The following is a 57,671-nucleotide window of genomic DNA, read 5'->3' on the forward strand; positions in this document are numbered from 1 at the left end:
TACCATGTTGATCTACCATTTGGTAGTCACATTTTTTTATTGCAAAAAAATAAAAAAATAAAAAATAATTTTTTTTTAAAAAAAATAAATTTGTTTGTTATAATTAGTTAGCATTTCATTAAGAAAATGATGCCGACTTAGCTCAGCGGTAGAGCAGCTGGCTGTTAACCAGTTGGTCGTTGGTTCAATCCCAATAGTCGGCGCCATTTTGGCCCTATGGTGAAGTGGTTAACACATATGGTTTTCATCCATACATGCGTGGGTTCGAGTCCCGCTAGGGTCACCATTGGAGAATTAGCTCAGCTGGGAGAGCATCGCCCTTACAAGGCGAGGGTCGTGGGTTCGAGCCCCTCATTCTCCACCATTTGTTAAAATACACCGCAAAAAACATCATTTATCGTGATGTTTTTTTATTTAATTTTCCGAACTTATTTTGATAAGTTTAAATAATTAAATATTACAAACCAATTCAAAAATATTTAGAATAATTTTTTTTATACGTTCTAAAAATTAATGGCATCATCAAAAACAAACATAATTTATAAACTTAACCAACTTGATCTAAATTGTGAAATAATTTTTTATGCTAATCTAAGGCATTTGTAGCAAATATTATATTTATTTAAAGATAATAATAAATTTAAATTTTATTACTATCGATAAAACTTTTCCCCCGTAGAAAATAATTTACAGGCTAATATAATATAAAATATTTTTAAAAATAGATTTTTTGCAATATTTTTTAAAATTAACAATTACTTTATTTTTATTTTTTTTCTCCAAAATTTACAACAAAAAAATTAAATTGCATGGCAACAATTTAATTTTTGTTTGTGAATTTACATTATTTAATCTTCAAAATCTATATATACCATTGTGTGGTCACTAATTTTAGATCTTATAAAGCTAAATTCATTCCCATTAAAATCTTTTGCAAATTTTGGATTTAAATTTAAGATATGTTTTTTATCCCAAATTCCATTTTTAAAACCATTAATAATATCAGCTTTGAATGAAACTTTTTGATATCTTTCATCATTATATTTTATTTTTTCATTTTCATCAATAATGTTTAAATTATGTTCCTTAAACAATAATTTATCATAAGCTTCGCTATATCCTTTGTTTCTTCCTAAAGATGTTTCATAAAATTCATATTGTTCTGTCGGTTTTCCTTTAACTTTAAAATTGGACATTGAACCATAATAATTTTTAATTCCCTTGCTAGTGAATTCATCTGTATTAAATAAGCGATTATTTTTTGTTTTAATGTTTGTATCTCCACCAAAAATAATAGATGCATTATCCGATAGTTGTTCATAATACTTAAAGGCATTCGCAATATCTAATGCTTCTTTAACTTCTTGAGCTCCTTGACTTTTATATTCGTTTTGGCTTGCCTCTTCTGAAGCTTTACCCGGACTATCTAGATGACCAAATATTGAAACAAATGGTTTATTTCCTTTAATTGTTTCAAAGAATGCGGCAAATAATGGTCTTTTAAATGAAACTCCCGAATTTGTTTTATCATTTCCATAAGATTGATAATTTTTATTATAATTTTTAAAATTTTTCTTTTTTATTTTATTTGTATTATAAATTATAGCAATTTGTTCTTTTGTTGCTTTTGAGCTTGTTTTGTTTGCATCATCAACCGGTTGAACTATACAATCATAAGAACTACTATTGCTCAATTCATTTAATGCATCAACAATATTTTTAACATCTTTACCCTGGTTATAATTTATTTCCGTTAGCCCTATCACATCTTGTTGACTTTTATAAATTAATTCAGAAATTGCAGCTACTTTAGGTCCATTTTTGTCACTTAATTCGCCACCACCGTAATTTAAAATATTTCAATGTCCTACTCTAATTAAATTTTCTGGTTTATAAAACATTTCTTCAATTTGTGAATTGAATTTAGGCTTTTCTATTAAAGGTTTTGATCCGGAATTTTGATCTTCTCTTTTTATACTTTCATTATTTGAATTATTATTTTCATCTTTACTAGAATCATTATTATTGTCGTCATTTGGAATAGTTTCTTCATCGTTATTTTCTTCACTAGAATTATTATTTTCATCTGATTCATCGGAATTTTTATCGTCACTATCCTCTTTTTTGGAACCTAAATTTTCATTATCTTCATCAGTTGTTGGAGATTTTTGATTTTCTTTATTTTCACTATTTTTTTCAATATCTCTGTCAATAATTGGCAAATCTTTTTTTGGAGTTTTTGTTGGATCATTATCTTTAATACTATTACCTGGTGTGGTTATAGTTTTTTTACCATCGTCAGCTCTAGAGTCATTTTCTTTTTTTTCATTACTGCTATTTTGATTACATGCTGCTGCAACTAGTGGCAAAGCTGTGACCGTAAATGGCAAAACAATTCATCATTTAAAATTTTTCTTTTTCATAATTAAATATCTCTTATCTTAATTTGCATAAAATTTAATTTATATTTATATATCATTAATATTTTATAATTTTTAAATAAAAGAATAAAAAATGCCTTTATTTTAAACACTATTGTTATAAAAAATTGTGTTTTTTATTTTTTTATTGCATTTTTTTTGTATTTTTTAAAATTCATATGTTGAAGTAAAATATTTTTGAGTTTTTAATATCAATTAATAGCATTAAAATTTGGAAATTATTTAGCACACTAAAAAATAATCTAACTTGTTTTGATCTTTATTTGATGAATTATTTTTATTAGAGAATTTTTATATTATTTAGCTAATTTTAAAATTCATTTTGCTTATTTGTCAATTTATTTAACAAATATAAACAAGCTACAAAATTAGCTTTGCAAAGCAATAAGTTAGGCTACTTAAGTTATGCGACATAATTTAGACTATCCAAGATGAGGAGTGTTTTTATGTTAAAACAATTTTTATTTGATGAAAAATTGAAATAATGCAAACTAATTGAAAAAGTGGATTTAAAATTGCTTTAATCTAGTTTATTTTTGATAATTAATATTGGTATGAAAAATATAGGTTTCATCACTCTAACGCATAGGTTAGATATGTAAAAACTCCTTCAAAAAGGATACATTATATACAATTCTAATATTGGATCTAAAATCAAAAACAGAAAAATCATCAAAAGATAAATTAGCTATCTTAAAAATTAAAAATTTAATGATTTAAATAACAAAGAAATTCACATTATTTTTTTATGCTCTTATTAATTCGCTAAAGATATGATACTCTCTAGAAAATCGAAGGTCAGAATATTTTTCTGCGAATCAGCAAAGAGAAAATATCATCTTATAAAATACAACAATTTAGATTTCAAAATAATATATAGCAAAATTAGAGTATATATAGAAGAGCACAAAAAAATATATTTAAAACCCCACACTATGTTTTCAGACAATGTGGAGTGAGTGTTTAAATTATTTTTCCTAAGCTAATTTTATGATTACGTTTTTTTCTATTAAAAATTAAAATTTCATTATGATAATTTTTTATAATCGAACCTATACAAATATATCTAATTGTGGATAATTAGCGGGATCAAATTTTTTGTCATTAAGAATTTTTCTAGAATCATATCAACTTAGCCCTGGTATCAAATATTCCTCTGATGTCCCGTCTTCTCTAAAAAGAGTAAAACCCAGAAGATAAATTCTTGGGGTGAATTTTGAATAATCATTTCCACCTGAAAATTCGATCTTAGAACTCGCCAATCTACTAATACTTAGTACAGGTCTAGATAGATACGAATTTATATATCCATATTTATCCCTGCCATTGGGTAAAAAAGTTGTATCATTATTGCCCTGATATTCATTTTTTATCGGGAAATTGTATTGAACAAAATTCGGTAATATCTTTACTTTTTCGATTTCTTTATTTTTGCGCAAATACGCGTATACGTAAAAAAATTTTTCGTATTTAAACCCAACATCGACTCTTGGTACCACCTTAACATTATCAACAAAATTTATTGCGTTAATCTCTAATTCATATAATTCATTAAAAGTTTTTATATTTTTTATAAGTTGATATTTATAATAATCTGGAAGCATGTATTTTTCTATTGATGATATAGTACGTGCATATTCAGAATAGTAGAATTCATAAATTTTGTCTAGATATGAATAGTTATCATCCTTATTTTCAACAATCATTTTATAAAATTCACTATATTTAGATTCATTTTCATATTTTAAATCATTAATAATATTTAAATATAATTTTTTAAGATTAGTTTCTTTTACTTCCCTTAATTTCGGTGTTGAAGAATCAAGTTTTTTTATTTTTTCAACTAGTTCCTTGTTTTGAGGATCGGCCGCATTCGAAACAAGATCTTCAATATAATAGTTTACTTGGGCTATAATATTTTCTTCTAATTTAATTAGGTCATTTAAATTAGTAATATGTGATAATTCCCTATATCATTTTATGCCTCTCGTATCTGAAGCAAAATAGAAATCAATCATTTTTTTTATATTAGGTCTTCTTTCTGATATTATTTTTTCTTCTGCTTCTATTCTCTTTTTTTCCTCTTCTTCTTGTTTTCTTAGTTCTTCTTGTCTATTACGTTCTTCTTCTTCTTGTTGTTGTTGTTTTCTTAGTTCTTCTTCTTGTTTCCTTCGTTCATCTTCTTGTCTATTACGTTCTTCCTCTTGTTTCCTTCGTTCATCTTCTTGTCTATTACGTTCTTCCTCTTGTTTCCTTCGTTCATCTTCTTGTCTATTACGTTCTTCTTCTTCTTGTTTATTGCGTTCTCTATTGTGTTCCTCTTCATGTTGTTTGATAGCTTCTTTAAATTCTGATTCAAAAACTTGAGACCCAATAGGATTCGTTTTTCCAATTTCGAATTTTATATAAAAATTTAAATATTTATAATCTTTTTTTAAAGGCAAATAAACAATAGCGTATTTTTTGATATTTAGAGATATTGATGAAATTTCTTCGAATTTAACTCTAACAAAAACAGTTTCAGTATCAACTATAAAACCATCATTTTTAGCCAATTGAATTTTAGTAGCATCAAAATTATCAGCTTTTTCATTAATTGAGCCTTGGTATGAAAAAGTAATTTCTTTTCTTAATTTTTTCTCTTCAGTTTCTGTAATTGGATTTGATGGGAGAGGCTGTTGGTGTGGTTTTCTAATGGGGCGAGTTGGCATATTACTATTTTCATCGCTGCAAGATGCAGCGATTAAGGGTAATGTTACAACTATGACCGGCAATGCAATTCATCACTTAAAATTTTTCTTTTTCATAATATTCCTTGTTTGTTTATAATAAATTGGATGTGTTTGAAAGTTAAGGGAGAAGTATTACATTTAAAAATTATCTCTTACTTTTTTATCCTAATTAAATTATAAACTATTTTTTATGTCTTATTTTTAAGTATATTTTAGTTTTTTTATATATAAAAAAAATCATCAAAAAATGCGCCTACACAAGTGTAAACATTTTATTTTTTAACAATTTTATTTTATGAAACACGTATTCGCATATACGAACACGCCTTCAAATAGGACAAAATGAGAGGATTGAAACTCTTTACTGGAGTAAATTAGGTTACATAATTTAGACACTCTTTATTTTAACTAAAATAGTTTGCCGCAGAATTACTTTTATGCTTCTCTTGAAATATTTGAATATAATTCCTTATTTTGCGAAAAAATGTTTTGATATTTTGATTCCATTTATTAAATTGTTAAACTCTTATGAATTTTAAATCCCTTGTATAATGCTTATAAATATCTTTTGCTTTTTAGATTTTATATCTTTATTAAAATCAAAAAATCTTAACTTATATAGAGATTAAAACTTAATTATTTCCATAAATTGATAATTTACTAGATCTATGAAGCTTTATCGTCTAAGTTAATAAGGTTGGAATATTATTTATATAAAAAATTACCAACAGATGTGGTAAAAGTCTTGTTATGCTTTTCATAAATTATTAAATTAATTGTTGGTTTTAAATAAATATTAGGTTTCTTTATTTTTTTCATACTTAAATTATAATAAACTTTATTAAAACATTTTAAAAGCCGGTTTTACCCGACTTTTCATACTTGGCCAACAGCTTTCGCTCCGACCCTTTACTTTACACTTATATATTATCATATTTTTTTAACCATTTGTAAAAAAACCAAAAAGTATAAAGATAAATATAAAAAGTCAGCATACATTAACTTTCTCTTTTGATTTTTTATGAGATTTTTAAATTTTTAATAGTCTTTTTTTAAAACTAATTTTTCTAATTCTGTGTTTTTTTCCCAAAAGCTAAATTATATTAATATTAATATTCAATTAAAATCTATAAATTAACTAATTAATAACAAAATCATTTTATGAGTATAAAATTTAATGTTTTAACTTTTTCACTAGTATATTCAAAAATTTTTTGAGTTATTTTTAATAGGTTGATTTCTTTAATAAAAAAATCACTATCAAGATTTTGATAACTAGGAGTTTTTAAATTAAATTTGTCACTTATACTTAATAAGTTACGACAAATAGTATTTTTATTTTAAATATTTGCTTTTCCAATAGATCCAAATTCAGCAAATTTTTCTTTGAGCACCTTTTTTAGTGCTTGCATCCCAAAATTAGCAATTTTTCTTGGATCATAATTTTTATTTTTATCAATTTTTTTACTAATAACAAACTCTTTAATAGCCTCAGCATTGGCAATTTGTAACTCGGTATTAATGTTAATTTTTGCTATTCCTAAACTAATTGCCGTTTGCACTTGATCTTTTGGAATTCCACTTCCACCATGTAAAACTAAAGGAATTCTACAAGCTTCATTGATTTGATTTAAAATATCGAAATTTAAACTTTTTCAATACGATGGATATTTTCCGTGAATATTATTAATACCAACCGCCAAAGCATCAATACCTAATTGTTGCATTTGAATGGCTTCATCAATATTAGAAACTAACTGTCCAGATGAAATTATTCCATCTTCTTCGCCACCGATTGTACCAATTTCTGCTTCAATTGATGCATTTTGACTATGAGCTAGCAATATTAATTGCTTGGTATTTTTATAATTTTCAGAAAAAATTTCATGACTTCCATCGTACATAATTGAGCTAAAACCGGCCTCTAATGCTTTGATACAATCATCATAATTTCCATGATCTAAATGAAGTGCAACTTCAGTTTTAATATTTAAATCAACAATTAAACTCTTAACTAATTCACTAACAACGTGATAGCCGCCAAAATATTTAACAGCCCCAACAGATGCGCTAATAATAATCGGGGCTTTTAACTCATCAGCAACTTCCAAAGCCGACTTAGTTCACTCTAAATTATTAATGTTAATATGAGCAACAGCATATTTTTCTTGATATGCTTTTTTTAACATATGATTGATATTTACTAATTTCATTATTTATCCTTTTACTATTATTTTAATTATTGCTAACCTAAAAATCGTAAAAAATATTAGGTTGCTAATTCAGCATTAATAGTGTTAAATGTTTTATTTTTATCAAAATAATTTTATTACTAAATTATGGATTTTTAAGCAAAGCTGATGATAAATAGAATGGTAATTCTTTATATTCTATTAATAACATTTTTAACATCTTCAAGAAAAAAATATTACACACATCTTATTAATGGTAAATCAAAAATTTAGAAATAAAATTTGCTATTGATATCTTTTTTGTTTACGTAAAATTTATTAGGATGTAATAAATTCATTTAAAACAAAAAAATATCAAGTTTTTTATATTAAATATAAAATAATTTTTTTATAAATTAATCTTAATATTTTATTTTTTTACCAATTTTTATAACTTTATTACTTATAATTTAAAACATTGGAGTGTTATGAAAGATAAAACAAAGATTATTATTCCTAAAAGAAGTTATTATAATGGAAAGGAATACCAACTTGATTTTGAAAATCAAGTCTTCAGGGTTAATCCAGATTTCTTAAAAAAATTGCAATCACATAAGCCTGGAACATTCGGTGGATTTCGAAAAATGACTGGGTCAGCGCTAGGTGATATTATGCTGCTAACAAATTTTAATAGTCAATTCGTTGCCTATGCCCGACTTTGCGGCTTTGGTATGCCAATTTTAGATGATAAATATGTTCGTGCTGGAGTTATTTTAGAACCTAAAATTTTAGAAAAAATTGAACAGAGTATTGGCGATAAAATTCTTCGCTATCCTGCTGAAAAATACAATTACGATTATTTTAAAGAAAACCAATTATTCGGTGGTTTACCAGATGGATTTTGAGAAAAAAAACGAATAATATTTGAAATTAAAACCGCTAATGAAAAAAAATTTGACCAGTGAAATCAATATGGAGTAAATGTGGGATACATTAAACAAGCTCAACTTTATGCTTATTTAATGGGAGTTAAAACATTTTCAATTGTTGCTTGCTTTCTTAAAGAAGAAGATTATATTGACCCTAATAGCGTTGACATTAATAAGCGTATTATCAAAAATTGAAATATGTTTGTCAATGAAGCTCAGGTAAAAGATGATATTGAAACATGTACTAAATGATTTAATGAATACACTGCTAGTGGAATAAGTCCAAAATGAAATGAAAGCATTGATCAGGATTTAATAAAATTTCTAAATTGTGAAAATTTTGAACAATGAGAAAATTTATATTTAAAATGAGTTGAAGAAGGGAAGGCTGTGGCTAAATATGAACAATAAAAAATATTATAAATTTCTAAATTATGCAATAATGAATTCATCAAGACCATATTTTGCATTTAATACATCTTTAGAAGAAATCTATAAAAGTTTCAATGAGGAATATGACGATGACGTAAACATTTTCAATCAATCTGATTATCAAATTGATTGTATTGAAGAAAAAATTGAAACTGAATTTGGAGAATATTTCACTACTGCCGATAGGGAAGAATTAGATAAATTAATGGGATATGAAAAATTGCTATTTTTAAAAAACAAATTAGCAAATGATTCAACATTTTATAAACAAATCATCGAACACGATAAAATTAATGTCGCAAATGAATTGATTGACAAAATATCAGAATATAAAGCTTTAGCAATGGGACTTGGTTTAGTTACTAATAAAGCGATTGAATATTTAAAAAGAGATTATTTTAGTAATCGCGAAATTGAAATTATTAGTTGCAAACAAAGAAAAGATAAAAAAATTGAACAAACCAAACAATCAGTAATTAATGATAAAATTCTAATTAATCCTGCTTTTGAATATAAATCTTGTATTGCTGTTCCATTTTTCTATGATGTAAAAACAAAAACTGTTGGAATATTACTCTACTCTAATAAAACATCTTTAAAAAACATTTTTCGACTATATTATGATGTTAATGTGATTAGAAATGCTGGATATGAAGTTAATGAAGCAGTTATTGTTATTCCAAAATATCAAGATCGTAAAAATGTAAAACAAGGGCGCCTTAATTTTATGGTTAGTGAATATGCTAATTATAAAAAATCTAAACCAACTATTGATAAGAAAAAAAATCTATCAGAAAATGAAATTCAAGCAATTTTCATTAAAGACCCTAACTTTAAATATTCAAGTAAAACTACTAAGAAAAACGTCGAAACAAACGTTAAAATAATCGATCATATCAACTCTGAATTATCCATTTTAGAATTTTTTAATAAAAAAGTTAATGAAAGAGAAACTTTTACTTTTAAAAAATTTGTTGAAATTGTTAATGATGAAGAATTATTAAAAAAATACTCATCTTGAGTAAATGAAATTGATGAAACTGATCTTGAAGATGATCTAAATTTAGGCAATCAATTTTATTTAAGTATTGTTGAAAAATTACTTCCAAATTATGCAATATCTTCAAAAGTAATTCTGCGACTAAAACTTAAAAATTTAAAAGAACCTAATTTTAAAGATCAAATAATTTTAGATTTTTATGATAATAATAAAGTTGCTTTAAATCCTGATATTGAAGAATATCATGTGTATCAAAAAATCAATAAAGAAAATGCCAAAATTATTTGATTTGATTTTGAAGGAGTAACACTACCAATTCCAATAATCGATTATAATAAGCCTTATAACCAACTAATGAGTCAAACTTCAATAATTAAAACCATTAATAATGAAATTTATGAATCGCATGATTATGTTTATGATCCTAAGAAATACGATTATCGTACGTTAATTAAAGTAATTGATGATTTATATGATGAAGAAGCTTCTTGTTATGTTGTTTATAATAAATCATATGAAAGTTCAAGACTACTTGAAATGCAAGAAATGCTATTCTACTATTATGATAGATCTGAGTTAATATCAATAGAAGAATATAGAGCAATTGAGCACAAAATTAAATTTATTGTGGAAAGAATAGTTGATATCGCTGAACTTTTCATTGTTGGTTCGCATGGATTAAAAATTTCAAACTGCCAAATCAACATTGGAGAACTTAAAGGAAAATATTCAATCAAAAAAATTGAGCATTATGTTTCAAATAATAAAATCAAATTACAACATATGATTATGCCTTATAAAGATTTAGCTATTAAAAATGGTGGTATGGCACTTCAAATTTCAACTGCCCGTGCTCTTGATGTAATTAAAGATAATGAATGAGAGCAAGAAATCATCGCTTTAAAACAATATTGTCATAACGATGTCTTGGCGATGATTATGGCCTTTGATTTAGTTAAACATATTATCAAATCCCCACGTAGAAGAGAATATATTAATAATTTCAAAACATATAAAGATTAATTTAAGAAAAAATAGCGAAAAAAAATCCTCGCTTTGTGTTGTAATTAATTTATGGATATGCAAAAAAATCGAGGAATGTTTTTAGAAAGTATTATCAATCGAAGTAATCAATTTTATTTCGAGAATAATATTGCGCTAATTCACAAAAAAAATTTAGACATTGACTTTAAAAGCGTTGATCTAAAAAATAAGAAATTAATTGTAAATAATGCCTTTATTAAATCCAAAAGTACTGTTGATTACTATGGAGTTTATAAAGGCATTTTTTTGGCATTTGAGGCTAAAAGCACAAATGAAAAAAATTTCAGTATGGATAATATTAAAAAGCACCAAATTGAATATTTATCGTTAGTAGACGCTCATCAAGGAGTGGCATTTTGAATTATTTATTTTAATTTACAGAACAAGTTTATTCTTATTAAACATAACCAATTTTTAAAAATTAGTAAGAATAAAAAGACGCTAGCATATTCATTACTGCTAGCTAATGGTATTTCTATAGAATTAGATTTTCCAGGAATATTAGACTATCTTAAAGTGATTTAATCTTGGTGATTTAATTTATTATATTCTTCATCAATTCTATCACGATAAGCAGTTGAAAATTTAAATCTTGGATCCAATCTTGAATCAATATTTAAAACTACTTTTGTAATATTATGAATTTTTGTTTTAGCAGGAATAAATTTAGAAGAAAACATACCAAAACCTGAAATAGAAACATTATTTCCCTGTACAATTTCATTTGTAATTGCCGTAACAATTTCATTAAAAATAGATTCAACTAGTACTTGTTGAAATCCAGTTTTTTCACTAACGTGAATTATCAATTCTTTTTTATTCATATTATTTAATCTCCTATTTTTCTATTCATGTTTTAAAGGTCTAACCATCAATGATTTAATAACTTCTTTTATGTTATTTTTCATGTAAATTATTTTGTATAATGCTTCGACTATGGGTAATTCTAGTCGCCCATTTTTAATATAATTTTCATAAATAACTTTTATTGATCTAAGCCCTTCAACTGTTTTATTGTTTGTTTCTTTAGTATTGCTAAAAAAATTTTTGCCAAAAGTATAATTTCTTGATTTAGGTGATAACGCAGTTAAAATTAAATCCCCTATCCCTGACAAACCAAAAATTGTTGATTTCTTGCCACCAACATATTTATTATAAGTTAGGATTTCATTGATTGAGCGACTAACAAGCGCAACTTGAGTATTTGTTGAATATCCTAAACCTTCTGCCATACCTGAAGCAATTGAGATAATATTCTTAAATATTGCCCCGACTTCAGCACCTTTAACATCGTTTTGTGTATATACTCTAAATCATTCATTAGAAAATAACTTTTGCACCTTTTTTGCAATATTTTTATTATAAGCCACGGCATCAACTAAAGTAATATGTCTTTCAACAATATCAATCGCAAATGACGGTCCTATTAGTGAAACAACACCTGTGATATTGCTGTTAGTTTTAATTAGTTTACTCATTTCATCATAGACTGAGACTGCCGTGTCAGGCCAAAAGCCTTTAGATACATTAATAAAAATGGTGGGTTTAGTTATTTTTGAAATTACTGATTTAAAAACATCTTCAATAAATTGTGTAGGGATAGCAAATAAAATGTAATCAGCATCTTGTATTGCTTCGTCTATATTGGCAGTTGTTTGAAATTTTGGAAGATTAATTTTATCTGAAAAATATTTTGAGTTTTTACCATTTTTAAGTTCTTCTAACTCTTGGTGATCAACTCCATATATGATTACGTTATGATTGTTATCTTCTAAAACTGTAGCACAAGCTGTTCCCATACCACCACTGCCTAATATAGCGACTTTTTGCCTCATAATTTATTCTCCCTTTTTATTTTTGTTTCTTAAAATTAATTCAATTGGCGTACCAGAAAAATTATAATTCTCTCTAATTTGATTTTCAATATATCTTAAATAAGTAAAATGTGCTAAGTCTTTATTATTAACAAATAAAATAAAGGTGGGAATTTTGGCTTCAATTTGTTTAGAGAATGTAATTGATAAACGTCTACCATTAATTGAAGATGCGGGTCTAATAATTTGCGCATTCATAATAACGTTATTCAATTGATTTGTATTAATTTTTCTCGAAATATTTTCTTTTACTTGAAGAATTGTTTCTTTTAATTTATTAATACGATTTTTGTTTTTAGCAGAAATAAATACTATTGGCGCTCAATCTACAAATTTTAATTTTTTTGAAAGATTTTTTTTATATCTATCCATTGTGTTTGTATCTTTTTCAATCAAATCCCATTTATTGACAATGACAATAAGTGGTTTTTTTAATTCGTATGCGATTCCAATTATGTTTTGATGAAAGTGACTAACTTCATATTGAGCATCTAATAGTAACAAACAAAGATCGGTATTTTCAATTGATTGAGTAGCTCGCATTAATGCATAATGTTCAATACTATCTTCAAGCTTGCTCTTCCGTTTAATTCCGGCCGTATCAATAATTTCAAATTCTTGGCCATCAATATTTATTAATGTTGAGACTGAATCTCTCGTTGTTCCAGCTACTTCACTAACAATTGAACGATTTTCGTTTGATAAAGTGTTTAGCAATGTACTTTTACCAACATTAGCCTTCCCTAATAAAGCCAATTTGAAATATTGAGATTCACTCTCTTCATCATAATTCAAGTGATTTAGTACTTCATCTAATAAATCACCTAGTCCATCTCCATGAATGGCACTAATTGGAAAAATCTTATCAAAGCCTAATGAATAAACTGAATTATCATAAAAAGTTGTCTTATGCCCTTCAAGCTTATTAGTTGCCAATAGAACTGGTTTATTAATTTTTCTTAGCTGAGTGGCGACATAATAATCTTCAGATGTTAGTGGTTCTCTTCCATCAATTAAGAAAATAATTACATTTGCTTCTTCAATAGCAACCTGGGCTTGAATTTTAATTTGTTCTTTAAAATTTTCAGATTCAATAGTAATTCCACCAGTATCAACAATAGTAAATTCTTTGCCAGCCCATTTAGCATCGGCATAAATTCGATCTCGTGTTACGCCTGGTGTATCATAAACAATTGCTTGCCTTCGATTAATGATCTTATTAAAAAGGGTACTTTTACCAACATTGGGTTTTCCAATAATTGCGACGATATTTTTATTCATTTTTCACCTTTTTCATTATCTCATTCATCATTGCCTGAAAATTTTCTTCTATACTCATATTAGTTGTATCAATTTCGATACTACCCTCTGAAATTTTTAAAGGATCAATTGCACGGTTAGTATCATTAAAATCTCGTTCTTTAATTGATTTTAATACGTCGTTATAGTTTGAAATAATTCCCATTTCCTTATCTTGGTTAACACGTCTTTCGGCTCTTTTTTCAGGAGTTGCTCAAAGAAAAAATTTTACTTCAGCATTTGGCAGAATCCGGTAAGTTGCATCTCGTCCATCAACAATGATTCCTTTGTTTTTTTCACTAAATGTTTGAATGAAACTATTTACCTTGTTTCTTACATTTTGAAATTTGGCAATTTTTGATGCAATTTTAGAAATATGGTCTTCTCTAATTTTCAGAGTTACATCTTCATCTTTGAAAAAGATACGATCTTCAGCATCAATTCTAATGTCGTCAATACTTCAATTATTATTAACATCATCTTCATTGTCGGTATCAAGTTTTTGTTGAAATGCATTAAGTGCCACTATTCGATAGAAATTTCCCGAACTTAGAAATTTATATCCCAAATGTTGAGCTAATTTTTTTGACATAATTGTCTTCCCAACACCGGATGGCCCATCAATTGCAATATTAATTCTTTTAAGCATTTTTTTCTCCTCTCCTTCAAACTATAACTAGTCATTATATTTTATTTTTTTCAATTTATCATCAATTTTAAATTTATTTTCATCATACTCTAAATTCAACTTCTCAATTTCTTTACTCAGATTTGCCTTAATAGACTTAATTGTTGAAATATGTGAGTTTAATTCATAGTTTTCAATTTGTTTATTTAAATCGTATTTATTACCCGATAAGTCAAGATAATTATCTTCATAGTATTTAATGTAAATATCATCAAATACCTCCAATTTATTGGCTTTTGATAATTGAAAATAATTCTCAATATCGTTAATAATTTTTTTGTATTTTTTGTAATCTTTTTTTGATTTTTCAGATCTAATTTTTCATTTTTTGTTTTCCATATCTTACGCATTTGAAACAACGAAATTTTTCTTTCGAATTTCGGATTTTATATTATTATCGTTTTTATGAATATATCTATATGTTATCGTTAAATTATTCAACCCTTTAATTGGATTTCATTTAACATAAGCATCATTATCCACTTCTGAAGCCGGACTAATATCAAAACTATCTGAGGGATAAATATCTGGAAAAGCGTCATATTTAATAGTTGCTTCTTGAAAAATTTTAAAAATCTTTTCTTGAAATTCCATTGATTCAAACCATTTTTGATTATCTTTTTTTTCATTAATTATTTTTTTAAATTTTTCTGATAAAGTTTCAAGATTTTGATAAAAAGGTGTTCCTAGATCTCATTTTTCGTTTTTACTAATGATTCTAATAATTTTCGAAGATTTATAATAGTATTTTGATTTTGGAGTACCCTTTTGTGCATTTGTTTCAAAATTGCCGGTAGCAAATTCATAATTTAAAAATACTTCATAATTAACTCTTAGTTCTTTAGGATTATCTGTTAATTGAATACTACTATATCTAAAATCTAAAAATTTAATTTCATCAAAGCTCAAACTATTTTTCAATTTTTCTGACAAAAATTTATTTGCATCAAATGGCTTTGGTCTATCTCTTAATAGTTTGTTAATAGATGGACTTAAGAAATTCCTTTGTAAACCTCTTGCCGCGCTTTCTTTACTCTCAGTTTGATTGTTCTTGATATATTCTTTAATTTCTGGATGAGATTCATCATATTCTTTTATAGCTTTATCGGCCAAATTCTTTTGCGATATGAAATTTTCATACAAAATTCTTGGAGTAAATGACTCAATCAATTCATCTTCTAATAAATTAGCCTTGGCTTTTTCTTGAAATTCTTCTGGGCTCCAATAAACCTTTTGAATCTTTCTTGTATTCCTAACAACAAAATAAATTGCACCACCAATAGATCCGGCAATTGTTATCGGTGTTAGTATTGAACCAACAATTAATCATGCTCTTCTTTTTTTAGTTATTTCCATATTCTATATAATTTTATATTATTTTTTACTCTTAACAATGAAAAAATATGAATTGACACAATAAAAAACAAAAAAATAACTGTATTAAATTTAGTTATTTTTTTGAATTCCATTTTCAGCTTGATTTTTTTGGTTTTTCAATATTTCTTATGTAGTTGCAAGATGGGAAATTTGTACAACCAATAAATTTACTACGCTTAATTTTAGTGTAACGATATACAAGATTTGAGTTGCACAATGGACATTTTTCATCTAAGAATTCACTTGGTAGAACAGTGATTTCAATAGTTTGACTCACATCATATAAATGATTATTAAATTTATTTCAAAAATCTTCCATTAAAATCTTGTAATCTTCTTTACCTTCTGAAATCATATCAAGATCAGCTTCAACTTCAGCAGTATACTCTTCGTTAATTGTTTTAGGAAAACCGTTTATTAGTTTGTCTAAAACAATTTTTCCAAATTCAGTTGGATGAAGGCTACCATTTTGGACTTCAACAAATAGCCTTTTCTTAATTAAATTAATTGTTGATGCAAAAGTTGATGGTCTTCCAACTTTTATATCATCTAAGGTTTTGATCAGTGAACCTTCAGTATATCTAGCCGGTGGAGTAGTTTTCTTATCTAATTTAACGAATTCATCAACACCTAATTTATCTCCAACTTCATATTTAGGAAGTGGTTTTGGATCTTCAAATCCAGTAATTGCATAATATCCATTAAAAATAACTTGAGTATATGACATTTTAAAGAAGTAATCATTATTTTTTAATTCATATTGATATATTTTTCTTATTGGAGGATTCATTAAAGCCATAATAGTTTTTTCATAAATAATTTTATAAATATAACTATCAACATCACTAAGACCAAATTGTAAAGTTGCGTCTTTTGGTGTTAGGTTAATATCAGTTGGACGAATGGCTTCATGGGCGTCTTGTTCACCTTTAAAGCCTTTGATTTCATCAGCTACATACTCTTCACCAAATTTATTCTTAATATAATCTTTTGCTTTTTGAATAAAAGTTTCACTCAATCTAGTTGAATCTGTTCTTGGATATGAAATTAATCCAGCTTCAAATAATTTTTGAGCACTTACTTGAACAACTGAAGATGAGTATTTAGCTTCCTTATATAAGACTGATTGTTTAAATGGAGTTATCATCGATTCACGTCTTTGTGAAATTTTATAGTCAGTTACATAAAGGAATTTATCCTTTTCAAGTTCTCTAAGTATTGCAATTGATTTCTTGGGTTCAATTCAAGTATTATCATTGCTGAAGTCTAGGTCTTTTTTATAAAAAAAGTTAGCTTCAATTCCTTCATCAATAATTGCGTTAATTTTACTGTATAAAATTGGAATAAATTCCTCAATTTGTCTTTCTCGATCGCAAACTAATTTCAAAGCAATCGATTGTACTCGGCCAGCGGATGGTGATGTTGGCGCATTCTTAATTTTTTGTTTCATTAATTGCGAAAGTTTAAATCCAATGATTCGATCAAGCATTCTTCTTGCTTTTTGAGCATTAACTAAATTTGTATCAATCAATAACGGATTATCAAGTGCATTTTTTATAGCCTCAGCTGTTATTTCATTGTATTTTATTCTCTTATATTTATTTTCTAATTTTAAAGTGGAAACAAGATTATTAGCAATAGCTTCGCCCTCACGATCTGGGTCAGTTGCGATAAAGACTTCTTTTGCTTCTTTTGTAGCTTTTTTTAATTCGGAAATAACATTTTTCTTGCTAGGATCAGGAACCATATTTGGCTCTCAGTTTTCAAAATCAATTCCTAAATTACCAATTCCTTTAGTTGCTAATTTTAGGATATGACCAACTGATGAGATAACTTTTATATCATTACCAACATATTTTTGGATTGTATTTACTTTATTAGGCGATTCAACAATCATAACTTTTTCATTCATTATTCCTCCTTATTGGATGTTAATAATAATAACATAAACCTAATATAAGATTAAAATAAAAAAAATAAAAGTGATTAGAAACTATCTAACCACGTTTTATATTCTTTATCTTTAGAATTATCAAATATTTCTCGAATTTTTTCTTTATCATTTTTATTAAATTCAGGAATGTAAGGTTTAATTGTAATAATTAAATTACCCCTTTTATTACTATTTCTAATTGGAAAACCTAAATTGTTCAAAGTTATTATTCCATCTAATCTCATATTTTTATTTAATTTGATTGGTTGATTACCATATGGTGTTGGAATAATAATTTCTTCTTCTAAAATAATTGATTTTATTGAAATTGGAACACTTAGGACAAGATCATTGTGAACTAATTCAAAGTGTTTATCTTTCTTTACATTAATATAAATAAATAAGTCCCCTGGTTCTCCACCATTAGGTGAAGGCATGCCATATCCTCTTAAAACAATACTTTCTCCGTCTTTTATTCCGGCTGGAATTTCAATTGTTTCTGAAACCTCATTAGTTTGAAATCCAGATCCTTTACAAGTATTACAAGGTTTTTTAATGATTTTACCATTTCCTGAGCATCTATTACAAGTGCTAAGTGCTGAAAATATTCCCAAGATATTTCTAACCTGACCAGTTCCATCACATTTCTCACATCGATAAACATCACTAGAAGAATAAGCACCAGATCCATCACAAACCGCACACTTAGAGGTTTTCATTAAATCAACAAGAACCTTTTTACCTTTAATAGCATCCATCAACTCAATAACATATTTCCGGTGTAAATCTTCACCTCTTTGTTGTCTTGGTTGTCTTTGACCAAAATTAAATAAATCTTCAAATCCAGTGGCACCATCAAAACCACTAAAAGCATTTTTGAAATTACCGAAGAAACTTCCAAAAATATCTTCTGCTGAAAAGTTAAATGAATTTGGATCAAATGCTGAATGACCTAATTGATCATATTGTCTTCTTTTTTCAGGATTAGAAAGAACTTCATAGGCTTCCGCTACCTCTTTAAATTTTTCTTCAGCATCATGATCTTTGTTTTTATCGGGATGATATTTCATCGCCAATTTTCTATATGCTGATTTAATTTCACTATCTTTGGCATCTCGTGAAATTCCTAATACTTCATAATAATCTCTCTTATTTTTTTCCATAGCTTATATATTTTAGCACAAAAAGGGTAAGAGTGCTAATAATTTAGTAAATCATCGTATTGCAAAACAACAATGCGCTCCTTTTGATTAATATCTTTGACAATTTTAGCATGGGGAAAATTGCTTTTAAATCATACTGAAACATATGGGTCAATTTCAAAGATTAACATTCCCTTATAATTCAAATATTTAATCGCGTTTTTGCAAATAAATTGATATTCTTTTAATCCTTCGTTTTTAGCAAATAATGCTCTTTTAGGTTCGTGTCTAAGTGATTTTGAAAACTTGCTTTTCTTATTTAGATAAGGGGGATTGCAAATAATTAGGTCAAATTTTTCATAAATTTTTTTAAATCAATTAGAACGAACAATTTTGGGATTGACATTATTAATTTTGGCATTATATTTGCTTTGTTTAATGGATTGACGGCTAATGTCTACCATTGTTATGTTATTAGTGTTTTTATTTTTGGCAATTGCTATTCCAATAAAACCTGAACCACAACCTAAATCTAATATTTTTGTGTTTTGATTAATAAAATTGTATGAAAATAAAATTAATTCTTCGGTTTCATATCGAGGAATTAACACTTTATATCTTAAATCAATGTGCACATTTTGCATAATTTGATATCCAATAATTTTTTGACATGGCACATTTTTTTTTAGTAATTTTTTTTCTTTTTTAGAAATAGTAAGTGGTAAGTCATAGCGAATTTTTTCATGGAGCAATTCATTTTCGGAAATCACTATAACCCTGCCTCTTTGATTTTTTGGGCTTTTTCATCGGCAATTAGAGCTTCAATAATTTTTCCAAGATCCCCATCCATAATAGTTTTTAACGAAGTTGAAAAACCAATTCGATGATCAGTCACACGGTCTTGTGGATAGTTATAAGTTCGAATTTTTTCGCTACGATCACCAGTTCCAGATAGTTTTCTTAAACCGCTTTCTTCAGCTTCTCGCTTATTCATTTCAATTTCGTAAAGTCTTGATTTTAAAACTTTCAGCGCTGTTTCTCGGTTTTGAATTTGACTTCTTTCATCTTGTGAAGTAACAACTATGCCACTAGGTTTATGAGTTATTCTAACAGCTGAGTCAGTTGTGTTAACGGATTGACCACCGGCACCAGAACTTCTAAAAACATCAATTTCAATATCTTCAGGTTTAATATCAATTTTAACATCATCATCAATTTCGGGCAAAACTGTTACTGTAGCGGTTGAAGTATGAACTCTTCCTTGAGTTTCAGTTTGTGGAACTCTTTGAACTCTGTGAACACCTCGCTCAAATTTTAATTGAGAAAAAACTTTTTCACCTTTCACACTAAAAACAATTTGTGAAAAACCGCCAGCCACACCAAATGTTGAATCAATAATTTTTATTTTAAAATTTTTATCTTCACAATATTTTTGATACATTTTAAATAAATTTCCAGAAAAAATGTTAGCCTCGTCACCGCCAGCTGCGCCTCTAATTTCCATAATAACATTTCGTTTATCATTTTCATCTTGAGGTAAAAGCAGCTCCTTAATTTTGTTCTCCAAATCATTTAATTGGTTAACTTGGTTGTCAATATCATTCTTGGCTAATTCTAATAATTCAGCATCTTTTTCAGAAGATAGAATTTCTCTTGTTAATTTATGTAAATCTTCAATGTTTTGATATTCCTTGAAGTGAGTGTAAATATCTTCTAAATTTGCTTTTTCTTTACTTAATTTTGTGTATTGCTTGATATCGTTATAAATTTCTGGTGTGTTCAGTTTTTCTGAGAGGTTTTCATATTGCTTAGCAATTGAAGTTAGTGATTCATACATTGTTTTTTCCATAGTAAAATTATTATAACAAAATTGAAAATAACATCTAAGAAAATGTATCACCATTTATTTTCAAAGATAATCCAAACTAATTTATTTATTTTTAAAAATTTAACTATAATTAATTAAATATGAAAATTTATAGTTGGGATATAAAATCAAAATTGGAATTAAACAAAGATATTGTAATTTGTTTAGGGTCTTTTGAAACTTTACACTTAGGGCACAATGAATTATTTAAAATTGCTAGAGATCTTAAAAATACTAACCCCCATTTAGAATTAGCAGCAATGATGTTTCAAAATCCAATTAGAAAAGGCGAAATTGCTTCAGAAAAAGCTTTTCAACCAAAAACACGGTTATACACATTTCATGCACTAGGTTTTGACAGTGTTTTTATTATCAATATGGATAAAAATTTACTAAATTTAGATTATAAGATTTTTATCAAGAGTCTAAAAGAGAACGGGGTTAAAAAAATTGTTTGTGGTCAGGATTTTCGCTTTGGTTTTATGAAAAAAGGGACAATTAATGACTTAAAAAAAGAATTTGAAGTCTATGTAGCCGATGAAAAAAAAGTTAATAAAGCCAAAATTTCATCAACCTTAATTAATGAATTTATTAAAGAAGGTAATGTCGAAGGGATGAATGCTCTGTTAATAGAAAATTACGCATTTATTACGACAATGGATAAATTTAGATATAAATATCCTAAAAATTTAATTTCACTCAAAGATGGTGTATATATTGTCAATGTTGTTATTAGCAATATTGAATACCATGGCATTACCTTGATTAATTCCAAGAACCATTCTGAAGAGAATCAATTAAACAATATTTTATATTTATATGATCTTGAAATTATTCCTTCTAAATATGAAGAAATCTTTATTGAATTTCTACACCGAATCCGTTATATTGATAGTATTAAAGAAGATAAACTTTCAAAATCTGATATTGAAATTGGAAAACGTTGATTTATTGAAAATATGTAAATATTAAAAAAATAAAAAGCCCTTTATTATTGAGCTTTTTGTATTTTTTAATCGTAAAAACCTTTTTCTCTTAATTTGAAATAAGGTCCATCTTCTGTAACTGGTAAACATATTTCTTTAGCAACATCTTTAGTTACATCTTCACCATTGCCCATGGCAATTCCTAACCCGACTTCTTCGAGCATCTCAATGTCATTTTCTGAATCTCCAAATGCAACCATTTGATCCAAGCTAACATTTAGTAAATCACCCAATATTTTTAGCCCAGTAGCTTTGGTAATTCCTTTAGCAGAAATGAAAACTCCACCAACTCATTCTGCCAAAATTCATAAATCCATATTGTTTTCTTCAAAAAATTTTGCTAATTTCACTGCTAATTCATGTGGTGTTTTTGAACTTATAGTAATCAGATAATTTTTATCATTTTGTTTTTCAAATTCTTTTTCTGATATGAATTTATCTTTGTAAGGGCGATAAAATCAATGATCAATGTTAAATAGGTTATTGTAATATCCTCATTTATTACCAACAAATGAAAATGGCAAATTATGATCTTCAGCATATTTTCTAAATTTTATAAAATCTTCATATTCAATAGTTTTTTCAAAAATATATTCACGAGTTTTTAAATCTAATATAAATGTACCATTAGCACCTATAAAATAATCAACATATGGGTTGTTGATTTGTTGTCCCACTGTAAAAATATCACGACCAGAACATAAAACATTTATGTAATTTTTTTGTTTCAATTTTTCAAACATTTCTTTCATACGAGGAGTAAGTTCATCTACTCCAAATGGCAATAGGGTACCATCGATGTCAAAAACAATCATTTTATATTTAGTCATTATTTTTCTCCTTAATTAACCTTTCAATTCGATTTAAAAATATTTTTTCGAAATGATAGTTATCCAATTCTTTATGTCCTCATCCAATAATTAATTTATTAAATACAAATATATTTCGCTCATATTTAGAATTTTCGTTATTTTTAATTATTTTAAAATTTTTAAAAATAAATTCTAATTCAGGAGCTGATAGATTAATAATTTTTATGTTAAAGAGTTCATCTAAGTTCTCAATTTGTACATAATCCACATTTTCTAATTTTATTTTATCTATAGAAATTCTTTGTAAAAAATTTACAACTGCATCAGTATTTAGTAATAGTCCAAGGTCATGGATTAAACTACGAATATATGTTCCTTTTGATACTAAAGTTCTAATTTTAAATTTTTGTCTTTGTTCATCAAAATCTAATAATTCTAATTCAAAAATTTTAATATCACATGGTTTAAGAATTATTTCTCTGTTTGTTCTTGCTAGATGATAACTACGAACTCCATTAATTTTCTTCGCAGAAAAAGTTGGAGGAATTTGAGTTGTTGTATTTTTTATTCTCTCAATAGCTGACAGCATTGCCAATTTAGTTACAGTTACTGGATTTTTTATTTCGAAAATTTCTTCGCCTTCGTCATAACTTGCTGAACTTTTATTTAAAGTAGCTTCAACAATATACTCTTTGCTACTACTTGATAATAAATGAAGAGCCTTAGTATCTTCATCTGTGGCAACAATAAGCAACCCCTCTGCTAGAGGATCTAAAGTTCCTGCGTGCCCTATTTTTTTAATATTGTTTGCTTTTGCAAATTGCTTAATTGCCTGAAAGCTGGAAATGCCTCGCTTCTTATTAATTTTAAAAAACATATTTATCCTATTAATTATTGTTTTGTTGGGAATATCATTATATAATAAAAATTAATAAAATATTTTTAAAAATGAAAATCTTTATTTATTTTTATTATATAATTGTTAGTGTTATGCCGTCATAGCTCAGGGGCAGAGCACTTCCATGGTAAGGAAGGGGTCGTTGGTTCAATTCCAATTGACGGCACCATTTCATCTTATGACCCTTTTTAAAAAACATAAATAAAATAAGTAATGTCTAATCTCTAAACATTACTTATTTTTTTTCAAATTAATGATATGGCACGGGTAGCAAGACTCGAACTCACAACACACGGGGTTGAAGCCCGTTGTTCTACCATTGAACTATACCCGTAAAATGCTACGTTAAATATTTTAACATTTTAATTTTATTTATTTATTTTTTTAGAAAATAATTTAACGATATCATTTACGGTTTTCAAATTACTTAATTCTTCATCATCTAAGATGTTTATATTATATTTTTTTTCAATATCACTAACAAGAATTACTAGATCTAAGCTATCAATTTTTAAACTTTCAATAGTTGAGTTTAAATCAAATTTAACTCTTGTTAATTTTTTAATTTCTTTAAAAATTATTTCTTCTATATTCATAGAAATAATTATAACTTATTTATTGATATCTTATATGATACAAAACTTTTTCGTGTTTGGTTCTGTCAGTATAAAGAAATTATCACATTTTGATTATCAATTTGTTTATAAGCATATTTAATTTTTCCATCAGTAACGGTCATTCGATTCAAAATATCTTTTATAATAACCGTGATCATATTTTCATCAATTCAACCTTGACCATCTTTAAAATTTAAATAATCATAATAATCCTCAGATTTTATTTCTGGAAAAACTTCTTTTCAAGGAGTTTCAATTATTTTTCTTTTTTTGCTCGGTTTATCAATATCTTTGATAATCTCTTCACCGTTATCATCAATATCTTCATCTATTGTCTCTTTATCTCTTTCATTAGGTTTGAGATTTTGAGTATCTTCCGGTTTTACACCCTGATTATCTATTTTTTGATTAGGTTTGTTATTCTTTTTATTTATTAAGAAAAACGCAGCAACGGTTCCACCTATAGCGGCAATCCCTAATATTCCCACCGACAAACCAATAAGTATTTTTTTTCTGCTTATGACTTTTTACCTCCAATTTTTCAAATTTCATCAAGACTTTTTGCATGTTTTACAATTTTGTCCACTTCACTATGATTTACTGTATATCATTTTTCTTTCGTTAACCACCCCCGGATATTTGACACCTCTAAACTGATTAAACCAATATTTCGATCAAAAAAAGGTTTAGAAATAAATTGATTATAAATTAGAGTGAATTTTTTTAATTTTTCACCAAACGAAATGTCCATATCATAGTGAAAATTTCCATAAAAATCAAGAGGCAAAATAATTCCTTTTTTCGAAGACTCATTGTTTGCTGAAATAATAGTTTGTTTTAATTTATTATCATAGTAAGAATATGAATCAATCAAAATTTCTTTATTTTTATTATTATCTCAAGGGTTGTAAAATAGATCAACATTCCCCTTAATAGTTTCTAAATCAATCTTGGCATTAATTTCTAATTTTTCAATATCTGTTTGATTAATTACCTTATTGATCTTTCCATCAGTTTCAATTTTTAATAAACTAAAATCATAAATTTTTTGATTAAATTTTCCGAGTTCCAATTTTATTGGTTTAAAATTAAAATTTAAATATTCACGCTTTTCATAATGCTTCATTTTAATAGGCTCAACCGCATTAGGAATGCTTGATATGTTAAGTTTAGTTAATAAATTAATACTTGCCCCATTATTATCAATTTTAATTTGCTTATTATTTTTAATTGAATTTATTGCATAAGTATAGCGTTCTGCTTGATATCATGTCTTTTCATTAAGAATGAAAATTTCAAAGTTAACATTAGAAATATCATTAAATAGAGTTTTTTGAATTTCCGGACTAAATTCACTTATACAACTAAATGAATAAGATCCACCACCTAGTTCTTCTTTGCTAAAAGTTACTTTTTTATTATTAATCAAAGCTTCCACTTTTATATCATTTATACCACTACTAAAATTATGATATTGAAATTCAATAATAAATTTATCATCCTTAATTAATCTTCTAATTGCTAAATTGGCTCGTTCAGTAAAATTAACTCATTTTTTTAAATAAACTGCACGCTCTGCTTTGACATAAAAATTTTCTAATCAAAAAATTGGTCTTATATTCGTAGATGATATTTCTTGTGGTGGTAAATTATTTATTAATAGCACTTACAAAACTCAAAAATAGGTTGATTACAAAATGTAATTTTTTATAATAAGAATTTTTTGATCAATTATTTAGATATCATTCACTATCGGGGTTATTTATTATAAAATCCTCAATAAATATTTTTTTATAATCATTGTTAAGTGTGTCAAGAAAAATTTCAAGTGCAGTTCTATTATTTTTTAATAAATCATTTTTTTTATTAATTTGGTTTTTCATATTTACATATATGCAATATTTTGTGATAAAATCACGTTTTTGCTGTAAACTTAATTTTTTAATATAATCTATGTTTTTTAAATCCATTTTTGCCTCCACTTATATTTAAATAAATAAACGGGAGATATTGCAAATATTGATACAATAAGAAATGTATTTATTATATAAATAATTTTTTAAGAGTTTCAAGGAGGAAATATGGAAGAGATAAAAATTCAAAAAATAATAAGCAATTTAGGTTACTGCTCAAGACGTGAAGCAGAGAAATTAATTGAGGAAGGTAAGGTATTTGTTAACGGGAAACGTGCTGAAATTGGAATGCGGGCAAATGTTAATGATCAGATCGAAATCAACGGAAAATTACTCAAAGCTAAGCAAAAATTTATTTATTTGCTTCTAAATAAGCCAAGAAATACCATTTGTAGCTTAAATGATCCGCAAGGGCGTAAAACAATATATCAACATATGAAAATTGATGATTATGTTTATTCAGTTGGCAGACTTGATTTTAATACCACAGGAGTTATTTTAATAACTAATGATGGCGATTTGGCTAACTTCTTAGCGCATCCATCATCGGAGATTAAAAGAGAATATATTGCCGAATTAGAATCTCAGCTAGAAATAAAATCACTAAATTTTTTAAATTCCAATTTTGTCAAACTAAATGGCAAATTTTCAAAACAAACAGTTAAGCATATAAAAGATAAAAAATATCTTGTTTCATTAAACGAAGGAAGAAATCACCATGTTAAAAATCTTTTTGCTCTCGTTAATAATCAAGTAATAAAATTACATCGTAGATCATTTGGATTTTTAAATGATAAAGAACTTAAGATTGGCGAGTTTAGACAATTGAATACTACTGAAATCGAAAAATTAAAAAAACTTCAACAAGTTAAGTTGAAAGTTTCTTAATTTTCTTTATTAGAATTTTTATTTATAATATTAATAATTTTTGATTCAATATGTTTTTCATCAATTTCTAATTTACTTTGAGTTGTTGAAATAATTTCGTTAATTTCATAATTATCAATTCCGATATTATATTTAGCATATTGTTTTCAACCACTAGTTGACATACTTTCAAATGAAATAGTATAGTTACGGTCATATTTCATTTTTCTTAGATTATTCATATTTGAAGCCGATATTAATGAAAGATTTAATTTTTTGGCAATATTATACATAATTTTAAGATCAAAGCCAGTTGATATTAAAGTGAATTTATTATTGGAATTTAGTAAATAATATGAGCCGGCTTTAAATTCATTTTTAGATGTTTCTTTAATGACTGGAATAATATTATCACTAATTAAAATAGCGGCCGGGTTTGTTGTGTTATTTAAATAATATTCAAAAGAACCCTTTAACTCTTTAATATCAAATGGTCGCATTGTTGTTAGATTGGGAATAGATCTTAAAAGCATTAGTTGTTCAATTGGTTGATTTATCTGCCCAGTTGAAAATAAAACTAAATCATTAACAAAAACAAACAATACCCGCGATTTATTAATTGCGGCCATTTTTATTGCTAAGGAAATATAAGTAGCATATGATAGTGGAATAAACACTATTGGTCGAATATTAGAATGAAGCGCAAGACCACAAGCAATATTGGCCATTGCCATTTCTCGATTACCTAATAGAATTGTTCGACCATCTAGATTATTTTTTTCAAATACTCCATTTAAATAATGGTTATTAGTTGTAGACATAACGCTATTGTTACATATAAAAATATTTCCATAATTATTTGCTAAATTATTAACAATAGAATAAGTTGCATTTTCATAACTAATATCATCTTTTGTGTTTATATCATTGATGTTTTCTTTAATTTCATCACTTAAAAAGGCTAGCAATTCATTTGATGGACTTCAACGATTAAATTTTTCAGAATTTTTTGCAACCATTTCTTTATAAGCCTGTGTTACTTCAGCGTATGACGCAAAAAAATCATTTTTTTGAAAAGAACTTTTTTCTTTGATTTTTTCTAAAACCTCTTCATTAAATTCGCTCTTTTCAATTCCGTCAGTCAAAAAATTCATTTCACTAAATTCGGTTCGAATTTCTATAAAGGTTGGTTTAGTACTATTTTTTGCTTTTTTAATCGCCTTTGAAATTGATAGTGTTGTTGCGTCATTAAGAAAAATATAGTTAAAATTTATAGCTTCATATTTCTTTTTATTATTAGTTTTTTTGCGACTATCTAAAGTATTAATTTCCATTGAATTAGAATCATATAAAACAATTAATTTATTTAGTCCGTTCATACCGGCATAAGTTAAAGCCTCATAGGCGCTGCCTTCTTGTAAATCACTTTCATTGCATAAAACATATGTAAAATGTGAGACTTCAGGAAACTTATTTGACATATGAGCTTCAGCAACTGCTAATCCCACAGCAACTCCAACACCTTGACTTAATGATCCTGATGAAAAATCAATACAATATTTGGCATTTTTTTCAATAGTTAGTGGCAAGTCACTATCTTTTTTACCATAGTTTCTCAGTTGCTCTTCTGATATTAATCCAATCATTTTTAACATTGAATAGTATAGCTGTGAGCCATGAGTTGAGCTTAAAATAAATCTATCTCTTGCTACTCAATTAGGATTATTTGCATCAAATTTAAGATGATAGAAAAATACGGCATGAAAAATTTTTGCCGCTGAAATTAACATATTTGGATGATTATTATTGGTATTTAAAATAGTGGCTAAAGCATTAATTTTTAAATTATCAACCGCAATTTTGTCAAATCTCTTATTATTTTTCATTAAAGACACCTTCAAATACCAAATTAATATTAATTGGTTTTGTATTAATTAAAGAATAAATTTTTTGTTCGATTAAAAATACTATCATTTTTGTTTGAAAAGAAAAAATACTAAATTGCCCGATTTTATATTTTAAACTAATACTTACGTTTGAATGTTTATCATTTGACACTACTTCCAAATCACTAATTCGAATTGGGTATTCAATATTATTAAAAATGCTTTGAATTGAATCTTTAATAACTGCAACTTCTACTTTAAAAGCAAAATTCATTTTGGTATTAACCGAAATATAATCCATAATTATGCCCTACCAACATATTTTCCTGTTTCGGTTGAAACAGATACGATTTCACCCTCTTTAATAAATAATGGGGTTTCGATTACAAAACCAGTTTCTAAGGTTACCTTTTTTTGAGCTGCTTGAGCAGTGTTCCCTTTAACAGCATCTGGTGATTCAACAACTTTTAAACTAACATTAGCTGGAAGTTCGATGTCTAAAACTTCACTTTCAAATTTTCTAACGATAACTTTTTGACCTTCTTTTAAAAAGTTTAATTCTCATTTTAAATTTTCAACTGGAATTTCAATTTGTTCAAAAGTTTCCTGGTCCATTAAAACAATATTGTCACCAGCATTATATAAATAATCCATGTTGATTTTATCAATCATTGCTTTTTCGACTTTGTCGCCACCAGTAAAAGATTTAATTGTAGTTGAACCATTTCTTAAATCTTTAACTTTGACCTTAACATTAGCTTGTCCTCTTCCTTGTTTTGAATGTTGTGCTTCTAAAACAACATAGATATTACCATCTAATTGAAAAGTAACTCCGGATTTTAAATCATTAACATTTATCATGTTTTCTCCTTAAGTAAATATAAAAATTATTTTAATCAATATTATAAATATATTTTGAGTAATTTTTAGATATTTAACTAAAACTACAACTTTTAATTTTAAAAAAGATTTATTATTTACAAAATTGTTAAAATTTAATCTATGAAAACAATTAAAAATTTTAATAATCCCGAATTAACAAAAAAAGAAATAAAAATTTATCAATCCTATATTACTAAATTAAAAAATTGACTAATCCAAAAAAATAATTCAGCTAAGACTAATGGTATTTCTCTTGGAATATCAGGCGGCATTGATAGTGCAGTGCTTGCAAAGATTGCCAAATTATCTTTTCCTAATCAAACTAATTTTTATTATTTTAAAACTAGAGAAGATGAATACACTGAAAACCATGTTAGATTACTAGAAAAATCATTAGAGCAAAAAATTGAATGAATTGATTTATCTTCACAATTCATTGATCTAAAAGAAACTTTAAAAATTGAAAGTAAAATGGCAGTGGCTAACTTAAAATCGAGATTGTATATGACCTCAATATATGCACTGAGTCAAGAAAAGAATACTTTGGTATTGGGAACTGATAATTTTGATGAGTATTATTTGGGATATTTTACAAAATATGGCGATGGTGGATGCGATCTTCTACCATTGGCTAATATTAAAAAAAGTGATATATATGCGCTAGCTAATATCCTTGATGTTCCAATTGAAATCATCTTAAAAAAACCATCGGCAAATTTAATTGAGGATCAAGACGATGAAAGCGAACTTGGATTCTCATATCAGGATTTTGAACTATGAATTACTGATAAAAACTTAGTTTCAAAAGACATTGCAAATCGAATTGAAAATTTATATAAAAAAACAACCCATAAGCGGAACTTGCCACCAAAAGGTCCTAAACTAAAGGGTTAGTTTTTTCAATTTCTTTTCAAATTTCATGTGATTTAAACATTTCTTCTTCGCTAATATTTACATTATTAACATTAAGCTTAATAATTCCATCTTTTTTATTGAAAAAAGGCTTAAAAACCGGAATTTTAAAATCTAATTCTTTAAAATTTGGAAAATTATTCTCATTTGCTATTAATTTTCCAAAAATATTTCCTGAGAAATTTAGTGGAATATAAAACCCAGGGTTATTTCCATTAGCTTTTTTTTCAAATTGTTTTTTTAATAAATTGTACTGAAAATTGTCACTAATCAAATAATCATAGGAATATTCGGTTTTTGATATTTTGTTATAATGCGAATCAATAGTAAAATTTCTTACCGGAAATGTTTCATTGCCAAATTCTAGTTCACTAATTAACGCCGGCTTATTATTTTCGATGTTTTCAAAATCAAAATTTTCATCTGGTTCATTCGATAATAATTTAGTTGTTGAAGTTGCGACTTTATTTCACGGAATACCAATTTTAGGTTCATAAAAATTAACTTTTGTTTCTAATTTATGAATTTTTGATAAGGATGGCAACTTACTAATGTGTAAATTCATAGATTTATTAACAATTACAAAGCTAGCTGATTTAATCACTGAAGTTGATATTGGTGTTTTGAAAATATCATCATTTATACCAACATCATTTTTTGTAGTTGAAAATTTAAAGATTAAATCAAAAGCCAAATAGTAATTGGCATGGCCTCTTCTTCGTGTATATGAAAGAAATGACATTTTTTTTATTTCATTAAAATATATTCTTCCACCATCTTCATAATTGGTAATTTTATAAATAATGTAGTCATTATCTAGTTTTTTATTGCTTAAATTCATGTTTTTATCGTTCAAGGTTAATTTTTTTGTATCTCCCAACAACATATTCTCATGAATTTTTAGCTCAATAAATGCTGCATTTGTGTTAATATCCCGATCTATTTTTAGATATACCGGTAATTTATCCAACAATGCATTTGAAAATGTTTGTAAATAACTACTACTAATAGTATTACTGCCTAATCTTGTGTATACCGTATTCATGGGACTTACTAAACAATCCCATTCCTCGTTATAATAAACTTTGTTGCTTTCTTCTTGATATTTTTGAACTATAGGTGCTGCGCTAAACATTATTTTCTAAATTTCAATAATAAATTTTTTATCTGCAGTATTAGTTCAAATTTAGTTTTGCAAAAAGCATGAAACAATTTGAAAATATCAAGAGAATTTTTAAATAAAATGTGTCTATTCATATGTCTCCTTATTTTTTTATTAGACACATTCATTACACCATTTTTGAAATATTAAATTTGAAAAATGAAACTGCTAAATATTATTATTTATAAATAAATAAAACTTTTAGCTTTTAGCAGAATATTCATGATAAAGCTATAAATAATTTATTTATTTTTCTATAAAATGTTGCTTTTGATACATAGAAATCTTTTCAATTTGTTTTAGTAAATCCATCTTTAGTTTTGAATAGTTTTACATACAATTCTCTAATGTCTTCAGGCAAAGATTCTTCAAAAGTAATTAATAGATCAGAGTATATTTTTTTAAACATTTTTTTGTATGTATACATTTGCTTTTTATTTGTAAAACAAACATCGTCTAAATCAATATCAATGTCATTAAAGCCATAATCAATTAATACTTTAAAAGGATTCATTTTCTTGAATTTTTCCAATATCTTAATCATATACCTCCTCATCTTTTTTTGTATAAATCAAAATTTTGTTTTAAAATTGGAAATTTTTGTTTATTTTTATAAAAGCTTCCTAAATTAAGACATTTTTTTGTTCACATTTTAATTTTAAGACGGCTAACAAATTTTTTTTAATATTTGCGAAAAAAAAGATAATTTTTTAAGAAAATTTGCTTATTTTTTATACATTTTAGAATTTTTAAATGTAAAAAATGATTTTTAGTTAAATTTTTTAATTCTAAATTATTAATAATTTTTAATTAAAAAATTTAATTTATACTACTTTTTAATAAAATCTTATTCTGAAGAATTTTTTTATAGGTTTTAAATGATCTTGCTAGTTAATGTCAAAAATTATTCACTCTATGATAATTGTTTAACTCTAGAAATTAAATTAATGTGCTTAAAAATTTTTAATTTAAAAAAATCTTTTAGTCTAGATAATTAGTGATTTTATTAACTTCATTTGTTGCTAGAAAAATAATATTTACATTTTTTATTAAACTAATATATAATTATTTATGTTAAAAATAAAGGAGAATAATATGAAAAAAAATACCAGGTTAACCATTTCATTAGTCTCGTTGAGTTCACTTTTTGCCTTACCATTAATTGTAGCTTCATGCACTAACGAAAAGAAAAAAGACGACAAAAGAGATATTAGCGAAGAAATATTTGAAGAACACTTAGCAATTAAATTGTCTAAAATCGCACACAACCAAACTGAAACCGATGCCGATGAAGTATCAGATGCACTTGTTAAAGCAAAAGACTGAGATGAAGTAAAAAGTCTTTTCAAAAAATATGGAATTACCTACAAGGAAACAGAAGAAATGCCAGATGGTGCGACATTTGCAGTTAATAAATCAACTCACCCTCATGAAGATGAAGGATTAATTCATTTAGATATTGACAGAACCGTTAAGGGGGTTGTAGCACATGCCAGATTTGAAATTAGAGGATTTAAAATTGTAGCCATTGAAGATAGTTATACTTTTGGAAATTGAAAATTAGAAACTAAATCAAAAATAACTGCGCCAATTACAACAGTTAAAAATGAAATTCTTGCGGCTCAAAAGAAAGGATTTGATGAATTGATCAAAGCCTTACAAAAATATGTTAAGGTCGAACAAATTGATACAAATGATAAAGAATCTGAGTTTAAATTTGACGAAAGTGATGTTGAAGAAGTTTCTGATTCTGGTCAACTACACTTTGAAAAAGTCTTTACTTATCAAAAATCATCTCCTGATAAAACTACCCCTGCCCCTACTCACTTTGTAATTACTGGATTAGAAAAATCATAATATTGGAAACAAACAATGAAAAATAATAGCTCACTTATTATTGTTAAAAAAATAGCTATTTATTTTTTTATTTTATTAATCATTATTTCACTAGTATTTTTTGCAATAAATATTTTAATTGAACCGCAAATTAAAAAAAATATTGCAGTTAGTAGTCAAATTGAAAGTAATTTGTGAAAACGATATCTTTATTTTTTAGGCAATTTATTTTCATTTCAAACTGGGCGGATTTTTTCAAGCGAATTAAATAATGTTAATCTCAGCATTTTTGGTTTATATTTATCACAATTTAAATGAACAATTTTATTTACTATTCTAAGTTTCTCAATTGGTTTTATTCTTGGTAATGTGCTAGGAATTTGAAGTGCGTATAAATATAATAAGAGCACAGATTTTATTATTAATCTAACTGTAGCGGCGATTTCTACTATTCCATTAATAGTTTTAGCCATAGTTGCTTTAGGAACTTCAACATTTTTAGGATACCCTTCGCAATTTATTAGTAACTCTAAATATTTACTAATTTCTTTATTGGTTCCGGCTATCATTAGCGCTTTTGGATCAATTAGTCTATTTCACGCTAGATCACGGAAAATTACTAAAAATGTTATGCAATCTAATTATTTTGAATTTGCAATTTCTTTAGGCAATAGTCGCTGAAAATTATTTAAATCACAAATTTTTAAAAATCTTGTGATTGGAGAATTACAAGCAATCGTTCCTTTCTATCTTCTCTTATTTTCAAGTTCATTAGTCATCGAAAGAATCTTCTCTATCCCGGGACAAAGTGTATTTATCTCATATGCTTTTAGTAAAGGCGAAGTTAACTTAATCATGTTTTATTTTACTTTCAGTTTTTTTACATTAATTATTTTTAAATGAATTAATCAAGTTATTTTAAATATACTAAATCCATTACAAAATATTGAAAGAAGAATAAAATGATTTAATAGAAAGTGAGTCAAAAAACATGCAATCAAATAATAATTTATTTAAATTTGCACTAAAAAAACCAATTATTAAAACGTATGCAATTCACCAAAGTCAAAAACGACAATTTTGAAAAAGGTTTTTTGAGAAAAAAATCAATATTGCAAGCTTAGTGATTTTAGCCACAATTATTATCTCTAGTTTAATTGCCCTAATCTTTATTAGAAACTCACCTACTAAATCCATTGACTCCAATTCTAATTTTGTAAATAACTTGCCAGCAATAAACCAACTGGTAGTTCACAATTTCGAACGTGGGCCACAAGTTGACTTTATTCGAGAAATTGCTAAATTAGAAGGCCAAAGAGCTTTTCAAACCAATAGCATTCCACAATTCACAATTGCTTTTGATTCGGCTTTGGATTCTGGTGGAGATATCACTGTCAACACTGACATTATTACACTAGTGTATAATCCATATGATTTAATAAAAGCTATTAATCTAAACTCAAACTCACACATTTCACTTCCTAGTACACTTTTAGGAACTAATCAAAACGGTGTTGATTTATATGCAAGAATTAATGTCTCAATTTTCATTACACTAACTACAATTATTTTAGCAATAGCCATCAATATTTTAGTAGGGTTTTCATTAGCTGCTATTTATGCATTTCATGAACGTAAATGATATGCTAATTTAATTGATAAAATCGCTACAGTATTAGGATCAATCCCAGAATTAATTTGAATTTTCATTTTATGTATCTTTTTGGGAACACAATGATATTGAATATTGTTAGCTTTTTCTCTAATATCATGAATTTCTTATTATGAAATTGCTAAAAATGAAATGTTGGGATTAATAAAAAAAGAGTATATATCAGCAGCAATTGTTGTTGGACTAAATAAATTCCAGATTACTTATCGTCATTTATTTAAAGCGATTTTACCAACAATGCTAATTTTAGTTGTTGATCGTTTAGCTATTAATATTTTAATTATTTCTTCTCTTGCCTTTCTTGACTTAATTACTAATGAAGGAAATTTAAATATTGGAACTATTTTAAAAGAAGCACTACTGTCAGCGAAGTCAAATTGAGTTTATCTAGTGCTTGTATCCTTCTACTTAACATCATTTTCGATTTCACTAAAATTATTCAATATATCTCTCGCAACCACATACTATCCAAAATTATCTTTAAAAAAATAATTAAAATATACAATTTTTTCGTTAGAAAATGTATATTTTTTTATATATTATTTTTGAAAAACGAAAAATGTATTCAAAAATAATATAATTTAATTTATGAATGGAGAAAGAAATGGCAATAAAACCAATAAGAACAACGCTTAAAGTCATCCTAGCATTAGGCGCCATCGCCGGAATTGCAGTCGGTGGATATTATGGATATAGATACTATCAAAAAATAAAATCTGAAAAAAAAGATGTTCAAAATCAAAAGAGTGACTCATCACGAGCAAAAGAAAATCAAGGTGAAAAAGGTTCAAACAATATCAACAGAGAAGTAATTGTTCCTAAAAATGTTGAAGAAATGTTTTACAAACCAGAGAATTTAATTAGAGTAGGACATTGAAATATTTTAAATTATGGCAGTACAGAATCAAGCGACAAAAACGGACCCAAGGTGCGAGCTATTGCTGAACTAATCTATAAAAGCAAGCAAGATGTTGTTGGATTAACAGAAATAAATTACAATCGCGGGGAAGATGTTAAAAATATTGTAGATGTATTAAATTCAATAAATAGTAATAATTCATTTAAATATTTAATACAACCAACTAAAGATGCAAACCCAACAAGTTCTAATGCTACCAAAGAACAGGTTGCAATTATTTACAACTATAAAAGAATTAAAGAAAAGAATTTTACTAACGGAAAAAATATTCAATCATATGGAACCACCCAAAAATTTCAAGGAACTTCATATAAGAGACCACTATTTGCGGCATATTTTGAAACTATTGAAGGAAGTAAACCATTTGTTTCAATATTTGGTCATCTAGATAGTCCGGCAGTTGGAAAAAATAGCACAGAAAAAGCAGATAAAACATACAAAGGACAAGGAGCTCAAGAAGTTGCTGAGGCTTCGGAAATAGCAAATGCCTTTAAATATTATGAGGAATTATCAAATAATGCCTCAATTATCTTCGGGGGTGACACTAATATCAAAACTGAAAATAATCGTTTATTTAATAGTGAAAATTTCATAAAAAATAATATAGAAAACTATTATGGTGAAATGTCAATATTCGAAGACAAAAAAACAACCACAAAGGCAAAAAAATACGAATTTTATGAAACATCGTTAGGCACAAATGAAAAGAATGGGTACGCCAACGCTTATGATAAATTACTATTTAAAGAAAACGGCGGTTTAAACATTATTAATGAATATGAAAAAACAACATATAAAGATAAGAAGTACCAAAATGTTCCATTCAAAGCCGATATTATTAACGGATTTAAAAATGGAATTTGAGATAGAAATGTAATTTTAAACCTAAGACCAAAACTTCAACTTAATAAACAAGGTAAGAAAATCAGTGATTTTTCATTCATTCGCAATAAGATAAGTGATCACACCTTAGTTTATTTAGATTTCGAAATTAAATAAAACTAGTATCATTAAAATTAAACAAAAAAGGCAAGTGTCAATCGCACCTTGCTTTTTTTAATTTATAAAATAACACATATTTAATGTTTTAGCAGCAGAAAAATAGTAAAGACTAGCTAAAATACTTTGCTCAGAAAAATATAGCACTAAAATTATTCATAATCTAGCAAAATTAAGCGATTTATATGCTTTAGTTCTAAAAATATTTTGAATAAAATAATTTTAGTTAATGATAAATTAAATTATGAGAATTTTATTAGTCATATTTGATGAATAAACTTGAGATTTTAAATGATCACATAGGCGAAGATTTTTTAAATCTAAATTTTGATAAAAATAAATTATTTAAAAATCTGTTAGATATTAATCAAAATATTTTTATTAATCAAGATAATTTAAATAAATGACTTAATAATTATGGATCTGATAGTTCAATAAAACCAACAATTATCTTAAACAATATTGATTTTGTTAATTTTAAGTATTTAGAAAAATATTTAAATAAATTTTATTTTATTATTTTAACATCTAATATTTTTGAAATTGCATCAAATTTTGAGGAGTTAGAGCAATGTGCTATAGTTGAAAAAATAATGGTATTTCTATAAATTCTGGAATTGCTCTTCATAGTCGTATTGAAAACGAACAGAATCAAAGTCTAGACATGTCCAAGTCTTTTAATTTATTAAAAAATGACGATTGCTTCAATTTAAATTAAAAAATATTTGATTTAGTAAATAAAATTTATCATTTATTGGTTTATTTAGTATTATATTTTTTTAAACAAAGTAAAATTATTTTATCAAACTAAAACTTGTGTTACATTGAAATGATCACAGGTTTTTTTATCATTATTTTTTAAGAAATTAATAATAAAAAAGCGCAAACTTGTGCGCTTAAAATTATTAACTAATTATAGTGTTCCGGTAACTCTTAAAATTATTAAAATTATATTTACAAAAATTAATAATCACAATACGCTAATTAGGAATCAGAATCCTGTACTTCTTTTTGGTTCTTCTACTGGAACTGCAACTTCTTCAGGTTCTACTACTTCTTCTTCTTTAACTATTGATAAACTATTTGAAGCATCTCATTTTGTTGAAACTAGCGATAAAAAGGTTGCTTTACTTAAACTTGTATTTTTAGCATATGATAAATTTGTTGAGCATCTAGGACAATGTTTTGAATTACATGGTGAAGATATTGAACAAGTTGAAACTTTAGCACTAGCAAATCCTTTAATTGTATGCATTATTTTAGGAGAAGTTTTTTCTCCAGCAGTAATGTGGTAGTAAATGTATAATTCACGATCATTTTTTGATGGTGCAATTTCATCAATAACAACATCATAAATAGAATTTGGTCTAATATCTGAAATTTCTACTTGTGATGCTTTCTTAGACTCAACGCCCATTACTAAAAATGTTACTTTTCTAGCTTCGTCTTTTAAATTTACTTCTTCTTGTTTTGCGAAATTTGTTGATTTTTCAACCAAGTTTTCTTGTTCGATATATGTAATAGCATCTTGGTTCTTAATTGATTTTTCTTTAATTCTTTCAACGATTAAACGAGCTTTATCGATTCCGACGCTACCACGATATGCGCCATCACGGTGGAACCAAACTCTTGTATCGTGATATGATTTTTCACTAATTCTAATGAACTCTTCAACCGCATCAATAAACTCTGCAAAATTTCCTGAAATCTTTTTATTAGCTTTTTTAAAATTGAATGAGATATTTCTATTTTCATCAAATGCTTCTGAAATATAGTATTTTTCTAATATTCTTTTTTCTTCTCTTTTCATTCTTACTCCATATTGTTTATAAATTTATATAATGAATTTTACCAAAAAAATATTATTTAAAACAAAAATAAACAAAAATAAAAGGAATAACATTGATACAACACCCTAATATTAAGATAATTTAGTAAAAATAAGGTCAAAAAAAATTTAGCCACCTTTTAAATAATTATTTTAATTATTTTTAGCTAAAAATATTACGATTTTGGCAAAGTAAAAAATACCCAAGGATGGGTATTTCACATATTATTTATTTTAAAGTAATGGTTGCTATTCCTTGAGTTTTCGATGCAATATTAGTAATAGACGCAGATTGACCAAAAGTAGTTTGTGTTGCATTTCTTACAACTAACTCCAAATCATAAACAATGCTAAATTTATTATTTCCTCCAGTAGATGAATCTTTAATTTCAGAAATTCTAAAATCTAACTTAACGGGCATTAAAGAATCATTTACATTTCATTTGAATGAAAATCCATGTTTTAGTAAAAAATCTCTTCTTTCTTGTGGGGTTTTAATTTCTTTTAAAAATCCTATAAATTTAGAAAAACTTTCAAATTCTTTATTAATTGCTGCTAATCCACCATTATGTGATAGTGTTAATAATTTTTCATTGTTTTTAAGAATATAACGATTAACTGGTTCAAATCCACCGTAAGTTCAGATTCTTTCTCTTACTACACTGAAACGTTTAGCAGTAATCTTAATAAAGACTTGACCTACAATATCATTATAATCGGTTTCAATTTTTACATTAGTATCAAGATCAACATCGCCACCTTTGTATTTTATTGATAATTTATCTTTAAATTTTTCAATATTTGAAGCTGGAAGTTCTCTTAATTTTGATGATTCTAATTTTACATTATCAACATAAATATTTGGAACTCTTACTAATTCATCTAAATAAATGGTGCTATTTTCTTTTTGGTTTTTTTCAAAATTGCTTTCAACTTGACCAAGTTTGTTATTTTTAATATCATCTATTTCTTTTTTCAATAAATCTAAATTGGTTTTAATATGCTTTTTAAAATCAACAGTGTCTGCATTTAATCGATTGTATGTAGATTCGCCAATATTAATGGTTGCTTTGAATTTTCTTAGCGCAGCAGTATCACCAGCTAATTTTCTTGATTCAACATCAGCAGCAATGTAATCTCTTTTAAGACTACTGGTAATTTGTGATAAATTTTCATTTTCTGATTTAATTTGATCTTCTTTATCTTGTTTTCTTAATTTAAGATCATCTAGTTTTCTGCTAGCTTCTGTTATTTTATCTTTTAATTCATTAATTTCTTTAGATAATTTTTCTTTTTCTAGTTTTGGTTTTAACTCACTCGCTTTCTTAATAGAAGCTTCTAGATCTTCTACTGCTTTAGTTAGTTCTTCTAATGATGTTGCTTTTTCTGAGTTATCAATACTATTTTGAATTTCATTAATTATGCCAGTATTTTGATCTATTAATTGTTTATTTTCTTGTATTTTTTTTGTTAAACGAGCTTCTAAAGTCGCTTTTTCTTCTTTTAGGATTTTTAGACCGGCTTCAATTTTTTCAGCTTCTGGGCCAAGACCTAGTTTATTAGCTAAATCTTTAACACCATTTGAAGATTCGATTAAGAAATTAACTTCTTTTAAAAGGTTTTCGATATCTACAGCAGCAATTGCTTTTGCCGATTTTTCTTTGATTCTATTAATTTTTTCTGATAGTCCAGCAGCAAATATTCTAACACTTTCTCTTTGTTGTTCTGTACTTTGGCTATTTATTTTACCTTTTAATTCATTAATTTTTGCGGTAGTTTCATTTATTAATCCTGATAGTTTATCTGCTTCTTCAATTAATAGCATTTTTCTTGCGTTTTCTTCAATTGGTTTAGATACAACTAACAATTTTTCCATTTCTCTAATAATATATTCAAATTCAGGAATAGTAACTGCTTCATTAGCTTTTTTAAGAGCATTTGAAAGATTTTCAATTGCTTCATTTACGATTGCTTGGTATTGAAGCAATTTCTTTAATTTAGATTTAGCTAATTCTAATGCTTTTAGAGCTTCTCTCACTGTACCATTTAAAGCATCACGATCTTCTCTCAATTCAACTTTCTTTTCATTTTTCAAAGCAATTTCAATTGCACGATTAACAATAATTAAGGCACCTCTACCAAAATTAATTGCTTCTTCAAGATATGCTATACCAACTTGATAATCTTTTATTGTTAGTTCTTTATAAGCATTTCTTGTACCTTTTTGTAGAACATTAATAACTTTAATAAGATATTTTCTTAGTAAATCATATTCCTCATCCTTGTTAGGATCATATCTTCTAGCTTTTTGTTCTTCTTGTTTTGTAAGTCCAGTTTTTGGATCTTTAATTATATCATCGCGATTATTGTTATATTTAGCATACAATGCCGCAACAGTTATTGTTGATAAGATAAAAATACCACTGGTAACACTTAGAATAATTTTTTTCTTTTTCTTATCTTTTGAGTAACTCATAAATTCTCCTTTTTATTCATTTAACAGATGTTCATATTTTGTTGAATAAAAACATATTATTATTAAAATAATACGTTTATAGATATAAGTATATACAAAATAAATTTTTTTTAAAAAATTTCACAAAAGTTAATATTAATTTTCTTTATTAATAACATTTTATTCATAAAATTAGCATTTTTTATAAAAAATCTTCAAAATTTATTTTGCGAATTATTAATTTATTCAATAAAGATAGTTGCTTCTGCTTTATTATCACCATTTATGCCAGATATACCTTCTTTTTGTCCAAATGTTGCTTCAGTGGCATTTCTTATAACAGCATTAAAACGATAAATAAGGGTAATCGAATTTTCTGTAGCAGCAAATTCATCTATTAAAAAGCTTAACGCAACAGGTTTGGCAACATCTTCTATTTTTCACCTATATGAAAAGCCATTTTCTTTCAAGAAATCTCACCTTTGTAATCCTGATTCAGCTCTAATTGCGGCGATGAAATCTAATAATTTGTCGCCATACTCTTCTTTAATTTTTTCTTTTAAAGTTTTGGTTCCTCTGTATGATAATTCAAGTAAATCTCTTTTATTTTTAGCAAAATAATCTTCAAATTTTTGGTATCCATTAAATGTTCATATTTTTTCTTTTTCAACACCAAAACGATTAACTCTTACCCTTACTAAAAGCTTTCCTTCGACGTCATTGTAGTCAGTTTCAATTTTTACATTAGTATCAAGGTCAACCAAACCTTCATTAATTTTAAGTACTAATTTATCCTTGTTTTTATCTATATTAGATGGTAGATGTTCTTTTAGTGACATAACATCACTTAATTTTTGATTGCCGTAGTATACATTATCAGGTCTTTCTAGCAGTTTTGATACATAAGTTTCACTAAGATCCTTTTGGTTTCTAGCAAAACCATCTTCAACTTGTTTAACTTTTCCTTTAATTTCATCAATTTTATTTTTCAATGCCGCAATATTATCAGCAATATGTGGTTTAACAAAAATATTTGTATCAGCATTTAATCTATCATATGTAGCTTCTGAAATTTGAAGTTTTGATTTAAGATTTCTTAAAGCGCTAGTATCACCAGTTGTTTTTTTAGATTCCTCATCAGCCTTTTTGTAATCTGAATCAAGACTAGTAACAATTCTGGTTATATTTTCTTTTTCAGTTTGAATTTGGTCTTCAATATCTCTTTTTTGATTTTTAATATTTTCTAGTTTTTGTTGAGCTTCAGAAATAGCATCTCTTACTTCACCAAGTTCTTTTGAAAGTTTTTCATCTCTTAATGCTTTTTGTAAATCGATAGAATTTTTAATTGATTGTTCGATTTTTGCAATTATATCGTCAATGTCTTTCAATGATTTAACATTTTCTGAATTCTTGATATGATTTTGAATTTCTTCAACAAATGCTTTAGTTCTATCTTGCAATACTCTATTAGTTCTATTTTTTTGTTCTAAACGGTCTTTTAGTGCTTTTTCTTCTGCTTCTAATACTTTTATATAATTAGCAATTTTTGCTGAGTCTTCAGTAAGACCTAATGTATCTGCTAAATCTTTTACAGCTTTTGCTGAATCAGTTAGATATTTTATTTCTTTTAAAACATCTTCGATATCAACAGCGGTTTGAGCCTTTGCTGCTTTTTCTTTGATTTTATTAATTTTTTCTTGTAATCCGTTAGTAAATACTTTAACGCTTTCTTTTTGTTGATCAATACTTTGATTACCAATTTTTGATTTTAATTCAGCAATTTTAGCAACTGAAGCTTCTAATGTTTTTGCTAATTTATCAGCTTCTTCAATTAATAGTAATTCTCTTGCTTTTGCTTCAACTGGTATATATAATGCATTTAATTTTTCTAATTCCGTGATTATAAAATTAAATTCAGGAATAGTAACTGCGCCTTCTGATTTTTTAATTGTAGATTCAATATTAGCAATTGCTTCATTCACGATTGCTTGATATTCAACTAATTTTTTCAATTCATTTTTAGCAACTTCAAGGGCTTTAATAGCTTCTTTTAGAACTGCGTTTAGCGCATCCCTATCACCCTTTAATTCAACTTTCTTTTCATTTCTTAAAGAAACTTCAATTGCTCTATCAACAATAAGTGAAGCACCCTTCCCAAAACTAATGGCTTCCTCTAAGTATGCTATACCAATTTGATATTCTTTTAGATTTAGTTTTTGTTGAGCATTTTTTGTTCCTTTTTGTAAAACTTTAATAACTTTGATAATGTATTTTCTTAATAGATCATATTCTTCGTCTTTGTTTGGATCATATCTTCTAGCTTTTTGTTCTTCTTGTTTTGTAAGACCAGTTCTTGGATCTTTTATTGTATCACTTTTGTTAGTGTTGTATTTTGCGTATAGTGAAGCAACAGTCACTGTTGATATAATAAAAATACCAGCTGTGACACTCAAAATAATTTTTTTATTTCTGCTTTTTAAGGAATTCATAAAAACCTCTCCGTTTTCTTTTCAATAGTGTTTAAAGTATTAAACATTTTCTTATTTCACTAAATTATTAGTAAACTAAATAATATTTACTAAAAAAATAATTAAATAAATGTTACCACATATTAATTTTTTATTAATAAAAAAAGCTTAATTCTTATAAAAAAAATATATAAATTAAGTCATTTTTTAGATAATAACAATAAAAAGATAAATTTATAAATAAATTTAATTTTTTATGCATTAATGGATTTTAACTGAATAATTTTTTAAAAAAATGACATTTCTAAATTGATTATAATTAGGGTAATTTATAGAAATATTCAATATAAATATTCGCTTTTTTAATAATTTAAAAGATCAAAAAATACCCGAAAAAGGGTATTTAATATTATTTAACAACTATGGTTGTTTGTCCTGGTTTATTTTCTCCAAGTGGTAAAGATAAGAGTGCATTTGAATTACCAAAAGTTGTATTTGATGCGTTTCTTAAAACAACGATTGGAGTGAAAGTAACAATAAATGAATTTTCTCCAGCTGTCACATCATTAATTAATAAATTATAAAAAATTAATTTAGAAGAATCCACTAGATTTAATTTATATGAAAAGCCTTGTTTTCTTAGAAAATCTCATCTATCGTGATTTGGATTTTTCTTAATAGCTTCAACAAAATTTTCTATACTGCCTCCATATTCATCTTTGATTTTTTCTTTTAATGTTTTTTGGCCAGTGTAAGATATATTTAATATATTTCCTTTATTTTTTTCAAAATAATCATTGAATTTTTTATATCCTTCAAACATTCAGATGGTTTCTTTTTTAACACCAAAACGGTCTGCTTTTACCTTTACAAAAAGTTTTCCTTCATAATCATTGTAATCAGTTTCAATTTCTACTTTAGTGTCAAGATCTACTAATTCACCATCGTTTTTAAGTGATATTTGATTTTTAATTTTTTCGACATTTGATGCAAGGCTTTTTCTTAAAGTTGAGGCATCAGTTAATTTTTCATTTCCAAAGTAAATATTATTTGGAGTTCCTAAAATTTTATCGACATAAATTTGACTAACATCTTTTTGATTTCTTGCGTAGTTTGCTTCAACATCGGCAATTTTACCTTTTATATCATCGATTTTATTTTTTAGTGATTCTAATTCACTGGTAATGCGTGGTTTAACAAAAGTATTACTATCAGCATTTAATCTATTATAGGTGGCCTCAGAAATTTGAAGCATAGATTTTATTTTTCTTAAAGCACTAGTATTACCAGCTGCTTTTTTAGATTCAACGTCAGCGTTTTGATAATCTGTTTGAAGATTTCCAACGATTTTTCCTATATTTTCTTTTTCTGTTTGAATTTGATCTTCAATATCTCTTTTTTGATTTTTAATATCTTCTAATCTTTGTTTAGCATTAGAGATAGCATCTCTTATTTCATTAATTTTATTTGATAGTTTTTCAACTTCTAATTTAAATTTTAAATCCTCAGATTTTTTCAAAATTTCTTCAATTTTTGAAATTGAATTATCTAAATCTTCGATTGTTTTAGGATTATTAGATTCATTAATTTTATTTTGAATTTCTTTAATTACTGCTTCAGTTTCGGTTTGTAAAACTTTATTAGATTTAGCTTTTTCTTCTAAACGTTTTTCTAAATTAGTTTTTTCATCTTCCAATGTTCTTAAATATTCAATGATTTTTGCTGCTTCTTCATTAAGTCCTAGTTTAACTGCCAAATCTTTAACACCATTAGATGATTCAATTAAAAATTTGACTTCTTTTAAAGCTTCTTCAATATCAACTGCCGCTACTGCGTTTTTAGATTTTTCTTGAACTCTTGAAATTTTTTCTGGTAAACCTGCGACAAATAATCTAACACTTTCTTTTTGTTGTTCAAGGGTTTGGTTATTAACTTTTGATTTTAAATCGTTAATTTTAAGAACAAGAGCGTCCAATAAATCAACTAACTTATTAGCTTCTTCTGTTAATAGTAATTCTCTTGCCTTCGCTTCAATTGGTCTAGATTCAGAATTTATTTTTTCAAGTTCTGCAATTAAGAAGTTGAACTCAGGAATAGTAACTGCTTCATCTGCTCTTTTAAGCGCTGATTCAATATTTTTAATAGTTTGATTAACAAGCGCTTGATGTTGAATTATTCTTCTTAATTCTGCTTTTAAAACTTCAAGAGCCTTAATTGCATCTTTTAAAACAGTATTTAAAGTATCCCTGTCTTCTCTTAATTCTATTTTTCTTTCATTTTTTTGTGAAATTTCAATTGCTCTAGCTACAATAAGCGAAGCACTTTTACCAAAATTAATAGCTTCTTCTAAATATGCAATTCCAATTTGATGATCTTTTAAATCTAATTTTTGTTGAGCATTTTTTGTTCCCTTTTGTAAAACTTTAATAACTTTGATAAGATATTTTCTTAATAATTCATATTCCTCATCTTTGTTTGGATCATATCTTCTAACTTTTTGTTCTTCTTGTTTTGTAAGACCAGTTTTTGGATCTTTTATTATTTCGGTTTTATCATTATTGTATTTTGCATATAAAGACGCAACAGTTATTGTTGATAAAATAAAAACACCAGCACTAATACTTAAGATAATTTTTTTCTTTTTACTTTTTAAAGAATTCATAAAACTTCCTTTTTATATATGTTTATAATTATCAATTTTACACACTTTTTTTATTTTTAATAAACATTTGATAAATTTTAAACTAAATTTACAAAATTTTAGCCTTAAAATAAAGGTATTATAAGTTATATTTAGTAAAATAAAAATAGTCATATTTCAGATTATAAAAGTGAATTTTTTGTTCAAAAACAAAGAAAATTTATTGAAAAAATAAAGAAATTAAACCTTTTGCGATTCAATAACAAAATCAACTTTTAGTTTAAAATCTTTATTTTCAATATTATGTGGTTCTTGTGAATTTAGATAAGGTAAATATAATCCATACTCATATTTTTCACCTTTAATTCGTATAGTGCTATTAGCTAATGAGAAAAAACTAGCATTAAATCTAATTTCAGGATTTATTAGCCCATTGCCATCGCTATCCGTTTCAACAAATGTTAAATCACCGTTAAACTTAAATGGAATAAAAAAGAATTTCGTTTTTTCTTTAGTCGCCACTAATTCTCGAGTTAATCTAAAGAAATAATTACCCTTTGTAAATTCATTTTGAATTAATAAACTTCGATCAATGTAATTTAAATTCTTATTTTTATTTATATTATCAAGAATTTTTTTGATTTCAATTTTATTTTTATTATTAAGATCATCAGAGCGATAAGTATTTGTTGTGAAAAAATTTAATTTTCAATTTTCATTAAATGAACTTTGAACTCTACTATTTGAATTATGCGAGATAATTCTTTGATTTGTTGCTATGTTAGTCTCTTCAGATGTTTTAATTGTAAAATTCCTTATAACTTTAAATTCTGGATTTTTTGATTGGCTTGATAATTGAATATCAAAGTGCAAAGTTTTTTTATCTATTAAATCAAGAATAACATTAGCAATAGTAGCTTTTACATTTGGTTCTATTAATTTAAAATTTAGTGGTTTTAAAATACTATTATCTAAAAGATTTAAATTGCTAAATAATTCTCGCATAATATCTTCGGGTTTACCGTTAATAGTGATGTTGTCATCTCATGCTAGTATTCCATTTGGATTTTTATCCTTATCATATTTAGCTTGATGAACTAAAAATATATTAGCACTAGAATCTCATAATTTTAATGGTTCTTTTGTTTGTTTGATTCCAACTGCCAAGCCAATTATAATTGCGGCGGCTGCTGCCCCCAATGAAAAAAATATAATACTTCTAGCTTTTCTTAGTTTAACAGTTTTCTTTGCCGTGTCTTTAAATTTTATTTGATCATCAGCAGAAACTTTTTTTTCAATATCTTCATCTCACGGATCTTTGGGATTTTTTTTATTTCTAAATCGATCCATTTTACTCTCCGATATATTTTTCAAATTCGGTTGTTTTATCTTCAGATTCTTCAGGACCCATTAAGTTAAATTCTTTAAGATAATCTGAAACTGTATTTTTAGCTGAATCATCATCAAATTTTTCCAATTTGTTTGAATTTTCATCATTTTTTCTTGCTATATCATTTTTTTCATCTTGGTGATTATCAAATTTATTATCATCATTGCTATTAGATTTATCATGATTTGATGAATTATCAGCGTCAGCCATTTCATCTCAATTATCAGAATATATTCATCCATCTAAATCATCTTCTTCTAATTCAGTATTTTTTTCTTTATTTTTATTTAAATTATTAAAGTTTAATTCGGTTTCAGATGTGCTTTTAATTTGATGTTGTGCTAATTGCTCATGACTACTAAAATGATTCAAATTTTCACTGTCTAAATCATTCATCTGCATTTCTAATGTCTTTTCATCATTATCTAAATTAGTATCTTCTTTTGTTTCATCAACAATAATTTTAGAATTGTTTGTTTCACTATCAAAATCATTTGTCTCATCTTCATTTTTAAATAAGTCGTTAAAGTCTTTAATTTCTTCATCAGAATTTTCAAAACTTTCATCAGTACTAATTTCTTCATTTAAAGTGTTTTGTGATAAATTATCAATATTTTCAAACATATTATCTTCAGCTTTAAATTCATTATCTTCTATATGATCATTTTCTATTTGGTCATCATTATGATTTTCTAATGTTTCAGCATTTTTATTTATTTCTTCAGATTCAATATCAAACATATCTTGAAATTTATCATCATTTTCGTCAACAATTGAATTTTGATTATCGTCATCATATTTAAAATTAGTCATTTGATTATGATTAATTTCTTCGTCGATTATTTGATCATTATTATCGACTCTATTTTGAAGATTAAACACATCGACAACTTCAGTTTTATTGTTATTTACCACAGAATTTTGATTTTCAACATCTTTATCAAAATCATCAGAAATAACATCATTTTCAATATTAAATTTATCACTAAAGTTGAGGTCATTAACATCATCATTTGAAATATTTGTCTCGGTTGAATGTTCTTGTTTGCTTGATTCATTAGATTTAATATCTAGCTCATTATTTTCTAAACCATTAGTAAAATTGTCATTTAAATTTGTATTTTCTAAATTTATAATTTCATTATCATTATTTTCGTGATCAATTTCACTATTTAAATTATTTGGCATAGGCAATGATTCTAAATTTTGTGCATCATCTTCAAAAGTATTTTCTTCGAAATTATCATCTTCAATTTCGCTTTGATTTACTGAATTTTTTAGTTCATCACTAATATATTCACTTTCGTAATTTTTATCTAAATAAGCGCTCGGATTCTTATTATCAACGCTATTATCTTCTTCTTTAAGATTTACATTTGATGTTTCATCCTCAACATCATAAAAACCGGTGTTGTAATAAATATCTTCAGTTAAATCATCGAAATTGCTAACTTCTTCTAATTCTTCTTCAGTTTCTTCGCCATTATCATTTTCATTAGCGTTCGAATCTAAAGTAGGGTCTTGAATTTGATTTTTTTGTATATTTTCTTGATAATCTTCTAAATTATTTAAATTTTCTTCATTAATAATCCCAAGATTTTGATTCATTGGTTCAGATTTTGGGTTTTCATCTACATTTAAAACATTGTAATTTAGATGTGATTTAGAATCATCATCTGCCTCAATTTTGTCTTCATCTAAAACATTGTAATTTAGAGATTTGGAATCATCATCTGCTTCAATTTCGTCTTCATCCAAAACATTGTAATTTAGATGAGATTTAGAATTATCATCTGCTTCAATTTCAACTTCGTGTAAATCACTTCGATTTAAATGTTTTGATATTTCTAAAATATTTTCAGGAGATTCTTCAATATTTTCATTGTTTTTTGGTTGATTTTCTAATTCAAGTTCATTATCGATATCGAGATCTAATCTAATTATTCTAGTTGATTCATTTTCATGTTCTAAATCTTCTTGAATATTTTTTTCCTTATTAAAATTTTCTTCAACATGAAAATCTTCAATTTCATCATCATTTTCTAAATCTGGTTCAATTGATCTAATTACAACTGGTGGTCTTTGCCTTGCAATTCTATCAGATTCAAAATTCTTTGTTGCAATTAATTCTTTATTAATTTTTTCTTTAATTTCACTAATAATTTTGTATTTTTTAATAGGTCATTCATGTTTAGAAATGATAGTGATTGGATAAGCTTTTGATTCTAAGAATTTTATTCCATCCTTAAATTTTAGATAATTTTCATAATTATTAATATAGTCATAATAATCGATTATGAAACCATGAATTAATTTATTGGTAATCATATTAATTAAGACGATGTCAATTGTCTTGGTTCCAATTGAATAATCAGAAATGAATTTTAAATTATTATGATCCTGAACTAATTGTTGTAATTGCGACAAAATTTCTTTTTTATATTCAACGTCTTCATTAATTGAAATATTTCTAGTAATTTCAATCATGTCATCATCAACTTCATCTAAATAGTTTTTTTGTTCTTCAAGTGATAAATCTAGAAATTTTAATCATTCTTTAAAAATTCGCATATCAGTTGTTGAATTTTCAGTAATTTGAACATCATCAGCATAAATTGATTTAACAACGATAATTTTTTCTCTAGCTCGTGAAATAGCTACATTTAAAGCATTTTTTCCGCCTGCTCTTGCGACATAAGTTCCATATAACGATGTATTTTTATCATAAACTACTGACATAATAACAAGGTCAGCTTCATCACCTTGTATATTTTCAATATTTTTAAGTGAAATTTGTCCTGAATTAATAGCATTTTCAAGTTCGGGTTCATTACCAAAAATTAAATTCATTAAATAATCTTGTTGTTTAACGTTAAACACTAAAACAATAATCTTTTTATATTTAGCAAGATTTTCCTTGATAATTTCAATAACTTTGGTGCCTTCTTCCACATTCATGCTATTGTTTCAAGCTCCATTTACTTGAACAACATCAATGGCCTTGTCTTTATTTAAAGAAACTTCATAATCATCGATTACATCTAATTTAGAATCATAAAAGTGCTTTGAACTAAATGTCATTAGCGCCGCCAATTTAGAACGATAGTTTTTATTTAGTAAAATTGAGAAAACTCCACGATTACGAGCATAGGCAAGTAGTGATTCAATATGCCCAAGTTCATCTTCTTCATCAAAATTATAGGTTACCGAAAATCAACGAGTTGGTTGCATTTGTTGACTATCACCAGCTAAGATTTTTCTTTTTGCTAAGTATAAAATTGGTATACCTTTTTCTAAAAACATTTGGCTTGATTCATCAAGAATTGCATAATCAAATTCTTCTTTTTCTCACATTGAGAGATCAATTTCTGGAGTTGTAATAATTATTGGAAATAACAATTTAATAATTTCACGATATCTATGGAAAAATAGATAAGGTTTTAATTTCGCGGTACGAATCGACAAAGTAAAGTCATTATAAAGTGCTAATTGCTTACCAGAAAAGTTAGAAACAATTTCAAATTTTTTCTCTAAAATCATTTCTGAAAGAATTTTTTCGTTGTTTAATTCAATACTCTTAGACTTAATTATATTTTTATACTCATCAATAATATCAACTACCGAATCATAATTAACCTTATCAATAAATTTTAAGCATTTATCAATATCGACACTGAAAAGTGAACTGTCACTTGCTAAAATTTCAGCAACACGTTTAATTGATGAAGGATAAAATGTGAAAAAGTGAGGTTTTTTTCCTAAATTAACTTCATATAAATGTTTCATAATTGATTTTTTATCTAATAAAACCTTATTGAATTCGTATTTTAGTTCACGATCTAATAATTTTAAATTTTCAAATAGTGATTCCGAGAAATTAACATTGGTAAGAGCTGAATAAAATTGTAGAAGATTATCAATATTTGGATTGTTATGTAAGCGACTAATGGTGTCAACATAATTTTTATCCTCAAGTGAAAAAATACTAATTCCCTTTTCTGAGTTTGTTCTACTGCAGTGTTCTAATTCATAAATGTATTTTTGAAGTGGTTGATAGAATTCATCTAATTGAACATGCTTATCACTTAAAGCAAATAAGCAAAATTTAGAAATTGATTTTAAACGCTTTTTCAATACATCTAAAGCTGCTTTTTTTTGTGATACAACAAGACCAGAATAACCATGAGCTACAATATTAGCAATTAAATTACTAATTGTTTGTGATTTTCCTGTACCGGGAGGACCTCAAATTATTGTATCTTGATATAGAGCGGAAATAGTTGCACAATCCTGTGAAAAATTGGTTTTTTGAATTTTAAATAATTTAAAATGTTTATCAAAAATTACTCGTTTCACAGTTTCAACATATTTAACTTTACTAATTTTTGGATTTAAAATGTAATCAAATTCATCATTTTCGATAATTTTTTTCATTTGATTTCATAAATAGCCTGATGAAACATTATAAAATCCCAACACCATTCCTTGATGAAATTCAATAGAAGTATTGCTAATTTTATCTTGTTCTAAATCAGGAATAGCATTTTTAATTGTTTCAGGAATTTGATAAATTGGACTTCAGATTTCTTTAAAATAATTAAAAACTTCTTCCATAGTAGCATTTGAAAAATTAAAAGTATCAACATTGATCATAAATCCTTGTTGGCTTAAAAAAGTTATTAATTTACTATTAATTCTAATATCAGAACTAGATTCTAAATAAACAAGTGAATTTTCAATACGAATTGTTACTTCTTTAAAAAATAGGGGTGCAAAAATAATTTTTTTGTCAGTCTTAATTGATATAAAAAAGAATCCCAAATGTAATGGCCAAATATTTGTTTCAATATTAATGTTTTTTGCGTTATTTAAAATCTTCTTTCATTTAACGATAGATTTTTGAAATTCCGTTTCTAAATTATTTAATAAAAGTTGTTTAGCTTTTTCAAAATTATTATTTAATGCTTTAAAAATTGCATTATCAATCCGACGATTATATTCCTTAAAAATAGAAATTACTTCAAATTTATTAGTTGCAACTGCCACTTTTTCGCTAATGATGCGATTACTATTTTCTTTTAAAATGTGATTAATATGATGATGAGTATAAAAATTATCAAATGTTTCTACTCCAAAGTTTTTTAAAACATCGAAAAATTTTTCATTATCTACTGAAGAGAATAGTGATGAGTCATTAGTTTCAATGTTTTGCAAATTTGCTAAAATCGTTTGATATTTTACTTCGTTATTTTCCATTATTCAATTTCCTTTCTAATTTTTTGTTCTAAATACTTAGCTGAATTGCCAATCACTAAAGAAATTTGTTGACTTTGAAAACTAATGCCAGTAATTCCATCCAATGATTTTAAAGCTGAGCTGTCAACTTTTTTTCGATCAATAAAAGCAATTTTAACTACCTTTTGTGTAGCATTAACATCTACGATGTTGTCCTTTCCACCGATGAATTTTAAAAATTCATCATAGTCAAATGATAGTTTCTCTTGAATGCTTAAATAGTCTTTAGGTTTCTTTTGTTGATATTTTTTCTTTCAATATATACAAATAAAACCTAATGTTAATATGCATAGAAGAATGTATAAAAATTTATGCTTTTTGTTCATTTTTGCCTCATTTTTAAATTGTAATATTTCCATATAACAGGTCTTTTATAATTATATTTTATTTATTTAATAATATTACTAAAAATAACAATCGCGACATTATCATTTTTATTTTTGTAGTTTGTATTAAAATTAATTAAAGATTTAAGCAATCCAAGAAAGGGTATTAAAAATGCAAAAAAAAATAATGCTTAGTGGCATCACGGCAACAGGAAAATTAACAATTGCCAATTTCATTGGTGCAATTAAAAATATTGTCAAACTACAAGATAAATATGACAATTATGTTTTCATAGCCGACCTTCATGCTCTAACACTTCCAATCGATAAAAAAGAACTTGCTAATAATCGTCGAGATATTTTTGCTTTATTTCGCGCCTGTGGCGTTGATTTGAATAAAACAACTTTATTTTTTCAATCTGATGTTATTGAACATGGATTAATGAATTGATTAATTTTAACAAATACAAGTATCGGTGAATTATCACGAATGACACAATTTAAAGATAAATCAACGAAGATTAAAAGTGCAAATGGTATGGAAACAATTCCAACAGGGCTACTAATGTATCCAACTTTAATGGTAGCCGATATTCTACTATATAATGCTGATATTATTCCAGTTGGAATTGATCAAAAACAACATGTTGAATTAACAAGGAACTTAGCCATTAGATTAAATAATAAATATAAGACTGATTTTAAAATTCCAGAGCCTTTTATTCCTGAAATTGGGGCAAAAATTATGTCATTGACTGAACCAACTAAAAAAATGTCAAAATCAGATACTAACCAAAAATCATCAATTTATCTTTTAGACAATCCAGATGAAGCTTATAAAAAAATTATGCGCTCAGTTACTGATTCTGAAGGAAAAATTTATGTTGACGATTCAAAACCAGGCATTACAAATCTATTAAGCATTTATAGCGCAATTAAAGATATTACTCTTAAAGATGCTGAACTTGAATTTAAAGACAAAAATTACGGAGAATTAAAACAAGCAGTTGGTGAAGAAGTTAAAGCTTTATTAACAAAAATTCAAGAAAATTATTCAATTCACATCAAAAATGTAGAGCAAGAAAGTCAGATTGGAGCTTTGAAAGCTAGAAAAACTGCAAACGAAAACATGAACAAATTAATGAAAGGAATGGGACTAAGTCATGAAAGTTAATAAAAATTTAAATCATTCAACTAGTCATTTATTAGCGGCAGCGATTTTAAAATTATATCCAAATGCAAAATTAGCAATTGGACCAGCAATTGACGAAGGATTTTATTACGATTTCGAAATTGAAGAAGGAATTTTAGAGTCAGATCTACCAAGAATTGAAAAATTAATGAAGAAAATGGCTATGCAAGGATATGAGATGAAATTAGTTGATGAATCTCAATATTCATTTGATAATCAACCATATAAAAAAGAATTGCGAGATGAATTTGTTAGAGAAGGTAAAAAAATAACCTTCTATCAATACTATCATCCTAAAAATAATGAAATATTATTCACAGATCTTTGCTCAGGTGGCCATATCAGCAACACTAAAGAAATCAAACACTTTAAATTGCTATCAGTTGCCGGAGCCTATTGACGGGGAGATTCTAAAAACAAAATGTTAACGCGAATCTATGGAACCGCTTGAGAAACAGAAGATGAGTTAAAACAATATCTTGCTATTCTAGAAGAAAGAAAAGAACGTGACCATCGAAAAATTGGTAAAGAATTGGGAATTTTTACATTTAACCAATTAAGTGGACAAGGACTGCCAATTTGACTTGAAGATGGAATGAAAATTCATAACGCCATTCGTGATTATGTTTTAAAATTAGATAAAAAATTCGGATTTCAAGAAGTGCTAACTCCACATTTTGGAGAAAAAAAATTGTATGAAATTAGTGGCCACTGAGATCATTATCAAGACACAATGTTTAAACCATTAAAAATGGATAATGAAATTCTTGTGCCGCGACCAATGACATGTCCACATCATATTTTGCTTTTCAATTCATCACGCCATTCATATAAAGAATTGCCAATTAGATATTCAGAGCAATCAAGATTATATCGTTATGAAAAATCGGGAGCATTATCTGGACTTGAAAGAGTTAGATCAATGGATTTAACTGAAGGCCATGTTTTTGTTAGAATTGATCAAATTAAAGATGAATTTAAACATTTATATAAAATGATTGTCCAAGCATTAAATGATTTCAAAATTGAGATTGATCATATTTCACTTTCATTACGTGATCCTAATAATAGTGAAAAATTCTTTAGCGATGATGAAATGTGAAACCATGCAGAAAATGATTTACGTGATGTACTAAATGAGTTAAAAATTGAATACAAAGAGTTCATTGGAGAAGCTGCTTTTTATGGACCTAAAATTGATATTCAAATTAAAACTGCTTTGAATAAAATTATTACAATGTCAACACTACAATTAGATTTTCTTCTTCCAATGAGATTTAATATGAAATATGTTGATGATAATGAAGAAATGAAAGTTCCAGTATTAATTCATCGTGGATTAATTGGCACATATGAGAGATTTATTGCCACATTGCTTGAGCAAACAAAAGGTGTTTTACCTTATTGATTGAGCCCACATCAAGTAACAATTATGCCTATCAATAGTGAATTAAATGAACATTGCCAAAAACTATATGAAGAATTATTAGACCTTGATATTAATGTTAATGTTGATTTACGAAATGAAAGAATTAACCGTAAAATTAGGGATGCTCAAATTCAAAAAACTAAATTTATTGTTGTTATTGGAGCAGAAGAGCAAAAAAATGATACAGTATCAGTTAGAGAATACGGTTCTGAAAAAAGCCAAATATTTACAAAACATGATTTTATTAAAAAACTATTAGAACTTAAACATATGAAATAATTAACACAGCAAAAATTAAGTGCGACTTATAAAAAAGTCCCTTATTTTTTATTTAATACAAAACACATTCTTCAATAAAAATAAAGGTTTTTTCTATAAATTTTATTGATTGTGTGAATTTAAATTAAATAAAATTGCTATAAATTATTTTTCTAATAATATTGTCTTTTTGTAAATTTATAGAATAAAAAACATCAAACACTGACATTAATTGCGTGTTTGATGTTTACGTTAAATTTAGGTTAAATAACATTTGTAACATTTAGAATTATTAAGATTAAATTTACTAATGCTATAATGATTAAAAGTGAAAGAGCAACTTTTATTCCGGTATTTTTTTGATTATAACGTCTTTGATGGTAGTGATGAATGTGCTCTTCTTTTGTCATCATCATATCATCTTTCATCATAGAATCATCATCAGACATCATATGATCTTCTTCTTTATCCATATTTGACTCTTGTGACATCATGTCATTTTCTTTCATCATAGGTTCTTCTTCCATCATCATAGAATCATCAGACATCATATGATCTTCTTCCATCATAGTTTTTTCAGTAGCGAATCCTTCCACTGTTTTCATCATTGTCTCAGACATTTGGCCATCGCTTGATAAATTGTAGTAAACATCTAATTTACCTTCATATGGTTTTAGATCTAAAATTGTTACATCAAATTTAGATTCGTATTCCACGTCATCTTTCATAACATCTGTTGACATTTTAGATTCTTTATCTGGAACATCAAATGTAATTTCATTAGCTTCTTCTTCTAATTCTTTCATTAGCATCATTTTTTTCGAAGGTTTTTTAGTTGATTTTTCCACTAAATTTTCTTTTTCAATGTAGCTAATTGCATCTTGATTTTCAACGTTCTTCTCTTTAACGTGTTCGATGATTAGACGAGCTTTTTCAAGTCCTACACTACCACGATAAGCGGCATCACGGTGGAATCATACTCTTGTTTCATTTTCTGATTGTTCGGATACACGAACATACTCAGCAAGTGCGTCGGTGAATTCAGCGAAATTTCCTGAGATTTTTTTATTAGCTTTTTTAAAATTAAAAGATATATTTC

Annotated in this window: 45 protein-coding genes and 5 tRNA genes (1 of these 50 running past the window's edge); 17 read left to right on the plus strand and 33 right to left on the minus strand. The window is 26.3% G+C overall.

Annotation, left to right across the window (positions count from 1 at the left end):
- Window positions 1–131 precede the first annotated feature (131 nt).
- The 3 genes from DA803_RS01270 (at window position 132) to DA803_RS01280 (ending at window position 364) form a co-directional block, all read left to right on the plus strand.
- Window positions 132–206, plus strand: a tRNA-Asn gene (locus DA803_RS01270).
- A gap of 4 nt (window positions 207–210) precedes the next feature.
- Window positions 211–286 (plus strand) — tRNA-Glu (locus DA803_RS01275).
- Window positions 287–288: 2 nt separating this feature from the next.
- A tRNA-Val gene (locus DA803_RS01280) sits at window positions 289–364 on the plus strand.
- Between the two features lie 484 nt (window positions 365–848).
- On the opposite strand, the gene DA803_RS06130 is transcribed toward DA803_RS01280, so the two are convergent.
- From DA803_RS06130 to DA803_RS01295, 3 genes are all read right to left on the minus strand, one after another.
- Window positions 849–2,423, minus strand: coding sequence for an MnuA family membrane nuclease (locus tag DA803_RS06130; protein ID WP_114190831.1), 1,575 nt, complete (start codon window positions 2,421–2,423; stop codon window positions 849–851).
- Between the two features lie 1,070 nt (window positions 2,424–3,493).
- Window positions 3,494–5,248, minus strand: coding sequence for a hypothetical protein (locus tag DA803_RS06135; protein ID WP_114190832.1), 1,755 nt, complete (start codon window positions 5,246–5,248; stop codon window positions 3,494–3,496).
- Window positions 5,249–6,513: 1,265 nt separating this feature from the next.
- Complete coding sequence (locus tag DA803_RS01295; protein ID WP_114190833.1) at window positions 6,514–7,386, minus strand: class II fructose-bisphosphate aldolase; 873 nt, start codon at window positions 7,384–7,386, stop codon at window positions 6,514–6,516.
- A gap of 446 nt (window positions 7,387–7,832) precedes the next feature.
- Here DA803_RS01295 and DA803_RS06140 point away from each other — a divergent pair, with 446 nt between their 5' ends.
- The 3 genes from DA803_RS06140 to recU are packed head-to-tail and all read left to right on the plus strand — an operon-like array spanning window position 7,833 to window position 11,274.
- Window positions 7,833–8,684 (plus strand): MAGa7180 family putative nuclease, encoded by an 852-nt coding sequence (locus tag DA803_RS06140; protein ID WP_114190834.1) that lies wholly within the window; start codon window positions 7,833–7,835, stop codon window positions 8,682–8,684.
- The gene (locus tag DA803_RS06145; protein ID WP_114190835.1) at window positions 8,674–10,728 is read left to right on the plus strand and encodes a UU173 family protein; all 2,055 of its coding nucleotides are present in this window, start codon (window positions 8,674–8,676) and stop codon (window positions 10,726–10,728) included. The genes DA803_RS06140 and DA803_RS06145 overlap by 11 nt, the downstream gene beginning before the upstream one ends.
- Before the next feature lie 51 nt (window positions 10,729–10,779).
- Window positions 10,780–11,274, plus strand: a complete 495-nt coding sequence (gene recU, locus DA803_RS01310; protein ID WP_114190836.1) for a Holliday junction resolvase RecU — start codon at window positions 10,780–10,782, stop codon at window positions 11,272–11,274.
- Here recU and DA803_RS01315 read toward each other — a convergent pair.
- The 10 genes from DA803_RS01315 to prfA all read right to left on the minus strand — a co-directional run bounded on the left by DA803_RS01315 (window position 11,271) and on the right by prfA (window position 20,911).
- Entirely contained in the window at window positions 11,271–11,573 is a 303-nt protein-coding gene (locus DA803_RS01315; RefSeq protein ID WP_114190837.1) for an HU family DNA-binding protein, read from the minus strand. The two genes, recU and DA803_RS01315, sit on opposite strands and share 4 nt — an antisense overlap.
- A 21-nt stretch (window positions 11,574–11,594) precedes the next feature.
- Complete coding sequence (locus tag DA803_RS01320) at window positions 11,595–12,584, minus strand: NAD(P)H-dependent glycerol-3-phosphate dehydrogenase (protein WP_114190838.1); 990 nt, start codon at window positions 12,582–12,584, stop codon at window positions 11,595–11,597.
- A 3-nt stretch (window positions 12,585–12,587) separates the two neighbouring features.
- Complete coding sequence (gene der, locus DA803_RS01325; RefSeq protein ID WP_114190839.1) at window positions 12,588–13,904, minus strand: ribosome biogenesis GTPase Der; 1,317 nt, start codon at window positions 13,902–13,904, stop codon at window positions 12,588–12,590.
- Entirely contained in the window at window positions 13,897–14,571 is a 675-nt protein-coding gene (gene cmk / locus DA803_RS01330) for a (d)CMP kinase (protein WP_114190840.1), read from the minus strand. The genes der and cmk overlap by 8 nt, the downstream gene beginning before the upstream one ends.
- A gap of 27 nt (window positions 14,572–14,598) precedes the next feature.
- Window positions 14,599–14,949, minus strand: coding sequence for a hypothetical protein (locus tag DA803_RS01335; RefSeq protein WP_114190841.1), 351 nt, complete (start codon window positions 14,947–14,949; stop codon window positions 14,599–14,601).
- 3 nt (window positions 14,950–14,952) lie between these two features.
- Window positions 14,953–15,966 (minus strand): hypothetical protein, encoded by a 1,014-nt coding sequence (locus tag DA803_RS06150; RefSeq protein ID WP_114190842.1) that lies wholly within the window; start codon window positions 15,964–15,966, stop codon window positions 14,953–14,955.
- Window positions 15,967–16,060: 94 nt separating this feature from the next.
- Window positions 16,061–17,899: a type I DNA topoisomerase gene (gene topA, locus DA803_RS01345; protein WP_114190843.1), complete on the minus strand. Its 1,839-nt coding sequence runs from the start codon at window positions 17,897–17,899 to the stop codon at window positions 16,061–16,063.
- Window positions 17,900–17,973: 74 nt separating this feature from the next.
- Entirely contained in the window at window positions 17,974–19,083 is a 1,110-nt protein-coding gene (locus tag DA803_RS01350) for a DnaJ C-terminal domain-containing protein (RefSeq protein ID WP_114190844.1), read from the minus strand.
- A 35-nt stretch (window positions 19,084–19,118) separates the two neighbouring features.
- A complete protein-coding gene (locus tag DA803_RS01355) occupies window positions 19,119–19,832 on the minus strand; it encodes a peptide chain release factor N(5)-glutamine methyltransferase (RefSeq protein ID WP_114190845.1) in 714 nt (237 codons plus the stop codon).
- Entirely contained in the window at window positions 19,832–20,911 is a 1,080-nt protein-coding gene (gene prfA, locus DA803_RS01360; RefSeq protein ID WP_114190846.1) for a peptide chain release factor 1, read from the minus strand. The genes DA803_RS01355 and prfA overlap by 1 nt, the downstream gene beginning before the upstream one ends.
- Window positions 20,912–21,030: 119 nt before the next feature.
- Between prfA and DA803_RS01365 the strand changes: the two genes are divergently transcribed.
- Window positions 21,031–21,894: an FAD synthase gene (locus tag DA803_RS01365; protein WP_114190847.1), complete on the plus strand. Its 864-nt coding sequence runs from the start codon at window positions 21,031–21,033 to the stop codon at window positions 21,892–21,894.
- A 47-nt stretch (window positions 21,895–21,941) separates the two neighbouring features.
- Here the strand turns inward: DA803_RS01365 and DA803_RS01370 are convergent, their stop codons facing one another.
- Window positions 21,942–22,745, minus strand: coding sequence for a YcsE-related riboflavin metabolism phosphatase (locus DA803_RS01370; protein WP_114190848.1), 804 nt, complete (start codon window positions 22,743–22,745; stop codon window positions 21,942–21,944).
- Window positions 22,738–23,604, minus strand: a complete 867-nt coding sequence (gene truB, locus DA803_RS01375) for a tRNA pseudouridine(55) synthase TruB (protein ID WP_114190849.1) — start codon at window positions 23,602–23,604, stop codon at window positions 22,738–22,740. The genes DA803_RS01370 and truB overlap by 8 nt, the downstream gene beginning before the upstream one ends.
- A gap of 115 nt (window positions 23,605–23,719) precedes the next feature.
- Between truB and DA803_RS01380 the strand changes: the two genes are divergently transcribed.
- Window positions 23,720–23,794, plus strand: a tRNA-Thr gene (locus tag DA803_RS01380).
- A 90-nt stretch (window positions 23,795–23,884) separates the two neighbouring features.
- Here DA803_RS01380 and DA803_RS06155 read toward each other — a convergent pair.
- The 5 genes from DA803_RS06155 to DA803_RS01405 all read right to left on the minus strand — a co-directional run bounded on the left by DA803_RS06155 (window position 23,885) and on the right by DA803_RS01405 (window position 26,212).
- A tRNA-Trp gene (locus DA803_RS06155) sits at window positions 23,885–23,959 on the minus strand.
- Window positions 23,960–23,993: 34 nt separating this feature from the next.
- On the minus strand, window positions 23,994–24,221 hold the full coding sequence (locus tag DA803_RS01390) for an acyl carrier protein (protein WP_114190850.1): 228 nt from the start codon (window positions 24,219–24,221) through the stop codon (window positions 23,994–23,996).
- Window positions 24,222–24,229: 8 nt separating this feature from the next.
- The gene (locus tag DA803_RS06160) at window positions 24,230–24,730 is read right to left on the minus strand and encodes an MHO_1590 family protein (RefSeq protein ID WP_277869742.1); all 501 of its coding nucleotides are present in this window, start codon (window positions 24,728–24,730) and stop codon (window positions 24,230–24,232) included.
- 29 nt (window positions 24,731–24,759) lie between these two features.
- Complete coding sequence (locus tag DA803_RS06165) at window positions 24,760–25,908, minus strand: MHO_1580 family protein (RefSeq protein ID WP_114190852.1); 1,149 nt, start codon at window positions 25,906–25,908, stop codon at window positions 24,760–24,762.
- Window positions 25,892–26,212 (minus strand): MG284/MPN403 family protein, encoded by a 321-nt coding sequence (locus DA803_RS01405; RefSeq protein ID WP_114190853.1) that lies wholly within the window; start codon window positions 26,210–26,212, stop codon window positions 25,892–25,894. The genes DA803_RS06165 and DA803_RS01405 overlap by 17 nt, the downstream gene beginning before the upstream one ends.
- 111 nt (window positions 26,213–26,323) lie before the next feature.
- Here DA803_RS01405 and DA803_RS01410 point away from each other — a divergent pair, with 111 nt between their 5' ends.
- A complete protein-coding gene (locus DA803_RS01410; protein WP_114190854.1) occupies window positions 26,324–27,043 on the plus strand; it encodes a pseudouridine synthase in 720 nt (239 codons plus the stop codon).
- Here DA803_RS01410 and DA803_RS01415 read toward each other — a convergent pair.
- From DA803_RS01415 to efp, 3 genes are read right to left on the minus strand one after another with little or no spacing between them, the layout of a single operon-like run.
- Entirely contained in the window at window positions 27,040–28,908 is a 1,869-nt protein-coding gene (locus tag DA803_RS01415) for a thiamine pyrophosphate-binding protein (RefSeq protein ID WP_114190855.1), read from the minus strand. The two genes, DA803_RS01410 and DA803_RS01415, sit on opposite strands and share 4 nt — an antisense overlap.
- On the minus strand, window positions 28,898–29,209 hold the full coding sequence (locus tag DA803_RS01420) for an MMB_0454 family protein (protein WP_114190856.1): 312 nt from the start codon (window positions 29,207–29,209) through the stop codon (window positions 28,898–28,900). Before DA803_RS01420 ends, DA803_RS01415 begins: the two co-directional genes overlap by 11 nt.
- A 2-nt stretch (window positions 29,210–29,211) precedes the next feature.
- The gene (gene efp / locus DA803_RS01425; RefSeq protein WP_114190857.1) at window positions 29,212–29,769 is read right to left on the minus strand and encodes an elongation factor P; all 558 of its coding nucleotides are present in this window, start codon (window positions 29,767–29,769) and stop codon (window positions 29,212–29,214) included.
- Between the two features lie 141 nt (window positions 29,770–29,910).
- Between efp and nadE the strand changes: the two genes are divergently transcribed.
- Entirely contained in the window at window positions 29,911–30,684 is a 774-nt protein-coding gene (gene nadE / locus DA803_RS01430) for an NAD(+) synthase (RefSeq protein ID WP_114190858.1), read from the plus strand.
- On the opposite strand, the gene DA803_RS06170 is transcribed toward nadE, so the two are convergent.
- Window positions 30,668–31,837 carry an MHO_1580 family protein gene (locus DA803_RS06170; protein WP_114190859.1) on the minus strand — a complete coding sequence of 390 codons (1,170 nt, stop codon included), beginning with the start codon at window positions 31,835–31,837 and terminating at the stop codon, window positions 30,668–30,670. The genes nadE and DA803_RS06170 overlap by 17 nt on opposite strands.
- A gap of 235 nt (window positions 31,838–32,072) precedes the next feature.
- A complete protein-coding gene (locus DA803_RS01440; protein ID WP_114190860.1) occupies window positions 32,073–32,408 on the minus strand; it encodes a hypothetical protein in 336 nt (111 codons plus the stop codon).
- Between the two features lie 551 nt (window positions 32,409–32,959).
- Between DA803_RS01440 and DA803_RS06175 the strand changes: the two genes are divergently transcribed.
- The 5 genes from DA803_RS06175 (at window position 32,960) to DA803_RS06190 (ending at window position 37,898) form a co-directional block, all read left to right on the plus strand.
- On the plus strand, window positions 32,960–33,721 hold the full coding sequence (locus DA803_RS06175) for a hypothetical protein (protein WP_114190861.1): 762 nt from the start codon (window positions 32,960–32,962) through the stop codon (window positions 33,719–33,721).
- Window positions 33,722–33,736: 15 nt separating this feature from the next.
- Window positions 33,737–34,705 carry an ABC transporter permease subunit gene (locus tag DA803_RS06180; protein ID WP_114190862.1) on the plus strand — a complete coding sequence of 323 codons (969 nt, stop codon included), beginning with the start codon at window positions 33,737–33,739 and terminating at the stop codon, window positions 34,703–34,705.
- Window positions 34,692–35,864 (plus strand): ABC transporter permease subunit, encoded by a 1,173-nt coding sequence (locus DA803_RS06185; protein WP_114190863.1) that lies wholly within the window; start codon window positions 34,692–34,694, stop codon window positions 35,862–35,864. The genes DA803_RS06180 and DA803_RS06185 overlap by 14 nt, the downstream gene beginning before the upstream one ends.
- 112 nt (window positions 35,865–35,976) lie before the next feature.
- The gene (locus tag DA803_RS01460) at window positions 35,977–37,290 is read left to right on the plus strand and encodes an MnuA family membrane nuclease (RefSeq protein WP_114190864.1); all 1,314 of its coding nucleotides are present in this window, start codon (window positions 35,977–35,979) and stop codon (window positions 37,288–37,290) included.
- Window positions 37,291–37,559: 269 nt separating this feature from the next.
- Window positions 37,560–37,898 carry a hypothetical protein gene (locus DA803_RS06190; protein ID WP_114190865.1) on the plus strand — a complete coding sequence of 113 codons (339 nt, stop codon included), beginning with the start codon at window positions 37,560–37,562 and terminating at the stop codon, window positions 37,896–37,898.
- 305 nt (window positions 37,899–38,203) lie between these two features.
- Here DA803_RS06190 and DA803_RS01470 read toward each other — a convergent pair whose 3' ends face one another.
- The 7 genes from DA803_RS01470 to DA803_RS06200 form a co-directional block, all read right to left on the minus strand.
- Window positions 38,204–39,100 carry a hypothetical protein gene (locus tag DA803_RS01470; protein ID WP_114190866.1) on the minus strand — a complete coding sequence of 299 codons (897 nt, stop codon included), beginning with the start codon at window positions 39,098–39,100 and terminating at the stop codon, window positions 38,204–38,206.
- Window positions 39,101–39,347: 247 nt separating this feature from the next.
- On the minus strand, window positions 39,348–41,594 hold the full coding sequence (locus DA803_RS01475; protein WP_114190867.1) for a coiled-coil domain-containing protein: 2,247 nt from the start codon (window positions 41,592–41,594) through the stop codon (window positions 39,348–39,350).
- A gap of 221 nt (window positions 41,595–41,815) precedes the next feature.
- Entirely contained in the window at window positions 41,816–44,062 is a 2,247-nt protein-coding gene (locus DA803_RS01480) for a coiled-coil domain-containing protein (RefSeq protein WP_114190868.1), read from the minus strand.
- Window positions 44,063–44,450: 388 nt separating this feature from the next.
- Window positions 44,451–46,703, minus strand: coding sequence for a hypothetical protein (locus DA803_RS01485; protein ID WP_114190869.1), 2,253 nt, complete (start codon window positions 46,701–46,703; stop codon window positions 44,451–44,453).
- 219 nt (window positions 46,704–46,922) lie between these two features.
- Window positions 46,923–48,032: a hypothetical protein gene (locus tag DA803_RS06195; RefSeq protein ID WP_114190870.1), complete on the minus strand. Its 1,110-nt coding sequence runs from the start codon at window positions 48,030–48,032 to the stop codon at window positions 46,923–46,925.
- A gap of 1 nt (window position 48,033) precedes the next feature.
- Window positions 48,034–53,328 carry a DEAD/DEAH box helicase gene (locus DA803_RS01495; RefSeq protein WP_114190871.1) on the minus strand — a complete coding sequence of 1,765 codons (5,295 nt, stop codon included), beginning with the start codon at window positions 53,326–53,328 and terminating at the stop codon, window positions 48,034–48,036.
- Window positions 53,328–53,726 (minus strand): PTS sugar transporter subunit IIB, encoded by a 399-nt coding sequence (locus tag DA803_RS06200; RefSeq protein ID WP_277869743.1) that lies wholly within the window; start codon window positions 53,724–53,726, stop codon window positions 53,328–53,330. The genes DA803_RS01495 and DA803_RS06200 overlap by 1 nt, the downstream gene beginning before the upstream one ends.
- 139 nt (window positions 53,727–53,865) lie before the next feature.
- Between DA803_RS06200 and trpS the strand changes: the two genes are divergently transcribed.
- Window positions 53,866–54,867 (plus strand): tryptophan--tRNA ligase, encoded by a 1,002-nt coding sequence (gene trpS, locus DA803_RS01505; protein ID WP_114190872.1) that lies wholly within the window; start codon window positions 53,866–53,868, stop codon window positions 54,865–54,867.
- A complete protein-coding gene (thrS, locus tag DA803_RS01510) occupies window positions 54,857–56,593 on the plus strand; it encodes a threonine--tRNA ligase (protein WP_114190873.1) in 1,737 nt (578 codons plus the stop codon). Before trpS ends, thrS begins: the two co-directional genes overlap by 11 nt.
- Before the next feature lie 242 nt (window positions 56,594–56,835).
- On the opposite strand, the gene DA803_RS01515 is transcribed toward thrS, so the two are convergent.
- Window positions 56,836–57,671 carry the 3' portion of a hypothetical protein gene (locus DA803_RS01515; protein ID WP_114190874.1) on the minus strand. It continues 64 nt past the right edge of the window, so the window shows 836 of its 900 coding nt (coding positions 65–900); the start codon falls outside the window, past its right edge; its stop codon occupies window positions 56,836–56,838.

The sequence above is a fragment of the [Mycoplasma] phocae genome (genome assembly GCF_003332325.1).
Lineage (GTDB): Bacteria > Bacillota_I > Bacilli_A > Mycoplasmatales > Metamycoplasmataceae > Metamycoplasma > Metamycoplasma phocae.